This is a genomic window from Chitinophaga sp. GbtcB8 (genome assembly GCF_019091455.1).
GTDB lineage: Bacteria > Bacteroidota > Bacteroidia > Chitinophagales > Chitinophagaceae > Chitinophaga.
On sequence record NZ_JAGXJN010000005.1, the window covers coordinates 1 to 57,671 of the forward strand.

The following is a 57,671-nucleotide window of genomic DNA, read 5'->3' on the forward strand; positions in this document are numbered from 1 at the left end:
CCCACACAACTGGACACCTGCATAAAAAGTAGAGCCTCCCTCTTCAAGAAAAAAACATGTACTTGCTCGTGGGGATACATACAGGCAACCAGCTCCGCTCAGCCGGCACGGGAAACGACGTAGCGGTGGTCCATAACAAATTAGTCAGGACTGATATTATTTACTGGCTGGACCGCAAACATAACGACCCTCATGAAAATGCCTTTTTTGACTTGATGGATAGTTTTGTGAAGCATCTGAACAGCACCTGTTACACAGGTATTACCGGCTACGAATTTCATTACACCTTATACGACTTTTACAAGCGGCACCTTGACCAGTTCAGGAGCAACCAAAGCCGCCAGTACTCTATGATCATTTACCTGAATGGAGACTGGCAGGAAACTGACGGCGGGGAATTATGCATCTACCATGCCGGTTACGATCAAAGGGTGACCCCCATAGGTGGTAAAAGTGTTTTCTTCAAAAGCAGTGAGCTGGAACATGAAGTATTGTTCACCAATAAACCAAGGATGAGTATTACTGGCTGGCTGAAGCGGGATGTCGGGCAATATGGCCAATGAGTTGGGGTTTATTCTCCTATTGTAATAACAAAAATTATATAGTATATTTAATTTAAATATTAAAACATCACTTTATGATTTGGACTATTATTATCGGGGGCATAGCCGGCTGGCTGGCCGGGAAATTGATGCGTGGTGAAGGGTTTGGGATAATTGTGGATATTATTGTGGGCGTAATAGGCGGCTGGCTGGGTGGCTGGCTTTTCAGTCAACTTGGCATTCATATAGGCAGCGGTCTGTTAGGCTCACTAATTGTGGCCCTGGTGGGGGCTATCATACTGATCTGGCTTATACGGCTAGTGAAACGATGAGGATGACTGTTTGTTAGGAAAGTATTTTGGGAAACGAAAGCCGAACCGGCGGTCTTGTAACCGGTTCGAATTCTGTACCATAGGGATCCCTGGAAATTTGCAAAACCTGCGCGTGGCGTGGGTTTTGTTTTTTTGTCTAGTGAATGGTCGAGTTCCTTTTGAACAACCTCTTTTTTCTTTTCATACTTTATACAGGTTAACCAGCTTTTACTAATTTACGAATTAAAGCAACAAGCATTTACAAGTTTTTGACGAAACCGGGCAACAAAGTTCATAGATCGTCTGCATCAGGAAGCTTTTTGGAGGGCATTTTGTATATAGTACGCTGTCGCGTTCTATTTCGGAATCACGCTTTTCACTGCACTTGCAAAATCGCCCCAAGTTCAATATACTACCCCGATTCTATTGGCTAAGAGCTATTTAATAGATAATAATTTTCTCAAATCTTCCAATAAAGAGTTCGAACTTTGTACCAACAGGTTCACAGAAAAAGTTCGAGACAGTATCAAAGCCGCATAAATCGCACGATTTACGCGGCTTTCCTGTTTTGAGGCATAAAAGGTAAATCACCCCAAAGTAATCTGGATGGGAACGAAAAAGGTTACATAACCTTTCCTATACTGCTAGTTGATGAGCGCTAAATACATGCAATATCCATGAGCCTGATTAATCATTGTATCATATAATCCTTTACGGCCACTTCCGATAATCTGAAATATCCATAAGCGAAGTTTGCGAAATGGGTCTGATTGATGATATTCCCTCTCACCGAACCTGGTGCTGTTTGAAACGGGCCATTCTGTGCCCCGGATGCCGCTAATAGTTTTCTGAAATAATCATAATATCTCCTGGAAATTCCATACAGCCTGATGTTTATCATGTCTCCGGCCTTCAGGACTTTGTCAGAAAAATATTCCTGCATTAAGTTGCCCTGGCTTTTCCCATCATCTTTGGCTTTATAATCCGGAAACGCTGATACAGGGGATAGAATACGGTGCAGATAGTAATTATCCTCATTGCCATTATCCTGGTAGTAGTATTTGATCTCTACTTCATCACCTCCAAATCCGCCTTTATCATTCTGTTCAATATTATTTTCAATATCCGGCACTTCTATACAGGTTTCGGTTGCGGTATAGATCTCCCCATTTAAAACTACTTTTAATGTATAATTTTCCCCGATAACCGGATGGAAATTGGAGCAGATATATTCTCCTGTACCGGGATTCTCTATAAAACTAAAAACAGTATTCTCCGAATTTGTTATAACAATATCTGCTCCTGAAACTGTTGGAAATGTAGTACTGTAATATCCGGTTGTGGTGGAGAGTTTGATTTTCTGCTCATTGCCGGTTGTACCCTTTACCCAATCAATCGATGCGTCAATTACCAATTCCGGTTCTGCTGTTTCCAGGTCCACCTCCACTACTTTTGTGCAGGACAGGAGAATAAGACAGAATAAAACTACCAGGTATATAAGTATATTTTTCATTTTTATTTTATTAGCATTAAAATCGGAAATTGTAAGCCACGCCCGGAATGATACAAAAAATCGAGATCCTCTTTGCTTCGCTCAACCCTGTTTCCCTGTTTTGCTCAAACATAAGAGATGCGGCATTACTTCTATTGTAAACATTGTAAATACTGAACACCCATTCACCTTTCCACCTCTTTTTGCTGTCAGGTTTTAAGGTGTAGGTTGCCGATAGATCCAAATGATGATAAGCCGGAAGCGAATTAATATTCCGCTCTCCGTAATTTGCGATCCTAATTCCCTGGTACTGATATTTGCCGATGGGATAGGTTGCAGCCTTCCCTGTTTGGTAGGTAAAAATGCCGCCGAAACTCCATTTTTTCGTCAGCTGATAAGCGGCTGTCAGTGAAAGGTTATGCCTTTTATCGTAATTGGAACGATACCATTCGCCGTTGTTAATGCCAGGCTCCTCTGCATTTCTTCCCGGTGTGCGCTGCGCTGCTTTAGAAAGTGTATACGAAAGCCAGCCTGTAAGCTTTCCGGTATTTTTCTTCAGCATCAGCTCTAGTCCGTAAGCCCTTGCCTCCCCGTTTAGCATTACCTGTTCTATGGCTTTTTGGGCAATCAATTCGGCGCCGTCAATGTAATCTGCTTTGTTTTTAATTTTCTTGTAAAAAACTTCTGTTTCCAAAGAATATTTCCCATTGCTGAAATCTCTGAAATAGCCCAATGCAACCTGGTCAAGGATTTCGGGTTTCAAATTTTGGTCGCCCGGAGATCAGATTTCGAGTGGAGAGACGGAAGCTGTGTTGGAAATTAAATGGATATACTGGCTCATCCGGTTATAACTGGCCTTAACAGACTGGTCGTCATTTATGGAATAAGAAACTGCCAACCGTGGCTCTAAATTTCCAAAACCAATAATTTTTTTGTTCTTATTGTAATGTGTTATGCTCGTGGGCGTTCCTTGCTCATAAATTTGTAACTCAGGATTGAAGATCACTGCCTGATCATTGGCATACTTATTTATATTCTGTTGCCCCAGGCGTTGAAAATTGCTGTATCGCAGTCCATAGGTCACGGATATTTTATCCGTGAGCTTTTGCTCTGCACTGATATACAATGCATTTTCCCAGGCATATTTTTTTTCAATTTGGTCAGCATTGATAGACGAGGTAGAATCCATAGGTTTTATTGTGCCGGGATTGAATTGGTAGTAGATGGAATTAACGCCATAATTCAAAACCAGCTTATCAGACAGATGATGGTTGAAATCGTATTTAAAATTATAATTACGGATGTCCGATACCCAATCAATGCCAACATATTTTATCTTCAGGCCATAATCGTACTTACTGTAAATGACCGATGCATTGGAAAAAAAATTCTCGGAAAAGATATGATTCCAACGAAGATTAAGGAATGAGTTCCCATAATTGTTGCTGAAAAAATTGCTGAAATCCATTTTATCCTTGCCGGAATATCCTGAAAGGAAAAGCCTGTTATTGTCATTGACCTTATAATTCAGCTTAGCATTCAAATCGTAAAAAGAAACAGCATTGGGATTGTCAGCCAGCTTCAGAAACAAATGAGCATAAGAAGTACGGCCAGCAACTACGAACGAGCTTTTATCCTTTACAATCGGGCCTTCTGCCAACAATCTGCTCGAAACCGCCCCTATACCACCCGTTACGTGATATACTTTGTTGTTCCCTTCCTTTTGATAAATATCCAAAACGGAGGAAGTACGCCCGCCGAAATTAGCAGGTATTCCGCCTTTATACAGTTTCAGATCTTTAATCACATCCGCATTAAAAACAGAGAAAAAGCCGAACAGGTGTGAAGTATTGTATACAACGGCTTCATCTAACAATATCAAATTGCCGTCAACCGAACCGCCCCTGACGTTAAAACCTGTTGCTCCTTCCTGTGCAGTGGAAACTCCCGGAAGCTGCAGAATAGCTTTCAAAATATCAACCTCGCCCATAACTGCCGGCATCTTTTTAATGGTGGAAATAGTGAGTTTATTTACACTCATTTCCGGTTTTCGGATGTTGCCTGCTGAACGATTATATTTTATCACTACTTCATTTAAAGTTTTGCTTTTTTCAAGCATGGAAAAATCTTTCCTGATGTTTTCTGTCAGAGAGATCTGTTCCTCAATATTCTCAAATCCTATACAGCTGATAACGATTGTATATGCTCCCTTAGACAGGGTGACAGCATAAAAGCCATACGCATTGGTAATTGTTGAAACTTTTGCTTCAGGAATGAAAATGCTTGCGCCGGTTATTGTTTCAGTGTTTGTTTTCATGGTGATTATTCCACTCAATGTGACCTTCCCTTGTGACCAGGCCCCGAATGAAATGGTTATAAACAGCAGTGTACAAATGATCTTGTATCTCATCTTTTAAAAGTCGATTTAACAATTGTAGATTGGACACAAAACTATCCATTTGGGCAACCGCCTTTTTCTAATTATACCAAAAGCGGTATCTTTTATAGGAAAGTATGCCGGGACACTACGAAATATATATCCTGCTTTATGCGTTTTTATAATACTTCCCGCTTTCGTATAAAAAGCCCACACTTTCGTATAAAAGCAGATCAGAGCATAGCTTTAAATGTTAAGTTTGTTCTTACAATTTTATAAATGAATGATTTTACCCATCAGCAGCCTATTAGCGAAAACGTGCTTTTTCGTTTCCTGATCTCACCTGACCGCAGAATACTACGGCATCTGCTGCTCATTGCTTTTATAGGTGCTGTGCTGTACAACAGCAGCTCCGTAATTGCCAACCCGGTAACGGTATTTGTATATTTTATTATATTGTTCTATGTAAATATGTATGTGCTGGTGCCCAGGTTTTTGTTCAGGAACAGAAATATTGCATACTGCTTATCTGTGATCAGCATCGTTGTTGTAGTGGCTATTTATGGTTATTTTTTCAATCCTTTTAATAAAGAAAATGGGGTGAATATCCCACTTTTCTCCTTCCTTACCGCGCTGCTGTTAGCGGCTTCATCTTCCATAAAACTGTTTCAGAAAGGAATGATGGACAAGCAATTGATCTACGAGCTGGAACAGTCGAAAATTTATGCAGAACTGGAACAATTGAAAAACCAGATCAACCCGCATTTTTTGTTTAATATGCTAAACAATGCCAATGTTCTAACGAAGAAAGACCCTGATAAAGCCTCGCAGGTTTTAATGAAGCTGAGCGATCTGCTTCGCTACCAACTTTATGACAGTGCAAGAGATAAGGTGTTGTTGACTTCGGACATTCATTTCTTAGAAGATCTTTTAAATCTGGAAAAAGTAAGGCGGGATAGTTTTGATTTTCTAATTTCAAAAGAGGGAGATCTGAGCGGTGTGCAAATTCCTCCGTTGCTGTTCATTCCGTTTGTGGAAAATGCTGTGAAGCACAACAATGATGCAACAAAACCATCTTATGTAAACCTGTATTTCGATGTCAGGAACGATGAGCTTTTCTTTAAATGCATCAACTCCAAGCCTATGCTTAAATCCGTTAATGATACAGGCGGATTGGGGTTGATAAATATTAAACGAAGACTGGAACTTTTGTTCCCGGCAACACATCGTTTAAATATAGAAGATGACTCAGAAAGGTATTGCGTAACCTTAATAATAAAACTATGAACTGTATTATTATAGATGACGAACCATTGGCAAGGGAAGCCATAGAGATATTGATTAACCAAACTGATGGTTTAAATTTAATCGGTTCGTTCAACAGCCCTGAAACCGCCACAAATTTTATAGAAAGCAATACAGTTGAATTAATCTTTCTTGACATACAAATGCCGGGAATTAACGGAATTGAATTTGCCCGGTCCATTCCGAAAGAAACATTTGTGATCTTTACAACTGCCTATTCTGAATTTGCTACCGACAGCTACGAAGTAGATGCGATTGACTACCTGATAAAACCCGTAAAATCAGCGCGTTTTCAAAAGGCTGTTGAAAAAGCCCACACCTACTCCAAATTATTCAAGGCGGATTACGCTAATAACAATATCGAACAGGTAGCAGACGACTTTTTCTTTGTGAAAGCAGACCGGAGAATTTTTAAAGTCTATTTCAATAACATACTTTTTATTCAGGCTTTAAAAGATTATGTCGTGATGCACAGCGAAAATCAGAAAGTAATTGCGGCGATGAATATCAAAACCATCTACGATCAATTACCAAAAGACATGTTTGTGAGAGTAAGTAAATCCTATGTCATCAACGTTAAGCATATTGGTTCTGTGGATAATAACACGGTGTACATAGGTACAAACGAAATCCCTATCGGAAATATTTACAGGGATTTCTTTTTCAGCGAATTTGTAACAAAAAAGATTATGGGCAGGTAATTTACGCGTTGTTTATTATCAAAAAAAAGAGGAGCCTCGAAAAGAAGCTCCTCATCACCAAGGTATTCACCGTTCTGTTACTTATCCAATACTGTAAATGCGGTCCTGCGGTTTGCCTGGTGCTCTGCTTCCGAACAGGGCACATTATCAGCGCAGCGGTTCACCAGTTTTGATTCACCGTAACCTTTCGCTGTGAGCCTTTCTTTGTCAATACCCTTTGATACCAGGTAATTTACTACAGATGCTGCACGCCGCTGCGACAGCTTCATATTATAGCTGCTGCTGCCCCTTGCATCTGTGTGTGAAGAGATCTCCATCTTCCATGTGGGGTTGTCCTTCAGTAGTTTTATGAGCCTTTCCAGTTCTGCAACGGCATCCGTCCGGATGTCGGATTTATCCAGATCAAAATAGATAGCCTGCAGTACAACAGGTTTGTTCAGCACTACCTGCTCCATATAGATATCATGACGAAGACTGTTGACAGACAGGCCGGTTGTTGTTACGTTTATGGCTGTTTCCGCAGAGAAGCCGGTCTTTACAACACTCAATTTATAGGAGGATGCGGTATCCAGCGTAAACTGGTATTCACCAGCGCTATCTGTTATAACTTTCTGTGGTGCGCCTGTCTGGTTATTATCCAGCGTCACTACCACACCGGCCAACGGCGTATTGGTATGCTTGTCCAGTACTTTTCCGGATAAGCGGAATAGAGCTATCCTGGCGGCATTGAACCGGTAAATGTCATCGCTGCCCTGGCCACCAAACCTGTTTGAAGAAAAATAGAATACAGTATTGTCAAAAGCAGGAGCAAAATCGTCCTGCGCACTGTTGACAGGGCTGCCCATATTTACCACTTGCCAGGCATCGTTTTCGCCGGTCCTGCCGGCCCTGTATAAATCCAACCCGCCCATTCCGGGGCGGCCATCAGAAGCAAAATAGAATATGCCATTCCCATCAAGGGCGGGCGTGCGCTCGTTACCTGATGTGTTGATACCGGGGCCCATATTTACCGGGGTCTGCCACTTTCCTGCTTCATCCATCTGGCTGTAGTAGATATCTGTTCCACCATAACCTTTATCTCCATAGTCAGCGGCAAAATAAAGTGTTTTGCCATCAGGAGTGATACAGGGGTCACCAACTGAGTAGTTGAATATCCCGTTATAAGGGAACAACGCTGTCTGCTTCCATACCTGCTTAACGGTATCCCACCGCTGTTCTATGATCTCAACATTTAATGTATAGGGTTCATCCTTTCCCAAAAAGCTTCCTCTTTTTCGCAAAAGTTCGGTCACCGCATAGTAGAATCTTTTTTCATTAACTGTATAACTGGCGCTGGCGCTGTGATAGTAACCATTAATATCACGCCCCATTAACCGGGTACTGCTGGTGTCCTTACCATTACCTTCGTAAAGATGAAGATAGCTCTTACCGGTCCAGCCATAATATCTTTTACTGATATGGGATGTGCCTGTTAATGTTTTACGATGCAGAGAGTCTGTAGGACGATCAGAAGCAAATATGATCCTGCCGTCAATGAATGCAGTGCTCCAGTCGGACCAGGAGCTGTTCAGCGCCTGCACATTCTCCAGGCGGCCTTTTACCGGGGCGGCCAGCCATTTTATTGCGCTGTCACATCCTTTACGCATGTTTCCCGCAATGCCGTTTCCGTCCCCTTTCTGGAGAAAACTGTCCAGCACCGTTTTTGCTTCGGCATACTTGCTGTTGTTCATTAGTACCTCTGCATAGTGCAACTCGTCTGTTGCTGTATGTCCTGATATCTGCATCAGCTTTTCATACCAGGATTCAGCAAAGACGTATTCGTTGATATACCGGTACCCCTCCGCCGCGCCGCGTGCAGCTTCAGCGGTTACTCTCTTTTTGTATGCCTTTTCATACAGGGGAATAGCGCGGGCATAATTATACAGCTCTGCCTGATCCTCTGCCCTTTTCTTCACATACTGGCCATGGGCGGTTCCTGTTACGGCTATGGCCAAACCAGCAGCCGCTATTATATTGAACAGTGTAGGGAAATTAAATTTTCTTTTATCCATCTTGATTGGCTAATAGTTCTAAAAATACCTCGGGGACAACATTCTTGCCTTGCGGCTATTGAAGAAATAACTCAATGATACCTCATGGGTGGTGTAACTGGTGGCGCCCGTTCCGTTCACGGTCTGGTCGTAGGCATATCCTATGCGTAGCTTGCTGTTAACAAACACTTCTGCCATACCTACAATGGCCCCTGCCTTTTTAACTGAGTTATCGATATTGTCCTTATTTAATATGGCTGTACGGTATGAGCCACCCAGCCATATCCGCTGGCTTAACAGGAAGAAAGCACCGACATCAAGACTTGTAGGCCCTGAAAAATCCTCCTTTACCAGCAACGACGGCTTCAGTAACACGTCCTCAGATAATGGCACAAGCCCGCCGAATGTAAAATACATGTGAGGTTTCAATGGTAGGTAGGTTTTAAGCCCGTCTGATTTCTGAAATGAGTTCGTTATCAGGTTATCTGCTGACAGGCCTGCGTACAGGCGTTCGCTGTTATAATAAATCCCTACCCTGGCATCCGGCATAAACGCTGTTTTCTTTGCGTTCATCAACAATGCATCGTTCTGGGTGGCGGGGTTAAGCGCTTCCATATCCAGTTTTTGCTGTACAAATCCGGCGCCTATGCCCAAAGCAAGCGTTCTTTCTCCTGTTTCATCAATGGGGATACGATAGGCATAGCTCCCATACATTGCAGTATTATTCTGTGCACCCAGTTTATCGTTCACCACCTGGATGCCCAGCCCTATACGCCCCTCATTTACCGTTCCATCGGCTGCAACGGAGAAAGTTTTAGGAGCGCCGGGAAATCCGGCCCATTGGGAACGATAGAATACATTTACATTCCATTGCTCGCGGTAACCGGCATAGGCTGGATTGATGTATAAGCTGTTAAACATATACTGGCTAAATTGAACGTCCTGCTGTGCAAATGCAGATAAACAGGAAAATGTGCCCCCCAGTAAGAAAAAAATCTTTGTAAATATTTTGTTCATATTCTCATTTTTGCTGTAAAAGAACCGTATCAGCTTGCGAAAACATCTTTAAACCCGGCCACCGTGCTCCCGGCAGCCGGGGTCACCGCATGTTAGCGCAGCAGCATGATATAACCATTATATGTTTTCCACTGTCCACCGGTTTCCTGCACTTTCAACGTATAATAGTAAGTGCCTGCATTCAAGCCTTTACCTTCCCAGTCGCCCTGGTAGTTTCTGCTTCGGTAGAGCATATTATTCCAACGGTTGAAAATGATAATTTCATGTTGCGTATACTTTTCCAGTCCTTTTATTACAAATCTGTCATTATTGCCATCGCCATTCGGTGTTATTACATTGGGTATCTCAAGGTCATTAGGCACTACTGAAAGTTTTACAGTAGCGGTATTGCTCCAGTTGCCTGCTTCATCCTGCACCCTATAGGTGAATGTATCTTCTCCGTAGTATCCCGGATCGGGTGTATAAACGATCGTGCCGTCTGCATTGATCTTTACAGTGCCATGCGCGGGTGGTGTTATCAGCTCTATTGTGGATGGAACGATTGGGCTTGGAGTGGCGCCATTGCCTGGTTTATCGTTATCCAGCACAGATATGGTCACGGTATTACCGGTTTTACCTTCGATTACATCGTCTGTTGCCACCGGAGGAGAAGTAACCGTTACCGGTGTGATTGCCGGGGTAGCGCAAGCAGGGCATGCTGGTACCGGATCAGGTGTTGCGCTGGTAACAGTTACTGTGTTACTCAGGGGATCCTTGAAATCAACTGGTGTGCGGACGGTTACTGTGTAAGCAACGGCTGCTCCGTTGGGAAGGGTGGCGATTGTCTCATTCAGGTTACCAGTACCGCTGGTATTGGGCAAGGTTACCGTACCAGTAGTTACAGCAGCGGTCCAGCTGCTTATAGTGGTACCAGCAGGAGCATTATCCAGCACTTTTACGGTCGTTGCATCACTTGGTCCATTGTTGGTTACCGTGATAGTATAGATCACATCATCACCCGGCAGGAACGTTGTTTGTCCTGCATCCTGCGTCTTCTTCACCGTTACTATATCTGCACTTGATACCACCGGAGAAAGCGGTGCCGTGGTGCAGCTGTTACAAGCAGGAACCGGGTCAGGCGTTGTACTGGTTACGGTAGCTGTGTTAACCAGGCTGCTGTTATAATTGGATGGGATATCAACCGTTACCGTATAAGTTACTACGGCGCCATTGGGCAATGTTGCAATTATTTCATTCAGGTTACCAGTACCACTGGTGGTAGGCAGGGTTACCGTACCGGTAGTTACAGCGGCGGTCCAGCTGCTGATAGTAGTGCCCGCAGGAGCGTTATCTATTATATTCACATCGGCCGCATCACTGGGTCCGTTGTTGGTTACGGTAATAGTATAAGTTACACTTTGGCCAGGTACATAGTCTGTTGCACTGGTGCTCTTCACTGTTACAAGATCTGCTTTAGATGCTGCAGATAACGGCGGTGTAGTACAACCCGTACAAGCAGGAACCGGATCAGGCGTTGTACTGGTAACACTAGCTGTGTTAACCAGGCTACTGTTATAACCAGATGGAATATTAACCGTTACACTATAAGTAACTACGGCGCCGTTAGGCAATGTTGCGATCGTTTCATTCAGGTTGCCCGTACCGCTGGTGGCGGGCAGCGTTACTGTACCGGTAGTTACTGCAGCGGTCCAGCTGCTGATGGTAGTGCCCGCAGGAGCGTTATCCAGCACTTTTACAGTCGTTGCATCACTTGGTCCATTGTTGGTCACCGTGATGGTATAAATCACGCTTTGGCCAGGTACATAATCTGTTGCACTGGTGCTCTTCACTGTTACAATGTCTGCTTTAGATGCAGCAGATAACGGCGGTGTAGTACAACCCGTACAAGCAGGTACCGGATCTGGTGTTGTACTGGTTACGGTAGCTGTATTAACTAGGTTGTTGTTATAATTGGATGGGATAGCAACTGTCACAGTATAAGTTACTACTGCGCCATTAGGAAGCGTTGCGATTATTTCATTTAAATCACCCGTACCACTGGGGCTAGGCAGGCTTACGGTGCCGGTAGTTACCGCAGCGGTCCAGCTGCTGATGGTGGTACCCGCAGGAGCGTTATCAATTATATTCACATCGGCCGCATCACTAGGCCCGTTGTTGGTCACCGTGATAGTATAAGTCACACTTTGACCAGGCACATAGTCTGTTGCACTGGTGCTCTTCACTGTTACAAGATCTGCCTTAGGTGCTGCAGATAACGGCGGTGTAGTACAACCCGTACAAGCAGGTACCGGATCAGGCGTTGTACTGGTTACGGTAGCGGTGTTAACCAGGTTGCTGTTATAATTGGATGGGATAGCAACTGTCACAGTATAAGTTACTACTGCGCCATTAGGTAATGTTGCTATCGTTTCATTTAAATCACCAGTACCGCTGGTAGTGGGCAGGGTTACCGTACCGGTGGTTACTGCAGCAGTCCAGCTGCTGATAGTAGTGCCCGCAGGAGCGTTATCTATTATATTCACATCGGCCGCATCACTGGGTCCGTTGTTGGTTACGGTAATAGTATAAGTCACACTTTGACCAGGCACATAGTCTGTTGCACTGGTGCTCTTCACTGTCACAAGATCTGCCTTAGGTGCTGCAGATAATGGCGGTGTGGTACAACCCGTACAAGCAGGTACCGGATCAGGTGTTGTACTGGTTACGGTAGCTGTATTAACTAGGTTGTTGTTATAATCAGATGGAACAGCAACCGTTACTGTATAAGTTACTACTGCGCCATTAGGAAGCGTTGCGATTATTTCATTTAAATCACCCGTACCGCTGGGGGTGGGCAGGCTTACGGTGCCGGTAGTTACAACCGCTGTCCAGCTGCTGATGGTAGTACCCGCAGGAGCGTTATCTATTATATTCACATCGGCCGCATCACTAGGCCCGTTGTTGGTCACCGTGATAGTATAAGTCACACTTTGACCAGGCACATAGTCTGTTGCACTGGTACTCTTCACTGTTACAAGATCTGCTTTAGATGAAGCAGATAATGGCGGTGTGGTACAACCTGTACAAGCAGGTACCGGATCAGGCGTTGTACTGGTTACGGTAGCGGTGTTAACCAGGTTGCTGTTATAATTGGATGGGATATCAACTGTCACAGTATAAGTTACTACTGCGCCATTGGGCAATGTTGCAATTATTTCATTCAGGTTACCAGTACCACTGGGGCTGGGCAGGCTTACGGTGCCGGTAGTTACAGCGGCGGTCCAGCTGCTGATGGTGGTACCCGCAGGAGCGTTATCAATTATATTCACATCGGCCGCATCACTAGGCCCGTTGTTGGTCACCGTGATAGTATAAGTCACACTTTGACCAGGCACATAGTCTGTTGCACTGGTACTCTTCACTGTTACAATATCTGCTTTAGATGAAGCAGATAATGGCGGTGTGGTACAACCTGTACAAGCAGGTACCGGATCAGGTGTTGTACTGGTTACGGTAGCGGTGTTAACCAGGTTGCTGTTATAATTGGATGGGATAGCAACTGTCACAGTATAAGTTACTACTGCGCCATTAGGTAATGTTGCTATCGTTTCATTTAAATCACCAGTACCGCTGGTAGTGGGCAGGGTTACCGTACCGGTGGTTACTGCAGCAGTCCAGCTACTGATGTTAGTACCGGCGGGAGCTGCATCCTGCACATTTACATTGGCCGCATCACTGGGACCGTTGTTGGTCACGGTAATAGTATAAGTCACACTTTGACCAGGCACATAGTCTGTTGCACTGGTGCTCTTCACTGTTACAAGATCTGCCTTAGGTGCTGCAGATAACGGCGGTGTAGTACAACCCGTACAAGCAGGTACCGGATCAGGCGTTGTACTGGTTACGGTAGCGGTGTTAACCAGGTTGCTGTTATAATTGGATGGGATAGCAACTGTCACAGTATAAGTTACTACTGCGCCATTAGGTAATGTTGCTATCGTTTCATTTAAATCACCCGTACCACTGGGGCTAGGCAGGCTTACGGTGCCGGTAGTTACCGCAGCGGTCCAGCTGCTGATGGTGGTACCCGCAGGAGCGTTATCTATTATATTCACATCGGCCGCATCACTGGGTCCGTTGTTGGTTACGGTAATAGTATAAGTCACACTTTGACCAGGCACATAGTCTGTTGCACTGGTGCTCTTCACTGTCACAAGATCTGCCTTAGGTGCTGCAGATAATGGCGGTGTGGTACAACCCGTACAAGCAGGTACCGGATCAGGTGTTGTACTGGTTACGGTAGCTGTATTAACCAGGTTGTTGTTATAATCAGATGGAACAGCAACCGTTACTGTATAAGTTACTACTGCGCCATTAGGAAGCGTTGCGATTATTTCATTTAAATCACCCGTACCGCTGGGGGTGGGCAGGCTTACGGTGCCGGTAGTTACAACCGCTGTCCAGCTGCTGATGGTAGTACCGGCGGGAGCGTTATCTATTATATTCACATCGGCCGCATCACTGGGTCCGTTGTTGGTCACCGTGATAGTATAAGTCACACTTTGACCAGGCACATAGTCTGTTGCACTGGTGCTCTTCACTGTTACAAGATCTGCCTTAGGTGCTGCAGATAACGGCGGTGTAGTACAACCCGTACAAGCAGGTACCGGATCAGGCGTTGTACTGGTTACGGTAGCGGTGTTAACCAGGTTGCTGTTATAATCAGATGGAACATCAACCGTTACCGTATAAGTTACTACGGCGCCATTGGGCAATGTTGCAATTATTTCATTCAGGTTACCCGTACCACTGGGGCTGGGCAGGCTTACGGTGCCGGTAGTTACTGCAGCGGTCCAGCTGCTGATGGTGGTACCCGCAGGAGCGTTATCTATTATATTCACATCGGCCGCATCACTAGGCCCGTTGTTGGTTACCGTGATGGTATAAGTCACACTTTGACCAGGCACATAGTCTGTTGCACTGGTACTCTTCACTGTTACAATATCTGCTTTAGATGAAGCAGATAATGGCGGTGTGGTACAACCTGTACAAGCAGGTACCGGATCAGGCGTTGTACTGGTTACGGTAGCGGTGTTAACCAGGTTGCTGTTATAATTGGATGGGATATCAACTGTCACAGTATAAGTTACTACTGCGCCATTAGGTAATGTTGCTATCGTTTCATTTAAATCACCCGTACCGCTGGGGGTGGGCAGGCTTACGGTGCCGGTAGTTACAACCGCTGTCCAGCTGCTGATGGTAGTACCGGCGGGAGCGTTATCTATTATATTCACATCGGCCGCATCACTGGGTCCGTTGTTGGTTACGGTAATAGTATAAGTCACACTTTGACCAGGCACATAGTCTGTTGCACTGGTGCTCTTCACTGTCACAAGATCTGCCTTAGGTGCTGCAGATAATGGCGGTGTGGTACAACCCGTACAAGCAGGTACCGGATCAGGTGTTGTACTGGTTACGGTAGCGGTATTAACCAGGTTGTTGTTATAATCAGATGGAACAGCAACCGTTACTGTATAAGTTACTACTGCGCCATTAGGAAGCGTTGCGATTATTTCATTTAAATCACCCGTACCGCTGGGGGTGGGCAGGCTTACGGTGCCGGTAGTTACAACCGCTGTCCAGCTGCTGATGGTAGTACCGGCGGGAGCGTTATCTATTATATTCACATCGGCCGCATCACTGGGTCCGTTGTTGGTTACGGTAATAGTATAAGTCACACTTTGACCAGGCACATAGTCTGTTGCACTGGTGCTCTTCACTGTTACAAGATCTGCCTTAGGTGCTGCAGATAACGGCGGTGTAGTACAACCCGTACAAGCAGGTACCGGATCAGGCGTTGTACTGGTTACGGTAGCGGTGTTAACCAGGTTGCTGTTATAATCAGATGGAACAGCAACCGTTACCGTATAAGTTACTACGGCGCCATTGGGCAATGTTGCAATTATTTCATTCAGGTTACCAGTACCACTGGGGCTGGGCAGGCTTACGGTACCGGTAGTTACTGCAGCGGTCCAGCTGCTGATGGTGGTACCCGCAGGAGCGTTATCAATTATATTCACATCGGCCGCATCACTAGGCCCGTTGTTGGTCACCGTGATGGTATAAGTCACACTTTGACCAGGTACATACTCTGTTGCACTGGTACTCTTCACTGTCACAAGATCTGCCTTAGGCGCTGCAGATAACGGCGGTGTGGTACAACCCGTACAAGCAGGAGCCGGATCAGGTGTTGTACTGGTTACGGTAGCGGTGTTAACCAGGTTGCTGTTATAATTGGATGGGATAGCAACTGTCACAGTATAAGTTACTACTGCGCCATTAGGTAATGTTGCTATCGTTTCATTTAAATCACCCGTACCACTGGTAGTGGGCAGCGTTACCGTACCGGTAGTTACAGCGGCGGTCCAGCTGCTGATAGTGGTGCCCGCAGGAGCGTTATCAATTATATTCACATCGGCCGCATCACTGGGTCCGTTGTTAGTTACGGTAATAGTATAAGTCACACTTTGACCAGGCACATAGTCTGTTGCACTGGTGCTCTTCACTGTCACAATATCTGCCTTAGGTGCTGCAGATAATGGCGGTGTGGTACAACCCGTACAAGCAGGTACCGGATCAGGTGTTGTACTGGTTACGGTAGCTGTATTAACCAGGTTGTTGTTATAATCAGATGGAACAGCAACCGTTACTGTATAAGTAACTACAGCGCCATTAGGCAATGTTGCAATTATTTCATTCAGGTTACCAGTACCACTGGGGCTGGGCAGGGTTACGGTACCGGTAGTTACAACAGCGGTCCAGCTGCTGATAGTGGTACCAGCAGGAGCTGCATCAACTATATTCACGTTAGCTGCATCACTGGGACCGTTGTTGGTTACGGCGATGGTATAAGTCACACTTTGACCTGGCACATAGTCTGTTGCACTGGTGCTCTTCACTGTTACAAGATCTGCTTTAGGTGCTGCAGATAATGGCGGTGTGGTACAACCCGTACAAGCCGGAACCGGATCAGGTGTTGTACCGGTAACACTAGCGGTGTTAACCAGGCTGCTGTTATAATCAGATGGAACATCAACCGTTACAGTATAAGTTATTACGGCACCATTAGGAAGTGTTGCAATTATTTCATTTAAATCACCCGTACCGCTGGGGGTGGGCAGGCTTACGGTGCCGGTAGTTACAACCGCTGTCCAGGCACTGATGGTAGTACCCGCAGGAGCGTTATCAATTATATTCACATCGGCCGCATCACTGGGTCCGTTGTTGGTTACGGTAATAGTATAAGTCACACTTTGGCCAGGTACATAGTCTGTTGCACTGGTGCTTTTCACTGTTACAAGATCTGCCTTAGGTGCTGCAGATAACGGCGGTGTAGTACAACCTGTACAAGCAGGTACCGGATCAGGTGTTGTACTGGTTATGGTAGCTGTGTTAACCAGATTGCTGTTATAATCAGACGGAACATCAACCGTTACCGTATAAGTTACTACGGCGCCATTAGGAAGTGTTGCAATTATTTCATTCAGGTTACCAGTACCACTAGTAGTAGGCAGGGTTACTATGCCGGTAGTTACAACCGCTGTCCAGCCACTGATGGTAGTGCCCGCAGGAGCGTTGTCAATTATATTCACATCGGCCGCATCACTGGGACCGTTGTTGGTTACGGTAATATTATAGGTCACGCTGTTACCGGGCACATAATTCGTAGCAGCCGTGCTTTTGACAGTAACTATGTCGGCGCTGGCAGTAACCGAAACTGAAGAATTATATTTTATATTATTACATGACTCTGTCCCGGTACCGTTTTCACACTCAATATGAGGATCCGTAGGGGGAACAGCAGCATCCGGATTAGTGGCGTCGGGGTCAGTTACATCATTGGGACGCATGATACTGGCCTCCATGTTCAACGAACCTCCTGCCAGTGATGCCCCCGGCGTACCGGTGATGCCAAAAGTGATCAGACATCCGTTGGGCAGATCCAGCAGTGCAGTATAGTTTCCGCTGGCATCTATTGCAGCGCTGTTAACAGCGCCACAGCTGGTGGTTATTGTGATATCTGACAGACTGGCAATAGTAAAACCGGCAGGCACCTTAAACATGAACGGCGCGCCGGTTACATCACTCGGGCCATTGTTAACTACCGGAATGTTATAGGTAATGGACTGCCCTGCTGCTACCTGTGTAACCGGAGATGAGGGAGTGACAGATTGCACTGCCAGATCAGCCCGTCTAATATTGAGAGTTGTATTAGTAGATGCCACGTCTCCCAGCACATATGTCCAGGTATCCATCGTCTTTCCATCCCCATAACCGGGAGAGCCACCACTCCATTTATGGCCGTTGGTGTTGCTGGATATACCACTGCCGGTATTACCGTTGAATTTGGGGTTGGGTACGCCGGTGGCAGTAGGCAGATTGGTGTCATCCCAAAACACAAAATCACTCTTCACTGTGCCGTCGTCATTCAGCTGTTCAATGACAATACCATTGACATTGTTCTCCACATCCATAAACGGGAAATGTACTTCTGCACCCTGCAGCTGTATGTTAGCCGTAATGCTAGCGGTTCCCAGGGAAGGAGCTACGCCTGCGCCGTCCTGACCATCCCAGTATACGACATTGCTGCCGGCTGTAGCTGAGCCGGTCATCGTTCTTGTTACAAAACTACCTGATCCGATTAAAGAGATCCGGTAAGTACCGGCCACACTCGCATTGAATTTAATATTAGCTCCTTTACTACTTACCTGTCCCGGCGTTCCTTCCACTCCTTCTATGACAATACTGTTTACTGCCGGTGCTATTTTGGGTACTTTCAGCCAGGTGCTGCTTCCGCCGGGTAATGGCGCTGAAGCCGGCAATCCGGCATCCGGCAATGCGTAAAATATCTTTTGTGTGATGGTCTGCGCCCCATCCGGTGTTGTGGGGTTCCACATCGTTACACCGGTTGTTCCATTAAAGCTTTGGTAAGTTGGCAGGGCGGCATCGCTGCTACCGTTGGTGATGCCTTTGTTGTTAACAAAAAAAACGAAACCGGCACCAGCCTGCCCGTTATTGTTTACTTTATATGTATAACCATCATTAGTCTGCACATACAGTTTACCGTAGTAGTTCCCATTATTTACAAACATATCCATCACATTCGCATATACTCTACCAGGGACAATTGTGCCGGCATTGCTCACCGATACATCCCAGGCGGCAATTGCACTGCTGGGGTTAGGTTGTGACCAGGCAGCATCTGCCAAAGTAGTGGCAGCACCAGTATAAGAAACCGTTGAGGGATCTCCTGTTGGCAAAAAATCTATTCTCCAAAGGCCGCCCTGACCGGCGCCGGCTACCTGTGTAAAAGGCGTATATCCCACAAAGGGGCCTGACAGCTCGCCTGCGCGATTCACGATCTGCCCTACTGTAGCAGAACCGACCGTAGTCGTATATACGGTACCGTCAGGGGCGGTCAACCGGATCTGCCCGTTGCCGCGGCCCTGCGCGCTGGAAGCTGCAGCGATCGTCTCCCCTGCATTAACATAGGCATAATGAGTGCCTAATGACGGAAAAACCCACGAAACGTGGGTAACGCTGGCACTCATGAGGAAAGCCCTATGGCCGGTTGCACCGCTTGGGTACAAGTCCTTTGAGCCCTCTGCGCGGCTGTTCAGGCATAGGAATAACAAGAAGGAACAGGAAACGAAAAAGATTCTGTAAAGTTGCCTCATAGGTAGCTGTCTAAAATATTGCGGTATTTTTGGGCGCTTCAAAGGGATATGGTGCAAAGGAGAAAGCAATAATATGACGCCTGTTGCCACAGGCTATTTCATAGGACAGTCATGATATTACCTATTTGCTTTTTTTCTGATGTGGCAAAAATAGAATACAGATGCACACTAAAACATAGCTATCCCCTACAATGCTTGTAGTAATTTTACTACACGTAAATAGTATTACACATTTGAAAAATATATTATTTTTGCCCATGCATCATTAATTGAGAAAATGTTCAATGTCCTTGTCGCCGATGACCACTCTATTGTCACGTATGGCCTTGCCAAAATTATAGCAACCCTGCCGGAATCTGTTAACGTAACTGCCGTTGAAACGTTTGATGATGCGGTCAATATTCTGTCAAAACAACCCTTTGACCTCCTCATACTCGATATAAACCTGCCGGGAGGCAACAGCAGCCAGATGCTGCATGCCATAAGATTGCAGCATCCTGATGTGATGGTTCTTATTTTTTCGGCTTATGATGAGAAAATGTATGCCATCAACTATTTACTGGCCGGCGCGGATGGTTACCTAAGCAAGAATTCATCGGAAGAAGAAACAAAACTGGCTATACAAACTCTTTTAAAAAGGGAAAAATACATGAGTGCCGTTACGCGGCAGCAGATGCTGAATAAGTTCAACCAGCACAAGGCACCTGAAAAGGACCCTTTTGCTGTGCTTTCGATCCGTGAAATTGAAGTTATGAACCTGCTGATCAAAGGTATCCCTCTGCAAAAAACGGCAGAAATGCTGCATATACAGGTCTCCACTGTAAGCACTTATAAAACGCGTATTTTTTCAAAACTGGGGGTCAACAGCATTGTAGACCTGCTGGACAAGATCCGGCTGCATAAAGTTCCTATTCAATAACAGTCAACCTAATATTAATAACGGTCCCACTGCCATCATTCGGGTTAACGGTAATACTGCCGTTGATCAGCTGCAGCAGCTCCATTACCATCAGCAATCCTATTCCGTCATAGGAAGGTGGTCTTCCTGCTGTAATAGACATCCCGTTCCTGTACTGGTTTATCCATGCTGTCATCTCCGGCGGCATACCAATGCCGGTGTCAATGAACTGAATATGGATATCTTCCCCATCGCAGGAGGCTTTTAACCGTACATATCCCTTACGGGTATACTTTACGGCATTATCCAGCAGGTTATGGATCACTATAGCCAGCAGCTGGCGGTTTACCAGCACAAGGGAACGGGGCTGCGTATCATTCACAATACTTACATCCTTTGCTGCGGAAAATCTGCGGAAAATGTTCACCTTTTCCTCCAGCAGGTAATAGAGGTCCGTTGTCTCCAGTGATGAATCATCACTTGTATATTGTGATTTCATGTAGGAGATCAGATTCTCCACCAGGTGGAACATATTATACAGGCTTTCAAAGATAACATTCCGCTCGTCCTCTCCTATTCCCGTTTTGTCGCCGTAACCTTTGCGCAATACCTGCATCATATATTTCAATGGCGTCTTCAGATCATGGGACATTGCCGCCGTTAACCGCTGCTGGATAAATCCCTGCTTGCGTAACTGCTGTTCAGAGAGCTGCAGGTTATCCAGCGTTTCCATCAGTTCCTTCGTACGTTCCATTACATGTAACTCCAGTATGCGGTTCTTTCGCTTCATCCTTTCCGCCATCAGGTGGAAAAAAGCAAACACCAATAACATTGATATTGCAGCTACCAGGATCCGGAACCAGTTTTTTTCATAAAAAGCCTTCTGTATATTGATCACAAAAAGCCTCTCCGTGATGCCATCAGCGCCAAAACCGGCTATTTTACGTATTCTCAGGTTATATTTTCCTGAGTGAAGAGATGAGAACTCAATAGACCTGTTATCATTTACCTGTAACCACAACTCGCCGCCATCGGCATCCTCTCTTGTCAGTGAATAATAAAGCCGGAGGTTATTCTGATCTCCAAAATAAGGTGTGCTCAAATACAACCTAAGATGATGGAAATTACCGGGTAGCGAGATGCTGCTGTCAATGTCTACAGGTTTTGTATCTAATTCAGCTGCGTCAATAAATATTTGCTTGTCTGGCAGCTGCTGCCGTATGGTTCCGGGCGAGAAATATACCAGCCCGTCCAGCGAAGGGAGGGAAATGTCGCCGTTTGGTAGCTTTAATGCGCATGGCTGGCATCCACCGTTAAATTCATTAGTATTGAAACCCTGCTCCATTCCATAATAAAGATAGAACAGGTCTTTCCTTTCCCCTTTTTCATACGCTATAACATCCTTGTAGCTCAACTGGAAAAGCCCTTTATTGGTAGTAACCCACAGGAATCCCTTTTCGTCCGCAATCACGCAGTGGGCAGTGGCCAGGTATTTTTTGGGGTCCAGCGGCAGATTGGTAAGCCGGCCGTTCCTGTACAGGAAGACGCCATTGGTGTAAGTAGTGATCCACAGCTCGCCCTTTGCCGGCATATAAAGGCTTCTTATGTAAAGATGCTCCAAACCCGGTATGGTATCAACCCGGCGGGAAAGCAGGTGAATACGGTACAGGCCTTTTCCCGTGCCGGTCCACAGCGTCTGCCCGTCGTCCAGAATATAACTGGCATCTTTCACATCTGGCAGGAAGGGCTGGATCTGCGGGTGCGGATCAGCTGTTTCAAGGAAATATAAGCTGCTATTCCTGGCTCCTATCCATAGCCGGCCGGTTTTATCTGCATATAAAACGGTTATTTCATCATCCATTGATCCGCTCCATAATATTTTCGTAAGGTCCCGGTTAAGCTTGGTGAGCCGGTGATAACTTTTATACCAATAGTTACCGTTGATGTCCTGTGTTATGCTATACTTGTCGTTTGTCCATATCGAATCCGGCAGCGGAACCCTGCCGATCTTACCTCCCCGGTTAAATACGTTCCCTCCCGGCGTTACAATGTTATCTGTACGGAATATGGCCTGAGCGTAATAGACATCATTTTGCGTTTCTTCCGTTTTAAAGATCCGGAACTGTTTGGGCGTGCATATAAACAGCCCTTTGGTATGGCTGCCCAGGAACACCTTTTGATTAGTACTGTCGTGGTAAATAGAAATAATAGCTTTGCCGTCAATATCAAATCCTTTCAATATTAATGCGGCCTGGATAACGGACCTGTTTACCAGCCGGATCCTGAAGCAGGAGCCGCCTGTGTAAAGAAATTGCTGTTGTGCGGCAAAATTCCAGAAGATCTCCCCCTCATCCTTTGCGGTGGGTGAAAGCGGAAGCGGCGGCAGATCTCCCTCCCATTGCAAAACATGCGCTCCGTTTCCGTCAAGCAGCACAAACCGGCCGCCCCGATCCAGGTAACAGAGCTCTCCATTCTGCGTAAAGGCTCTCTTTGGATCAATACCGGGGTAGCATATACGGTAACGTTCGCGGCCTTTTTCTATATAACGTACTGTATCCTTCGTAATCCTGAAGTAACGGTCCCCATTAACAGGAATCAGGTAATGACTGGCTTCCAGATCCCGCAGGCCATTGCGAAAGCCCATAACAGGAATAGCTTTTGAAGGATCATTATTGGAGATGTAACCGAAATTACCAGTATGAGGTACTAACACTGCCTTTCCGTTAGAGACGGAGATCTCTTCTTCATTTACTGTTCTAAAAATCGTGTTTTTTCCGCCTGTTCCGGGAAAAGCATACTGTATACGGCTGTTCTGGAGGCTGAGCTTACTATTGAATGTAGCAAATTGCCGGCCGTCGAATCTTGCAACTCCGTCCTCAGTTGCCGTCCACAGAAAGCCGTATTCATCCGGGGCAATGAATTTCACACTGTTTTGCGGCAATCCGTCCTGATCTGTGTAATGTTGTATTACATAAGGCCCTTGCTCAGCTCTTGCGGCCAGATCAGCCACTGTGACCAAAAGGGAGCAGAGCAATAGAATAATCTTCATTGGAAAGCTAGAACATAATCGAAACGGCGCAAGATACAAAATCAGCCGGTCAATGCAATTAGTCCGGATGTTTAAATAATTGGATATAGTTTATTTAACTTTTTAATATCTCTTTAGGGAGGAACAGCTTGTATAAACCGCTATGTGTTCATTATCCAGGCTGACGGTGAGTAATTGCAGTAAATAATTATTCCTTGATGCTGATCACTTGTTGCCAGTGGTTCCTCGTTTTAAAAAGTACCAATTCACCACCAGCCCTGGTAAGATTTTCTGACGTACGCTGTGCCTGAGGTGAATGATGTTGAAAATACATCCGTGGTAGTTATAACCAAACGAATATATCAAAATTCATAAATACATTGATTATCCATTATATATCTATTCAGACAAGAGTAAAGAGATCAGAGTTACCATATTGAAAAAAGAAAAAATTGTGCTAAATTGGAATACTTGTGAATGTTCAACAGATCGTTAAGGCCCCCTCAAGCATCAATCATTTTTCACCCTCAAACCATTTTTCTATGGAATCCCAAGTCAAATCTTTATCCGTTTCCCTGTCAGAGGCCGTTCAGTACGCCAAATTAGTTAACCTGGCAGACATTATTTACAAACAGGCAGTAAAGGAGAATGATACGTCAACACAACTTAATCCTTCACTAAAGGCGTATCAAAATATCTGTAACAACAAGGACTACCAGGCGCTGGTGGACAAGGACTTTATGACAAACTACAATGTATTGTACAATGTTCAGATGAATGACATTATTTTCCCCGGAAAATTTGACCTCGTCTATTACGGGTTTATAGCACAGCATAACAGCACCCGGGACTACGTGATCGCCATCCGCGGTACAGAAAACGAGTTTGAAGTCATTGCAGATGCTTTTTTTGTTCCCACTCCCTTTAAGGAGTTTAACAATAAAGGGTTGGTTCCATCCGGCTTTTACGATCTTTATGAATCAGGTCTGATCGTGTCACCGCAAGATGCCACTACGCAGATTGTGCCCCTCCTGTTAAAGATTGTTGCAGCCGATCCGGCACTTATGATGCCGGATGCCGCAAATGTGCGGACAGTGGTTGCCGGTCATAGCCTGGGAGCCACGCTGGCAACCTATTATGCCGCCGCTGCCTCCACCGGCCTAGGTAAAGGTCTGGATCTTAGCGTGTATACTTACGCGTCTCCGATGACTGGCGATGCCACCTTTGCCGATACGTACAACAACAGCGTAGCTGACAACTGCCGGATATATAATGTGCCGGATGTTGTTCCAAAAGTTCCGCAGTACTTCGAAAACAAGGTTAATATCTACACCCAAGTAGCCGGGGGCTACAAGATCGATTCAACCCAGTACCCGCTAGTAAACCCCGGCGCCCCGTGCGCACACCAGCTGCCGGTTTACCAGTATGTACTTGATAGACTTAATGGAACCGATGACCCAGACATCCTGAACTTCGGAGATGGTGGCTGTAGAGTAAAAAGCTAAAAAAGCGGACCCATGACGGAATGACCGGGGCCGTTATTCCGATGCAAACCTTTTTTTGGTGCAGGTTTCAGCGAAAAGATCAAAATGGGCAGGAGCAGATTCTTTGCTTTTGGATCTTCATTGCCCGTTATGATTTTGCCACTACCTTAAGTGACTTGTTTAAAAACACAGCGGATCGCTAGGAATGGCGATCCGCTTTTATCTTTTGTTACGATTATAATTCTAAAGCGTTTTTCCAGACTGTACCCAATGCGAGCCGTTTTAGCTGAATGGTAACAAAAAATTCTTAGCAATCAGAAATACAATTCATAATTGTATAAATAACTCCAACACTTCTCCTACCGCCACTTAAACCAAATCCCAATTGTACCTGCTATTTTTCCGATGCTTTCCGGGATATCATCAAAGCAGTACCACAAAAAGCTAAACAGGTCAGGAAACCAATAAAATTTTCACCTTCCTGCCACTGCGGAAAGTTAATGGCGTAATAAAGGTGTAGCAACAGTAACCAGATAAATAAATTTAACCCAAGCAGCAGCAAAATCAGTTTTACTTTATAGTTAGTAAAAATACTTATCGCTGACCCTACGAGTGTAACACCGCCCAGGAAAGTCCAGAATTGAGGAAAAGGAATATACTTTGGCACTAAATGGCTGACTCCTTCCAAACTAATGAAATGGCCAATGCCGAAATTGAATAACATGATTGCAAATAAGTACTTACCCAAAGAGCCTGTTCTGGCAACCAGTTCCATTAAGCTATGTCCCGGTTTTGGTGGATTAATCGTTGAGACTACCAGGAATCCCCCGGACAATGCTAAAATCTTATTCAGATTCACCCAATAATCACTAAGAGAACCTGTTGATAAAACCCTGGGCAAATGCCCAAACAGGAACAGTAAAAAAAACAGGATCCCCATTAACAGTGAGAGGTTATTATACTTTTTACCAATGGCAATTAAAACTCCTGCACCAATTAGCAACACACCTATCAAATAAGCGATAACAGATAAATTCAAACCTGTCAATCCAGGTATTATAATTGGCCTGATTCCCGGATAAAAAAAATGTAGCACTCCTATGCCTGCTATTCCAATTGCAAAAAATATGCGGCCTACGGTCATCCATATATTCATATAAGATCTTTTTGTTCTCAATTAAAAATGTCATGCAAGTAAACTATGGAGCATAATAATTCATTGTCAAAAACTCAGCAAAAGCCCCCAAAACCGGATAAATATGTGCTGGGCGGGATTTTGGGGTTATCAGAGCCTAAAACTTCCTTCAGCGAAGCTTTGAACGCTGGCCAGGTTGACCTAACCATTTTGCCAGGATACCGAAGTATGACGGAGAATCTGGTGCAAACGCGGTCGCATTGGAAGGGTCCAGCTCTTTCTCAGGAGCCACGGTGGTTGCCATCTCGTGATTTGCTCCGGCAATAACGGCATAGCTCAGGTTTGTTTTTTTGTCGGCCATTTTGCTGAGAAGTTCTGCAGAGATCCTGACTGGCACCCAGGGATCATCTGCTCCAAATAATATGAGTACGGGACAACGGACCCGGTTAAGCGTTGTGATTGGATCGAGCGCAATCTCCTTCGCCCACTGAGAATGAGCAGGATTGTCCAGCATTGGCGAAATATAGCAATATTTAAACCAGGGTCTTTTAACAGCATCAGCCAGCATTTGTTCCACAGCGGGCCGATCTCCTCTCCCACGCATAAAATCGTCAACAGCTGTTCGTGTCCTGATTGCTGCCCTGATATCTTCATCGCGGAAACCTTTAACGCGTAGAATGTTTCCCACCGCAAAATTCATTTGCACATCCGGCGTTGTCAGGGGAGCGGATATAGATATGGCGAAGGCCACCTGCTGTGAGCGGGATGCGGCGAGCACTGAAAGCCAGCCTCCCTGGCTCAATCCCCAAAAACCGATCTTTTGTGCATTGATCCGCTTGTCAGTGGCAAGCATCCGCAATGCGGCCAGACCATCATCCGCCAGCGTATTGAAATCCGTACCGGCGCGTTTACCGGACGATTTGCCGCTACCACGCCTGTCATAGATGAACACCGCATAACCCAGGGCAGGCAGCAGATCTTTTAAATGTTGATAGAGTGGAAGATCCCGTGTCGCTGACGAGGCGGAATGTAGTGCAATAACAGCGGGAAAGGGTTTCGGGCCGCCCGGCAGGTAAAGCGTGCCAGAAAGATGAACGTCACCGTTCTGAAATTCCCTTTCCTCAGCTACCACGATCGTCGATGCCGGCGCGCTCCAGGCGGGTGTCATGATTTGCGCAGCTGCCGGCAAACTACTTCCATAAAAGACCAGAACCGCCATCGTTAGCGCCCGCAGAAATTTTGAAGTTGAAGCTGGTTTATCCATTGTAAATTGTTTAACGTTAACAACCAGATCTAATCCTTTCATGTTATACTTATTTATAATTAAGCCATCATTGAAATGTTATGCAAGTAAATGACCGGACATAAAAGCTCATTACCAAAAGCCTGGCAAAAGCCCCCAAAACCGAACAAATACCTGCCCTCAGGGAATTTTAGGCAGCTTGATAAGAATGGAGGGTTCATTTTATCGGGGCCATTTACATTAACTAAATTTGACCGTATTAAGATTGCTTTATGAATGAACAGGCCTTAGTAAAAACCAGTATAATAGAGATCTTTAACAAAAATGGGTATAGTGATCTCACCAGGATGACCCAACGCGACTTTGATCATATTGGGGAGCAGCTACAACAAAAGTCCGGTATTCTGATAAGTGGAACCACCATAAAACGGCTTGCTCATGGTGAATTCACACGTTTGCCGCAAATAGCCACCTTAAATGCGATTGCCAATTACTATAATTATAAGACCTGGCAGGATTTTAAAGCCAGCAAGATCGAAGAAGAGCCCGAAAAGGAATCAACAAAAAAACTAAGGAGGAGGTTTAGTATAAAATATTTGTCTATACCGGTTGTTATCATCATCCTGGGAAGCCTTTATTTTTTCCGCCCAACAAAAGGAACAGTGAACCATGCAGAAAAGGCATCTTTTTCATTCCGGAAGACCACCCCGAACGATCTTCCGAATTCTGTGGTTTTTAGCTATAATATTGATGAAGTGCAGGCTGATAGTTTTTTCATTCAGCAATCCTGGGATAAAAATCGCAGGATAAGGATTTACAAAAACAACTACACACTAACAGATATATACTACGAACCTGGTTATCATATTGCAAAGCTCATAGCTAATGATTCTGTCATCAAAACAGCAGATGTAAGTATTCCTACAGACCGCTGGTTTTTTTATGCAATTGACAATATAGCCAACTACAGCACGCAGTATATTAAAGTGGATACGTTCAATAATAATGGCAGCCTTGGCCTGAGCATACAACAATTACAGAAAAATAATATTGAAGTCAGCAAAGACAAACGGTATCATTACGTCTACTTTCCCAGCCAGATGAATATACCCGCTGATAATTTTCAATATAAAACCAGGGTAAGAATGCAGGAAGTACGAAATAGCTTATGCCCGTACATTGAAATAGAGCTATATTGTCAACGCTGGTTTATAAATATGAGATGTACAACAAAAGGATGTGCACATGAAGCGTTCATAATATTCGGTGAACAATTTAAAAAAGGGATTGATAATGATTTACTTCCCATAACTTTTGACGTAAGCCAGTGGACAGATATAGAAATAACAGTAAAAAATAAAGTGGCTGTCGTGAAAATAAATGGCAAAGAAGTTTTTTCAACACGATATACCACAAATACCAAATACCTGGCTGGGCTTGGCTATATTTCAAACGGGTTATGTGAAGTGGATAGAGTAGAATTATACAGCCTGGATGGAAAGCTTATGTACAAAAATGAATTTTGACGATCTGTTTAAAAGTCACAGCCGAAACCGTGGACAAAAGCAGCTCTTAATTCGTTTAAGTTTGAACAAGCATTCTTTTATCTCATTATTGGTTTTCTTAATTTAGCCAATAACAGTACTGACACCGAAGGGCCCTGCCCTTGCGATTCTTTGGATTTAAAAAGCTATTTGAACTCCGATGAAAATTAGAAACCTTGTTGAGCTATTTAGTATTCTTCCTGAAGATGAAAGAATAATTGTAGATGTTTTGCGGCAGATAATAATCGAAGCTCTTCCTGAATATTGCAAAGAGAAGATATCATACAACGTTCCATTTTTCTATGGCAACAAAGGTATATGTATTATCTGGCCTTCAACTGTTCCGAGGGGAGGTATCAAAAAAGGAGTTCTTTTAGGTTTTTGGTATGGGCACCAATTAAATGACCCTGACCGCTTTCTGTCTCATGGAACTAACAAGCAGATTTTTTATAAGATCTACGATACGCCGGAGGAAATTGATGATACGCCAATAAAAAATCTTTTAAAAGAAGCGATCAAATTAGATAGCACTTTCAAAAAAAGATCCTAAGCATACTCAGGCCTTCACACCATTCCAAAAAAAAGCTGCCCCACACATAAATGAGGCAGCTTTTCGTCTTTTAAATTACCGCGGCAATTTAAGTGGAAATTCCTAGCGCTGCGGCTGCAGGTGGCAAGGGGAAGCCGGGAATACTCTTACGGCTTTTCTTTTCTGTAGAAAAAACAGATCCCTCCTATCGCCACAACCATAACAAATACAAAAGCGGCTAATCTCACGGTTTGCACTTGCGATTCATATCCTTTTTCAGTTATGGCTCCCCATATTCCAGGCTAAACACAAAAACCAGTGCAAAGGTCAAAGCTGTTGATAGCAGCATAGAGGTATGGTCAGCTATTTGAGCTGAGATGCCTTTTGTTATCCCTGCGGAGAAGGCGAATACGATTACGCTGCAGATATAGAAAAAAAGGACCCGGGCTAACGTAGCATACCATTTGGGGCCTGCCTTTATTTTTTGGATTGGCATATAATAGATGTATTGGTTGCTAATGTATAAAACTTATGTCATGACGTTGCATCCCGGTATTAAAAGTTAGGGGAAAAGCAAACTTTCCTGCCGGTGTTCCGTTTTGTACAATTTTAAGTGTCCCAACAGTCCTACTTTTACAGCATAGATCACAAATTAAACCGCCAAACATGAAACCGAACTTTTTTAATCATTCAAAGAAGCTGCTCCTGGTAGCAGCACTAGCCATCTTTTCGCTATCCCGTGTAACAGCAGCAGCCAGCGAGGAGCTGATCCGGGTATTTAACCACACATTTCCGGATGCCAGGTATGTGAGATGGACGGAAGACCATGAATATAATGTAGTTTCCTTTACACTGAATGAAAACCAGTGCAAAATATGGTACAATAGAGAGGGCGCATTTGTTTATTCATTAAAATACCTCCGGGAAAACGAATTGCCTTTAAAACCACTGCTGGCAGTGAAGAAAAAGTATAAAGGCAAACAGATTGTGGGTGTGGTGGAGTTAACCAATGGAAACGGCGTTACATATGAGCTGATACTGAACGATGATAAGAAATGGTACGTAGTACAAGCCGATGCCCTTGGCTATGTATATACCAGGTATGCTTTTAATAAACCGGCATAGGATAGGGAGAGATCCATATCCTGTAGCCTGCCGGCAATACCGGTTATGGATCTCCTTCATCTTACCATGTCCCGCTTCAAAAAAATTTTGACAAAGCCGGACTGTTTACTATCTTCCGCTAACAATCCCCGCCAGGGGGTTCTTAGCATACGGCTTAACCGCCGTTTCAGATGCTGTAGCAATCATCATCAGGCACTTACCCGGCCTTGTGTAGTTTAACCGGAACCATGTTACGATAACATTGCCATGTAAAGGCAGTGAACACCTATATTATGCACGAGAAAAAACCGTTATGATAAAAAATTGCTTTTTGCCTGCATTAACCTATTGCTGCCTGGTATCCTGCTCCAATAACGGATCCTCATCCACCATGTATCCCGCTCCCGAACCAGATACCATAGCGCAGGTGTTCTTACCGGGCATTGTTTCCATTGATACGCTTGATTTCAACGCAGCCTTTTCACCGGACGGCAAAACTTTTTATTTTTCAAGATCACACAACAGGAAGTATATTATTCTTGAGAGTAAATATAACGGCAAGGCCTGGACGGCCCCCATCCCCTCCCCTTTGTTTGATACCACCTACTCCAACGCAGACCCCTTCTTTTCACAGGAGGGAGATCTTTATTTCATTTCCAACAGACCGAAAGACTTAAGCGATAGTACCGATGATTATGATATTTACAGATTGCCTAAGAATGGTAAACCTGAACGCCTTGATCAGGTCAATAGTGACAGCACGGAATATTATGTTTCCCTTTCCAATAATGGCAATATCTACTTTGCATCCTACCGCGATGGTAACCTGGACCTGTATATGAGCAGGAAAACAGCCGGACAATATGAAAAACCAGTGAATCTGGGCCCCACCATTAATTCCAGCGCTGACGAACATGACCCGCTGATAGCCCCTGATGAAAGCTGGCTGGTTTTTACGTCAGGCAGGCCCGGCGGACTGGGAGAAGCCGACCTGTATATCACTTTTTCAAAGAACGGTCAATGGCTGCTGCCCAGAAATATGGGTGAACGGATCAATACAAAGACCTATGAGTATTGCCCGAATCTATCACCGGATGGAAAATACTTTTTCTTTAGCAGTGAATCCGATGTTAAATGGATCAGCAGTAAAATATTGAAGGAATATGCTGCCGAATAGAAATGCCCCTTTTTTTTTAAAGCCGTTTCCCTGCTGACACACTGTTGTCTTAACCTATATTGAAATTTGCTTTAACAAACACAAACGCATGAAACAGCATCTCCTTTTGCTAACCGCCATTTTTATAGCCGTAACCATAAATGCACAAACAAAAAAAGACAACATGTTCACTGTAAAACCTTTCAGGATCAATGTACCTCAAACTGTACTGGACGATCTTCAGAACCGCCTCCGGCAGACCCGCTGGCCCGATGCCCCCGAAAACATTGGCTGGAAATACGGTACTGATCCCGTATTCCTCCAAAGCCTTGTTGCCTACTGGCAAAATGGTTATGACTGGCACAAGCAGGAAGCTGCGCTTAATCAATTCCCGCAGTTCACCGTTGAAATAGACAGCCTCACTATTCATTTCCTGCACATCAAAAGTAAAAATCCGAATGCCAAACCCCTGCTGCTTTCACACGGATGGCCCGATTGTTTCTATCGCTTTTACAAAGTAATTCCCCTGTTAACAGACGACTACGACCTGGTGATCCCTTCCATTCCCGGTTTCGGTTTCACCAGCCGCGTAGCCCTGACAGACGACGGTACCGCAAAAGTTTTCGCCACCCTGATGAAGGATGTACTTGGCTACAAAACTTTCTTTGCTGCCGGCGGAGACGTGGGCAGCAACATCACCAGATCACTGGCCAATCTTTACCCGGAGAATGTATTAGCCATCCATCTCACAGATGTGGGGTACCCTAACGGATCGGAGGATTGGAGTACGATGTCTAAAGCCGAACAGGAATTCGGGCAGGTTATCCAGCAATGGTGGTACCAGGAAGGAGCCTATGCCATGCTACACGCTACCAAGCCGCAAACGCAGGCCTATGGCTTAAATGATTCCCCTACAGGTCTTGCATCCTGGATCATTGAAAAGTTCAGCACCTGGGGCACACCGGGTGGCACTATTGAGGACCATTTCACAAAAGACGAGCTGCTCACCAATATCATGATCTACTGGGTTAGCCAAACGATCAACTCCTCCATGCGTACCTATGCCGTAGGCGCCTTTCAACAGCTGGCTTCCGGCCAAAAGGTGAATACACCCACCGGCGTGGCAGTATTTCCCGGCGATGCTCCAACACCCAAAGAATGGGCGCAAAGAAAGACCAATGTAAAACGGTTCAGCGCCATGGAAAAAGGCGGTCACTTTGCTGCACTGGAAGCACCGGAATTATGGGTGAAGGAAGTGAATGCATTTTTCAAAAGCGATGCTTTAAAATAATCTTAGCATAAAATAAAAACAGGGTGTATCAAAGTACTTTTGATACACCCTGTTTTATTAAATATATGCAATCTATTGTTTGGTATACTCTCTTGGATTACCCGGATCCCGGTATGTGGAGCCACGAAGCAATATCCAGCTGTTCGGCAAATAGCAATCAGGATATAGATCTCCTGAATTCAGACGGGGATATCTTTGTATGTTTTTTAAAGTATTTCACAAAGTATGAGGGATCATCAAACCCCAGCCGGTATGCCGTGTTTAATGCATATGTAGGCATCACAGAAATTCATACATTCAGGGTAGAAGGAACTGCAATGCCCGGGTTCCAGGCAGACTATAAAAAGATCCTAGAGAATTTGTAAAATATCAGACCATGAAAGAGTTTACATTAATATTCAGATTAAACGACATCGCTGATTTTAAACCAACTCCTGAACAGATCCAGGAACGTATGAGATGGTTAGAAGGTATTGCTGCTCAGAATAAATTAGTCGATAAGGGAAACACACTGCTGCCAACTCCCGGAAGCGCAAAAACAGTGAGGGCTGATGATGTCGTCACTGACGGGCCTTATACGGAGATCAAAGAGTTTATTGCTGGTTATATAATTGTTAAAGCAGCAGATATAGATGAAGCAGTGGCAATGGCTAAAGAGAACCCGATCTTTAAAATTGGAGGATGTATTGAAGTGAGGGAAGTACTAAAACGCGATTAGCCCGGGGGGTATCACCGTTAAAAAAAGAGCGCACTCCAGGTGGGCTTTTTTTGCCTGCTATTTCCATCACGCCTTGTGATGTTTTCCTTGACTCCCATCAGTCCAGCATTGTTCCCTGTTTTTGTGCCAAAGCCCGGCGGTAGTAATATGCGCCAATCGCAACATCAAATACCGCCATACCCATAGGATTAAACATAATAACGGCCGCTGTATCTATACTACTTAATAAATCCCTGCAAACAACATCCTGAATGGTGTGCGTATCCTCCTGTGAAATAAGACCTTGCTTATACATTACTTCAATATCTGTATTTTCCCTACACACTTCTTTCCAATCATCTACAATTAAGCAATCCACATATTGAATGAATTCAGGCAAATAATCCCGCAAAGACACATTCAAATGTAACGATCCCTTTTTGGGCGTCTCATTGATATACCGCTCACTACTAACCGTGCAGGTAATAAAAATATCTACATTACCAAAGAAGTCGAGGGAAGTTTCAAACCTTACATTATCAGGCATTTTGTCTTTTATTATAGTATCAACTTCCTTTATGTCATAAATAAAGCAGGTACCCATCCGGCTCCCTAATATATCGGAAATCATTTGTTGATGAAGCTGCCCGATTGGTCCAAAACCAACGATTCCAACGTTAAGTTTATCCTGATCTTTTCTATTTTTCAAAAAGTGGTGCACGATCGTTGCTGATACAGCAGATGTTCTTATTGCACTAATCAGGTTGGTGTTGATAATACAGAGTGGTATACCGGTATCCACTTCGTTCAATATGCTTACTGCGTGCGCCCTTTGCAAGCCATGATGTATATTATCCGGAAAACTGGCAATCCATTTAATGCCGGCAGCAGCATTTTTTCCACCAATATAAGCAGGCATGGCAATTATTCTGTTTACCGGGTTATTATACCTCAGGTAAGGCTTTATCGGTTGTGCATAATTGTTATCTGATAAAACAGCTACAGCCCCACTTATTTCATCTATTAGCTGGTTCCAGTTAACGCCTATTTCCCGCAGGTCTTTTTCATTTAAATAGATCATTTTATTTCTTTTATGTGGATAGCATAGGAATAACATCTAAATGGGGAGATTAAGATCGTACCTATACATATTTATTATGAATGCGATCCAGAATAAGCGTGGTGGATCGGTCTGGCAGCAAAGGAAGCAGTGTTACTTCCCCACCAAGCTGCTCCAGTAGTGCCGCCTCCGGTAAACTTTCTTTTGTATAGTCAGCACCTTTCGCAAAAACGTCTGGCCGTATAAGTTGTATCAGTGATCTGGCGGTATCATCTTCTTCCCTGCCAAAGGATACAATATGATTGACTGCCCCCAGGCCTGCCAGCACAGCTATCCGGTCATTTAAGCCATTGATCGGGCGGTTGCTGCCTTTTAGTCTTTTTATACTTTCATCCGTATTAATTCCTACGATCAACACGTGCCCTAATTCTCTGGCCCGGTTCAGATAAATTACATGTCCGCTATGTAAAATGTCAAAACAACCATTTGTAAACACTACTTTTTTCCCCTGCGCCCTATACATCGCAACCAAATGCTCCAATTGCTCCAGGTCTGCGATATACTTTTCGTTAGTAGACAGGTAGGCATCCAGTTCCTGGTAAGTACAACTGGCTGTAATATTCTTGCTAATGGCAACAGCAGCAGCAGCAGCTGAAATTTCAGCAGCTTCTGATATTTTAGCGCCGGCCAATAGTGACAGGGTGAATGCACTGATATACGTATCCCCGGCTCCCGCCACCTGAGGAACCGCCACCTGATGTCCATAACAGCGATAACATAATTCGGTACCGGAGAATATCGTAGCTCCTTCGCTATCAAGTGTAACCGCAGAGATAGCAGCACCGGTGCGGTTAAACAACTCTGTTCCCAGCTGATTGATCTGTTGTGTCCTGTTAAGATTGTTAAGACGTTTTATATCCAGATTCAACAGATGAACCACCTCTTCATAATTAGGCTTTACGAGCGAAGGAGAAAGTCTTCTGAAATATGGTAATCTTTTTGAATCCACCGCCAGTAATTTGCGCTCCTCATTTTGCAGCGCTTCCAGCACATCAAGAACAGCCGGAGTTATCAGTCCTTTGTTATAGTCGGTTATAATGATGGCATCGTGCTTTGGATACTGCTGACGCAATAATTCAATAAAGGATTCTTCCAGCTCCGGTGGAATACATTGTTCTGAACCGACGTCATAACGCAGGAGCAGCTGATTGCCGGAGACCACCCTGGTTTTAACGATGGTTGTTCTGTTGACATCCTGTAAAACCAGGCTGTTGATATCCAGGTTCTTTAGCAAGCTGATAGCCATATCTCCATTCTCATCCTTACCGGTCAGGCTACAGAAAGTGACCCGGGCCCCCAGTTTTTTCACGTTAGTAGCCGCATTGGCGCTTCCCCCCAATACTACTGCCCTATTCTGAATATCCACTATGGGTACCGGACCTTCCCGCGTTAAACGGGTGCTGGCGCCTTGCAGGTATATATCCAGTATAAGGTCTCCGATTACCAGGACTGAAAAATCCCTGAATTGCGAAATCAAGTATTTATACATCTTTGAAAATGGTTGATCCGCCAACCAGTTTAGTTATATAGCCATCAGATATTCTGCCGGCAATGTCAATAACAGGTTCCTTTTCAGCAAGTCAACACGGACAAGCAGTTTCTGGTGGTTTCTGAACTGGATCACCTCACAGGATAATCCGATCATCACTCCCCGGTTAATAACAAGCTTCTGTCCGGGCTGGAAGTGGCTTTCGGATATCTCAATATCAACTGGCTGAGAGGTAACTAATTTAATATTATTAATTACCGTTTCGCTGACTGAGGCAATTTGTTTTCCTGCCTTCACATAGTAGAGCGCACCTGCTATGTCCATCCCTTTATAATAATTTTCAACGCTTTTCAGATAAATAAAAACGTAAGAAGGGAACAGGGGCTCATGTACAAATTTTTTCCGGTCGTTCCATTGCTTCAATAGTTTTTGAGTCGGCAGAAAGGAAGGGATCTCCATCTCACCGAGCCGGTCATGCACCTTTTTCTCATGACGGGACCTGGTGTAAATTACATACCACCCTTCGGGAAACTTGCTCATCTGCATAATATAAGTTTTTGGGTAAAGCAGTTAACAGCATTCTAAAAAAGTAGTTTTCAGTCCCTCCTTCGGGTGCTGCAGATGCTTCCTGGAAGCAAAGGGTCATTTGAACTACCTCAAAAACAAAATAGATAAAATAAAAAGGTAATAGCCGCAATTTTGTTGCGGCTATTACGCTACTTGTCCCTAATCCACTGCTTCGGAACGGTATGTTCAAATCTTTTCAATAGGTTTTCCCGATGCTTATTTCTCTTTCCGCCAGGGCAGTGATCTTTTCTGCCCATGCATCATTAAAAATGTTATTCAGATAAGCATTTCCTTTATCGGGGCAAATAAAAGCGGCTACCGGCTTTATTCCGGAAAACCGGTGGCCGGAAAAATAAGTTTTGACCGCATGATAACATGCTCCCGAAGAACCGCCCGCAAAAATCGACTGTTCTTTGAGCAGCTCTCTGCAACCCCGGATAATATTTCTATGTGAAACGTGTACCACATCATCAATTTTCGCATGCTGCAAAAAGTCGGATCTTTTGCTGGCGCCTATACCTGAAATATATCTTTTCTGAGGTGTATCACTAAAAACCAGCGATCCTTCTATGTCTACAGCGACCACTTTTATACCCGGAAAAAATTCCCTTAACCGCAGCGATAGCCCTGTAATGGTACCCCCGGAGCTTACGGCTGCAAAAACATAATCCAGCTTTTCAAAAGATGCTCCCAGCTCCGCCCCTATGCTGTGATAGTAGCTCAGATAATTATTTACATTAGCATATTGATTAGTCCAGAAAGCATTTTTATGCTCTCTGACTATTTCCTTTACCTTCTTGATCCTGGTTAATAAATATCCTCCTGTTTCGTCTGTCTCAGTTACTTTCACAACATCGCAGCCTAAACGGAGTATTTTCTCATAATCCTCATTAATATTGGGATCTATCACTGGCATAAAGCCGATATCCAGGGCATTGCAGATGCCCATCAGTGCAATAGCAAAGTTCCCTGAACTGGATTCCACAACAAAGTTACCGGCGGTAAGCTGCCCATTGCGGATAGCCTCTGCTATTATATAGAATGCCGCCCTGTCCTTGATACTGCCGAAAAGGTTTTCATATTCCAGCTTTGCATACACATCAATATGTTCAACATCCAGTTTTTTGATACGGGTGTTGCCTATCAATGACCGGAACCCTTCGAGTTTCGTTAACAAATCGTGCATAGGAATTTTTTAAAAAATGTACCTAATTTTCATATATAGCTTTTAGGGAATTATGCAGGATGTTAACTGCATCGGTAAGAATATCCGGCGTAATGATGAGCGGGGGCAGCAATCTGAGCACATTGTCGTGATAACCGCCCAGCTCTATGATCAGCCCGCGCTGAAAACAATTATCCCTTATTTTTTTGGCGGTCTGCGGCGCCGGTTTTTTTGTTTGCCGGTCATCAACAATTTCCACGCCTATCATAAGTCCTTTTCCCCTGATGTCGCCGATTACCTCAAATTCATCCTGCAGCGCTTTTAACTTCCCGTTTAAAAGGATGCTTATGTTATCGATATGCGCTATGAGGTTATGCTTCCTTACGAAATCGAATGCTCCTTTCGCTCCTGCCAAACTAACCTGGTTGCCACGAAATGTACCAACATGATCACCGGTACTCCAGGCTTCAATCTCTTTTTTGTACAGTATCGCGGCAATCGGAAATCCAACCCCGCCAAGGCCCTTTGACATCGTAATAATATCAGGTCTGGCATCTGAGTGGAGAAAGGATAAAAACCGGCCAGACCTGAAGAATCCGGCCTGTACTTCATCAAATATTGTCAACACATCATTCTCTTTGGCCACCTGCGCGATCTTCTCCAGATATCCCGGCGGAGGAACTACGATTCCGCCCTCTCCCTGAATGGGTTCCAGGATAACCGCTGCCGGCTTTACAATGCCCGAAAAAGTATTTTCCAACACTTCCCCCAGGTAATCAACGCAATCTGTATGGCAGGTATCAGGCGTTTTTTTAACGGGACACCGATAGCAATAAGCATATGGAATAAAGTGTACATTGGCATCAAGTGACTTAAATTTGGACCGGAACCTCGTATTTGAAGTCAGCGCGAGAGCGGTAGTCGTCATCCCGTGATAACCACCTCTGAAAGCAATAATATTGTCACGGCCGGTCTTTATCTTCGCCAGTTTTACCGCTGCCTCAACAGCGTCAGCGCCGGTAGGCCCTACAAAGCTCACCTTATACTGGTCTGCCATATCTTCCGGCAAACACGATAATATGTCTTTGATAACGTCCAGCTTTAACCTTGTGGGATAGTCGAGCGCATGGATAAGCCGGGATTGCTGCTGGCTGGTGTACTCAAGTATTTCCTCGTTACAATGGCCAAGATTGACCACACCGGCCGAAGAAAAGAAATCGATCAGGTGATTCCCATCTACATCTTCAATAATGGCGCCCTTCGCTCTGTTAATGGCCATCGGAAAACTTTTTGGATAGGAAACGATACTTCCTTCCAGCCTGGACTGCTCTTCCAGCAGTTCCCGTGAAATGGGGCCAGGTAGCTCCTTCGTAATTATTTTCGATCTGTCAGACAGATGGAAGTTTGAAAAATCGCTCATATTTTCCCTGTTAATGAAGCCGTTCAGTAATACTTAATGAAGTCACATTACGGTTGTGGCACCTGTAATTGTCGGATTAATGCAGCAGATACTTCCGCCACCGTATGCTCAGCGCACTCCTGGCCGTACGGGCATTTATAGCCGTCCAGTGTTACAAAACATGGCGAGCAGCTGAGTTTTTTATACATATTAATATTGTTCTGATGTCCCCAGAGCATGGGCGTAGCATCCATAAAGAGAACAACGCCTCTTTTCTGGAACGCATTGGTTACATGTGCAAAGAAGGATTCTATCCCCACAAAGGAATCAGCATGTTTAATGATTGACAGGGCCTGTCTTAGTGTGGTTTTTCCTCTCAGATCAATGGCATTCGTCACGCCTTCCTCTTTTGCCAACCCCAGCTGAATAAAATCAATATCCGGATGAGCAGCCACCAGCTGATTCCATCTTTCCAGTTTCCAATGACTATTTGGAGAGTGATCAGAAGTGATATGGATGACGACCTTCTTCTTTTGGGAATACCCGGATAAAAGCCGGACAGCCCAGGCATCTTCCTTTGCTGACAAGGATATCTCCAACGGTTCGTTTGTTACACGCACCCCTAAAAAAGCGCCCAGTGTTGTTCTTACTGAAACCGTCGTCACTTTTTCAAGCGGATACCTGGATAAATTATTATCCCGGAAAAATTTCGGGAAAAAGATATAAGCAGGTGAAAAAACCGGCTTGTTAAAAAAATAAAGCGGGATCAGCAGGTCGATATTAGGGTTTCGCTTAAACAGGGCTATTTGCTTATGGGGGCAATATACAATGAGGTAGCTGCCAGGTTTTTTCTTTTTAATAGCCCTTAGCGCAGGTGTAACCAGGACAGCATCTCCAAAACCTCCCCAGGAAATTATGATCCGGATGATCTTCATGTGTTGACTATTTCATCGATCTTTTTAAGTTCATTTAGTACAGATTGATACATTTTACGTTCATCATAGATAAACGCCAGGAAAGAAGATCTTCGCAAGCTGAACGGAAATTTCATTTCCGTATCCCAATGATCCTGTAACACCAAAAGCTTGCGCTCCACTTCCGCGATCCTTATGCCGAGATATTCCTGTAAAATCAACATTGAAAACCTATTTAGTATATAATAGTTCCTTCTCGCCGAAGAGCCGTTCCGCTATTACATTTTTCTCCCTGCAATAGGACAGCATCTTATTAGATTCAACGATGGGGCCGGATTCTTCCGTATACTTGATGCTACTGATGAACTCCACCCAGGGCTCCATGCCCATGGCATATACATATATTTCTTTTGGATGAAAAACATCCACAAAGCCTTTCCCTTTTGCAAAGTTAGATCCGGCAAGTCTTCTGGAATGATCTTTATCCCTGGCAAGCGTATAGGTCAGCAGTGGACCGTATAACCAGGAAAGCGCGGCGCCCTCGCACTCCATTCCAAAACAGATCACATCAATATCACCGGTAAATTCATGAATTCTATGATAGAACATTGGCTCACTGATACAGGAGTCGGCAACGAAGAGCACTGAAAATTTTCCAAAATGAATATGATAACACATCTTTGACATGATATCCAGATCGCAGTGTTCTCCAAGAAATGGAACGCCAGTGATGGTACAGTCCTTCCCTATGATCTGTTCAAACTCTGATATCTCCAGCACGCTCTTAAAGCCGATGGCTTCGAACATGATCTTTAATCTTGGGTCCTGGATTGATCTGTTTCCTCCATCCGGCACCACGATGTTCTTTATCTTATGTCTTAGCGGCAATAAAGTTTCCAGCAATATGTGATCCTGGTGGTTGTGAGTGATCAATACATAATCAATTTCATCCGGAAGGTCTACATCAGAGAATTTGTCAATATCTGACATAAAGCCGTAGTAGCTGATCAGCGGGTCCACCAGTATGCTTACGGTGGCGGTTTCGATCAGGATACATGCATGCCCGAAGTATCTCATCCGGATCTTATCACCGGTATACTTTTGGTATCTGACAGGTTCTTCTTCTGTAAAAAAGGTAGAAAAAAGCTGCTGCTGTTTGTCGTCCAGGTTTAACCTTCTCATCATTTCAGCAGCATTACCTTTTGTTTTTTTCATTCTTGCAAGATCGTCGATGATCCCGTTATCGAATGCCAGTGGAACATGGCAAACGTTTTCGTTATCCAGGCGCGGGGTGCTCAATACAAAAGGCCGCTCGTCGTTGGCAGTGAGCCAAAAAACGATGCTTTGGCTACTCTTATTATAGAATTCGCTGCGGTACAGCAGTGATTCATAAAACCTGTAGGTGGGGTTATTATTCAGATCGTATACCAGCTCTACCAGGCCTTTGAGGTTCTCCGGCACATCCGGATAAAGTGCTTCCAATGAGTAACCGGTACCCTTTTCTTTGAGGATTTTTTCCAGGTCTGTAATGGACTTTGCCAGTTCAATCATATGTGATCGCGACTGCATGGTGTCATTGATCAATTGTTTAACCTCATCTACTCTTTCGCCATTAAGATCAATAAAAGGACCACCCCTCATTTTGGGATTTTTTACAGATGAAGCATGAATGGCAGGTGCGCTCACATAGGAAGACATGATCTTAAGATGCCTGTTCACAATATTCATAGCAGCGGTTGCAGGCGAAATCAAATGTGACCAGGCATACCACCTGTCTACCAGTGGCTCGAAAACGACATTGGGCTTTAGATACATTAGCTTATCCATAAAACAATTTTTTGAATATTTACTGAACGAAAGGTTTTCTACTTCAAACGGATCCAGGGTCATATCAGAGGAGGGCCTCTATCTTTTTAACCAGAACGGGGAGCAATGGCTGCCGGAGAATGGAAACGTGGTCGCCTTTCAGCTTATGGCAAATCACCTTATGAATAAAACAGTTAGATAAAAAGGCTGTATCAAAACGGGAGGTTGCTGCTTTAAAATAGACCAGCTGTGCCTGCAACAATCCCGTAGGCCGATAGTTTCCCGACATATATTGAAAACTCCTGACCGTATTCATATGGGATATCACCTCCGCTATGCCGAGTGTGTCAAATTGAGGTATCATGGTATGCAGATGCTCTGGCACCAACCCTCTCACGTTCATCCCTTCTTCCTCCCACTTGCTGAACAACGTCACCGAATATTGCCAGAGTGCCGGGATACTATTGATCGGCTGAAGCTGCTCATTTCCGATCTTAAAATGGTGATTAACATACTCCTTTTCCTCCTGCAGGGAAAACAACTGTTGATGGATCGCCGGCTCCTGGTAAGAAAAACGCAAATACGAATCAAGCATTATCAGCTTCTCTACCATTTCTCCCCGGGCCTCCAGCTGCCGCGCCACTTCATAGCAGATCATTCCTCCCAGGCTCCAGCCCACGAGCCAATAGGGGCCCCTGGGTTGTACCTTAAGCAAATACTCCAGGTATTCCGCAGCTACATCTTCCATCCGCAGGTCTTCCGGCGCCAGTGCAGCCACTCTCTTAGCCCTGATACCATGGCAGCTAAATCCCCGGATCATGCTGGAAAACTCAACATAAGCCTGAATATCCCCCGATCCATCGTGTATCATAAAAAGATGCTTATCAGTGGCCGCTCCTTTCAACAGGATAACATGTCTTTCAACCCCGCTCTTATGCTGCTTCCCCGATTTGATACCCACCGACATTTCCTGAATGGAAGATGAATTAAAAATATCTGCCAACGGCATTTCTACGCCGAAAACTTCGAAAATGCGATGCGCCAGTCTTGTTGCATTAAGAGAATGACCGCCTATCTCAAAAAAACTCACATGTGCACTTATTTTTTGTTTATCCAGCTTCAATATTTCCGACCAGATCTCCACTAACTGACACTCCGTTCCATCAGCCGGAGCTACATATTCAAAGCTGCGTTCGATATGCATTTCAGCAAGGGCTCTCCTGTCTATTTTACCACTCGGGGATTGCGGCATCATTGAAATCCGGCAATACTCCGCCGGAATCATATAACCGGCAAACCATTCAGACAGATGCGTTTTGAATTCCGCTGCAGAAATTTCCTTCTCCGCCACATAATAGGTCAACAGATACCTATCCAAATGGTCACCTCTGACCACTACTACCACCTCCTCCACCCCTTCCAATTCAGCCAAACGATTTTCCACTTCCTCCAATTCGATCCTGAAGCCTCTTATTTTCACCTGGTTATCTGCTCTTCCTAAAAACTCAAGACTTCCATCAGGCAGCCATTTCACCAGGTCCCCCGTCCTGTACATTTTTGTGCCCGGCAAAAAGGGATTTTCGATGAATTTTTGGGAGGTAAGCTCCGGATTATTAATATACCCCTGCGACACTCCATCCCCACCGATAAACAATTCACCCGCCACCCCGACCGGCAACAGCTCCAGGTATTTTCCCAAAACATATACACAGGTGTTGGACAATGGCTTTCCGATGGATATGCTGCCCCCCTCCGCTTCCCGGTTTTCCACCAGCCCGATCGTTGAAGAAATAGTGGTTTCCGTAGGGCCATACTTATTGTAAAATTTATAATCCTGCTGTAAACGCCTGGCCAGGTCGGCGGTACAGGGCTCCCCGCCTGAAATAATCCGCTTGATAGTATTGGGCTTATGGAAGGTGATATTATTAAGATAAGAAGGTGTGGCATGAAAATGAGTAATACTATGGGCAGATATATAATTATTCAACCTTTCATTATCCAGGAGCACCTCCCGGTCTGCCAAAACCAGGATAGCTCCATTTAATAATGATAACCAGATCTGTTCGATAGACGGATCAAAACCAATACTGGAAAACTGAAATATCCGGTCATCCTTATTTATTGCGTAAGTACGGGTTTGGGAAAATATATAATTAATAACTGACCTGTGGCTGACCATTACACCATTAGGTACACCGGTTGACCCGGAGGTATAAATAATATAGGCCACCTCATGCGGAAAGTCCTGTGCTATATTCTCTTTACTTTCTCTTTGTATCTTCCGGTCGTACACCTCTATTACGTCAATATCTGCTTTGATCAAACCAGAACGGCTTTGTTCCGTTACCAGGTGCCGGGCGTTACTTTGCAACAACATATGACCAACCCTTTCCGGCGGTTGTACAACATCAATTGGCAGGCATACGCCACCGGCTTTAAGGATACCAATGATACCGGCTATCATCTCCACGGATCTATCTACCCAAATCCCTACAACGGCATCTCTCTTCAATCCCCGTTTCAGCAGATAGGCGGCTATCTGATTAGCACGTTCATTCAGCTGATCATAGGTAATGCTGATATCATTATGCAGCAATGCAATCGCCGGCCCGCTAATATTCACCTGTTGTTCGAACAATTCCACCAAAGAGCTTTCCCGCGGATATGCTTCGGCAGTATTGTTAAAAGTATGCAGCAACTGCGTCCTTTCTTCCTTCCCCAGGTAGTTTACATTCATTATTTTCTGGTCAGGATCTTCCAGGATGGCATACAGTATGTTTTCCAGATGCCGGGTAAGCTGCCCGACCATTGCTCCGGTAAAAAGCTGTACCTTATAAGTAAACTGGATTGATATCTCCTGCTGCAGGCTACGAATAGACAAATCCAGGTCGTGCTGACAATATTTTGCGCTGCGCTCAGGTCCTTCTTCTATTCTTAGATCATCATAGCTGCGCTGATCCTCAACCAGGTAATTAATAGATACATCAAAAAGCGGATTCCTGCTTTGATCTGCTATTGCATTTGTTTTCTCCATTAAGAACTGCAACGGATAACTCTGATACTTGTAAGACAATAATAGCTGCCGCTGATTACTTTTCAGCAGTTGCCGTATTGATTGCTCCCCGTTAACATCGATCCTGAATGGCACAATATTGACAAAAAGGCCAACGATATCATTTAGCTCCTGGAATTCGTTCCTGCCCCGGAAAGGGGAGCTGATAACAAGGTCGGTTTGACCGGAATATTTCTGCAGCAGTATAGCGTAGGCTGTCAAAAAATAGCTGAACTCCGGTATATTATTGCTGCTGCAAAATGCCTTAATACGTGCAGTTGTACCTACATCAAGATGAAGATATTTTGCATCTCCTTCCAGGCTTTTCCGTTTTCCTGCAAGCCGCCTGTAAGGCAGGTTCATCGCGGCTACTCCACCAGAGAAATTATCCAGCCAGTACTTTTGTGAATCTGAAATATTTCCCGACCAGTAGCTATGCTGCCAATGAACATAGTCCGGATACTGTCTTTTCAGCGGTGGCAGCGTAATGCCGGTTTTATTTTTAAGTGCATTGTAAATTTGAACATAGTCTTTTTCAAATATCCTGTTAGCGTAGGCATCTGTAATAATATGATGAATAATGCAAAGCAATACACTTTCATGTGCTGTACTCCTGATCAGGATCATCCTGCATAACGGCGCATTTTCCAGATCAAAAATGAGTGCCCGCTGCCGGTTTATAATTGCTTCAATATGTTTTTCCTGATCCGCTTCATTTAGTCCGTCCAGATCAATTACCTGCAAATTATGCTTACGATAATCCTCTACCACCTGAACTACCCTGCTATCAATCACCCGGAACTTTGTTTGTAAAGATCTATGCCGCTTTATCAGTTTCCCGAAGGACTTTTCCGCGATCTCAGCATCTATATTCTCTTCCATTTTGATCTGAAAGATCATATTCCACATGGCCGCTGATTCGGGGTATCTCTGAAGCATTAACCATATCCGCTCCTGCTGGTAAGACAAGGGAAAGTGGCGCTGGGAAGGTGCTTTTCTGAGGGTTCTTTTTTGTTTAAGCATGAGTTAGATAATCTTTATTTGAAACAAACCTGTAGCTTGCCGTCCGGTAGTTCTCAAACCGGGTCCTGCCAGTTTGCGACGGGTTCCAGTGGCCCCCTTTCCGTGACTTTACCTTCGTCCATATAGATTACCTTATCCATGAATGTTATTGTGCTCAATCTGTGGCTAACCAGAATAATGGTTTTACCTTTCCATATTTCAAAAAGGTAATCGAGCACCTCCTTTTCTGCAGCGGCATCCAGTGCAGATGTAGCTTCATCCAATAAAATTATATCGGCCTCCTTCATGGTGGCCCTGGCTAAAGCAATTCGCTGCGCCTCCCCTCCGGATACCTTTTGGCTATTCTTATTAATATTTTCTTTTAACTCGGCGTTAAGAATTGGTAAAATACTTGTCAGGCGCTCCTTATACAGCAGCCCACCGGCATCTCCATCATTATTCATCACGCTATAAAATATATTATCGCTGATAGATCCATCAAACAGCAGTCCATCCTGCGTAACAAAAACAATTTTTTTCCGCCAGGCTTCCAGGTCATATTTTCTTATATCCGTGCCATTAATTTTTATACTGCCTGAGTCTGGATTATTAAACCGGAAAAGCAGCTGGAGCAAGGTGCTCTTTCCCACTCCACTGGGGCCTATGAGCGCGTACTTTTTCCCCTGGAACAATTGCAATGAAAGATCCTGCAGTATTGATTTATCCCGGTGGGAGAAAGAGACGTTTTCAAATGCGATCACTCCTGCCGGCGCGTGGGCATGTTTCTGGGCATCGTGGGCCAGCTCCTCTGTAGGTGTATCCAGTAATTCAAGTATTCTCCGCATGGAAACAACGGCGCTGCCAAGATCCATCTGAGAATCAATGATGCTGGTCAGCGGGTAAAAAACGCGGGTTAAATACTGAAAAGATGCCAACAGCCCCCCAATCGTCATTTCACCGGCCATTACCCGCTGCCCACCAAATAAAATGATCAGCACAGGCCCCATCAATAATAAAAAGGTAGAAATACCGGAAAAAGTTGCAGAGGTACGTGCACGGGCGACCCGCTTGTTTAATAACGCCATTCCTTTGTCCCTCTTTATTTTCCTTTCAATCTCATAACTATGAAAGATCTTAATGAGGCTTATCTTTTTCAAGCGGTCCGTTAAATAATTCAATAACTCCGACTGAGCATTAACAACGCCTTCTGACTGCGCTTCGTTTTTGGGTTTAAAATGAAGAAAAAGAAATACGAACAGGGGAGACATAAACAATACGATCAGGAATAATTTCGCACTCAACCAGATTACCATAACAGTAATGCCTAACAAGAGAATACCACTCTGAAATATTCTGAATACTTCATTGGTAAAAACGCCCTTGATCATATCCACTTCATTATTCACCCGGTGAAGGATGTCGCCAAATTTATTCTCCTTGTAATAATCCAATGGCAACCGGATAAGATGATTAAAAACATCCTCCCTGATATCATTTCCAACGCGGGTGCTGAGCCATTCGCGAAGATATTCCATGTAATAGGAGCTGACACACTGTATGAGAATGGTGGCCAGCCATAACCCCAGGATAAGCCAGCCTAATTGCATATTATGTGATATCAATACATCATCCACAATAATTTTCAGAAAAATAGGGGTCAGTACGGGCGACAACGAGCTTAACCCCATTACCAACAGGAAAGCAGCTCCCTGTTTTGTATAGGGTCTGAAATACCTGAATAATATCTTCACCGCCGTCCAGGTCGGAATTTGCTGTTGAGTTATGGTCATACTGATTTTTGTGATGTGTATATACGAAGCATATCTCCGCCGATCTGCGCGGCAGAAGACGAGGTTACCATCTTTTATCTGATAGACTTTTTTATGTTGACACGTTCCTTATTCAGTTCTGATGAGCGTAGTAATATTAACCTTTAAGGAACGGTACAAAAGATAGGATACGTTTATTGAGACTAAAATTATAATAAGCGTTAATGTTGTCAGATAAGGAAAAACGGAGGTTGAAGCAGAATAAGCATAGTTATTCCTCCACTGTTGAATAAAATAAAAAACAAGCGGGCAAACAATCAGGAATACCACTGGAAGAAGCACCGCGAACGGACGGAAAAGAAGAAAAAAGTTTGTTGTCAGCGTACCTCCAAGTACAATCCTTATTGCCAGCTCCCGTTTCCGGTTCTTAATAATAATCGATAAGATAGTGAATAATCCGAAAAATGACAGGCTGATCGCCACCAGTGAGCAGGTCACAAAAATGCTCAGCAGCCGGTTTTCTTTTTCATACTGGCTATTAATAAAATCACTGAGAAAATAATAATTAAAGGGAGCATTGAATCCCATTTTCTGCCATTCATGACGGATCTTTTCCAGGCTGCCGGGGCTTGTTTTAATTAATACTTTAGCTGCACCTTCCTTACTGACATTGAGCTTTCTGAAAACCAGCGGTTCCATCGGATTATGAAATGATGTCTGGTGAAAGTCCTTTACCACGCCCACTATTTCCTTTGTTGTATCTGTGGCTATCTTTATCTCCTGGAGTGTTTTAAGCGGGAAATTATTCAGGAAGGTTTTGGTAACAATCAGCGCATTGTCATCATAGGCTTCATTAAAGTTCCTTCCTCCTTCATTCGATATACCCAGCAGAGAGAAGTAATCTTCATCAACCTTTAAGTAACTATAAACCAGCTCTGCCTTTTTGCCTTCTTTGGAAACGTAAAAAATTTCCTTCCCTGGATGTTCACCGGGGATAGACTGGCAAAAGGAAACTTTTTCCACTCCGGATTGGTTCAGCAGGTTTTTCTTAAAAGCAGCTAACGAAGTATTATTCTTCACCCGGCCCAGATCAGCTACCAAAACATTCTCTTTTTCAAAGCCCAGATTAAAATTATTAAAAAACTTCAGCTGCCTGTAGAGCTCCATTGTAAAAATAATAAGACCGGCAGATATTGCCAGCTGGAGAAAAAGAACTACCCGGTGACTCAGGGAATTGTGAGAGATCATTACCAGCTTATTCTTCAGGAGCTTTGCTATGCTATAACCGGACATATGCTGAACAGGGATAATTCCGCCTAAACTTCCGATAATGATCAGCAATAATGTGAGCGCTGCGATAAAGCCCAGAACCTGTCCGATAGTTGGAAAAAACAGGATCCCGTTTAATGCGCTTACCGTGCGGAATAATATGGCAACCACAATGACGGAGATCACCACAGCTACCAAAACGACCAGGCTTGATCTCCGGATAAACTCCCAGATGATCTGCTCCTTTCTTACACCGAACAACCTCTTTAAACCAACACTGGTAGCTGTTTTATATGATTTAACTATACTAAAATTTACGAAGTTTGTTATTCCTATCAAAAGCAGGAATACGGCCAGCAGCAAAAGACTATAAAGATTATTTTTATTGCCTTTGGGGGTATCCATCAATAATGGTTGCGCAAAATGCAATCCGGACAAGGGAGTGGTTTTAAACTTCACGGTGAAATCCGTTCCTGTTTTTTTAAGCAACTCATTAAAATCTTTACTATAATTATCTAAAATGGCGTTCATTCCCTGAGACCGGCTACCTTCCCGGCCCATCACATAAGTATAATAATCCGTATCAAAATAGGATTGAATAATATTTTCCAGTCCGCTCACCCGGTTGGTATCATAAACCAGGGCATTAAACCGAAGGTCGGCGTTAAGCGGAATATCTTTTATAACTGCAGACACCACATATGGCTGATCTTTGAGCTCGATCACCTTATTCAGGCAGGGATTTTTACCGAACACCTTTTCCGCCAGTGTTTGGGTCAACACGACTGAGCCCGGATTGGCCAGCGCATCATTCAGGCTACCTTCAATGGCTTTACAGGAAAAAACGTTAAAGACTTCTTTATTCACTGCATATATTCCATCTGTAGAATATAGCCGGTCATTATGTTTTATATCTGTTTTGCCGTTAATAATCCTGAAAGATGCATAGTCTGTAAAAACGGGGTACTTCTTTACAAGCTCCGCTCCTACCAAGGCGCCGGTAGCGGCATAACCCGACGCTTCGCCATTGGCGGAGATGTCCATTGAAATGCGGTAAATGCGGTGAAAATTGGCATTACCGGTATCAAAGCTGGTTTCAAAAAAAATGTACCAGAAAATTAACAGGTTTGCCGATACCGTAATGGTTAATCCGATAACTGAAAATGCCGACGATCTAAACCATCTTCCTAATTTGATGCTCATGGGTTATGGTCCTTTTCATTAAAGACTGGGTGATCTCTTCTGATATCAATATAAGGTTTTCTTCTGACTCAATAAAATCCATGTGTTCCCCTTCTTCCAGTGTAATATATCTGGTATTGCCGGAAGTGAAGTGATCCCATAGCTGGACTTCGTGTGACGATGTTTTGCAAATAAAATTGGTAATATCTGAGCTTATTTTTTTATTCAGCTGCTGCAATTCACTGTTAAATATGCCCATATATGCTCTCAGGGCAACCTCATACCTTTCTATAAATATCTTACCCTGCTCAGTATCGTTTACAAATTCACCTACATTTTTGATATAGGTAGCAATGAACTCCTCACTTTCTGCTATGACCGTGGGCTCGGAATCCAGCATGATCAGGAAGCATTTATATCCTTTTTGCTCCAGAAATGCCGCTATTTCAAAAATAAGGTTTCCGCCGCTTGAAGCTCCAACCAGGTTGATTTCTTCGTTATCATTGATCTGACCTAAGATAATAGCTGAATAGTAAGTAACCACATCCTCCAGGTCAGCAAACGGCTGCTCATTCTTTCCAATTCCCCGGTAATTAAAGAGGTGACAGTTATGTCCCTGGTCCAGAAAGCCGATCAGATCCCGGTAATAAATCCCCAGTCCTCCTGCGGGCGGAAATATAAAAAGATTATGTTTATGCTTATCAATGCCTCTCTGCAGATAAAACAGGCTACCATCATCCTGGCTGCCAAATGATCTTGTCCCTTTTTTCAACAACTTCGCAGATAATTCACTGATCGTCCTGGACGAGAAATAGTCGGCCAGATCTAACTTCACCGGGTACACTTTACTGACCTTCCGATACACTTTAACCAGCCCCAGGGAGTCTCCGCCAAGTTCATAAAAATTGTCGTTGAGCCCCACTTTCCCAACGCCCAGCACTTCCTGCCAGATCTCCGCGAGCTTAATTTCCATTTCCGTTCCGGGCGCTATATAATCCGGCAGGCCTTCCTGCAGCCCTATGTCTGACAACAAAGCATTTCTATCTATTTTTCCACTGGGAAGCAAGGGCAGCTCATCCAGTATTATAATTCTTACCGGGATCATATATTCCGGCAGTAATTCTATCAGTTTTTCACGTATTCTTTCTGCCGATATCAATTCCTTTGCGGCAGCAGATACATAAGCATATATTGCCTGCTCGCCGCGCCCGGCATCTTCCCGGATAACTACGCAGGCAAGTCCCACTCCCCGGATCCCGTTCATGGTGGCTTCAATTTCTCCCAGCTCTATCCGGTGTCCCCGTATTTTTACCTGGCTATCTCTTCTGCCGGAAAACAGCAGGTTGCCATCGGCTGTATATCTGCCCCAATCGCCCGTCCTGTACATGCGCTCACCCGGATAAAACGGATCTTCGCCAAATGACCTGTTATCGGCGAGGTTCACATATCCCCTGCCTACGCCTATCCCGGCAACACATATTTCCCCCTGCACATCACATGGACATAAATGCCCTTCCTGGCTCAATACATAGATCCTCATATTCTGTATTGTTTTCCCTATGGGAACATTGTTATCCACCGGCGGTCTTTCCATTACATAGTGGGTAATGTCATCGGCCGCTTCTGAAGGGCCAAATGCATTGATAATTTTGATGTCAGGGAAATATCCGAACCATTTCTGTATAAGAACCGGTGCTACGGCCTCTCCGGTGGTAATAAGATATTTGAGGCAGGAAAACTGGATGTCCGTGTCCGCGATCACTTCCAATACAAGCTGAAGATAGCTGGGTACCACTTCCAGTATATTTACCTGGTCTGCCACTATCTGACGGAGAAAGCCTTCCACATCCAGGACGGCCTGCTCTGAATAAATAGCGGTGGTGCCTCCGCGGAGTAAAGCGGCAATAAACTGCCAGATGGATATATCGAACGATACGGAAGCCGTTTGCGCCAATATAGTATCTGCATCTATACCCACCGCATTAATTTTCGCGAGATTATGATTCAGCATACTCCGGTGTTCTATCATAACACCTTTTGCCGCTCCTGTTGACCCGGAAGTAAACAGTATATAGGCCAGATCCTTTCCGGAGGGGCGCCTTTTCCCGGTAGGCGTGGCCGGATAAGACGATAACATCTCAGGATCATCTGCGCATAAACTGCCTGTTAACCCACTGCAATCTATCAGCAACCTTTCTGCTATGTCCTGGCAGGACCTGGTAAATACAAGCATTTTGGTCCCGGAGGCGTCGATCATCTGCCGCATCCGGTTATATGGGATCTCCGGATCAATGGGCATATAGGCTGCATTCGCCTTCCATATGCCCAGCATACTTTCAGGAAACTCAGGGCATCTGTTCATTAAAATCCCTACCACGTCTTCTCTTCCGATATGGTGTGCCAGCAGATAATGGGCAATTTTATTGGTTCCTTCATAAAGTGCCTGGTAACTTAATGTGATATTACCGAAACTAACCGCTGTTTTTTCTTTGTACCTGAGGCACATCTCATCTATCAAAACATCCACCGGTTTGTTTTCATCAAACTGATTTACAGGCCCCGCTCCCAGCAATAACATTTCCTTTTCCCCCTGTGCCGGTAATATTTTGAAATCACGGACCCGCTGATCGAGGGATGCCGGTACTCTTTTAATCAGATCCTGCAATAGTGCCGCATATCCCTTTATTTGCGCTTCAGCATACAGGCCGGTATTATATTCAACTTCCAGCTGAAGGTCATTATGCTCCCGGCTAAAGATAAAACTGATATCAAAAATGCTTTTGGCAGATCCAAAGTTTACAGGCTCAATGATGCGGTCTTGTACGCCGGTATCTTTCTGCCAGTCAAAAATATCATCAAATTCATGGCATTCTATCACTACATCAAAGAGAGGAGGCCTTGACAAATCGCGGTCTATCTTCAGATCCTCGAGCAATTGATCGAACGGGTACTGACCAAAAGACAGCGCTTCAATCACCTCGTTTCTGGCTTTATCAATGAATGCCCCAAGGGTCAGCTCAGTGTCTACCAATAAACGGACCGGAACCGTATTTACAAACAGGCCGATCAGGTGCTGGCTGTCAGGCTGATCCCTGCCTGCTACAATGGTACCGGTTACAATGTCCGGCTGCCCGGTTATTTTGTATAACAAAAGGTCCAGCATAATATTCAACACCACAAAGGTGCTACACCCGAACCGGTCTTTAAGCAATGCAACCGCTTCGCAAACATCCTGGTCGAGATTGAAAATAACTGAATTGCCGTTATAGGTTTGTACCCTCGGCCGGCTTGCCACCGTGCTTAAATTGAGCCGCGGTGGGTTACCTCCCATTTTTTCTTTCCAATACCTGGCAGATCCGGCGCCTGCCTTACCCTTTAACTGCGCATTCTTCCAGGCGGCGTAGTCTTTATATTGTATACTTAACGGCGGTAGTTCCGGATCGGTTTTCCGGGATAATTTCTCATAAAACAGGAAGAAATCATGCATGAATACGGCAGCCGACCAGCCGTCCGTAATCAGATGATGTAATGTGAGCAATGCATAAGACTCCCCGGTTCTGTTTATGATCTTAATACGGGCCAGCGGGCCTTTATCAAGACTAAATGGCTTTTGACGTTCCTTTTCCGCCTCATCTTCCAGCACAACAGACCATCCGTCTGCTATATACGCAAACTCAACCGGAAAGAGGTCTGCGGGAATAACCTGCTGCACCGGTTCCTCATTGATCGTTACAATAACTGTTCTCAGGATCTCATGTCTTTCCACCAATAAAAAGAATGCCTGCCGGATCAATTCAGCATCTAAATTCCCTTTATATCTAAACGCACTGAATTCATTATATGCGATGAGGGCCTCTTCGAACTGGCACAGGATCCATAACCGTTTCTGCGCACCGGACAGCTCATAATATTCCCTTTTCCCCACCCGCTCAATAAAGTTGTACTTATTATATCTTGACAGGCTGATAAGCCTGGCCATGCCCTCCAGGGTTGAATTAATAAATAACTCCCTGAACGTAAGCGTTGTTCCCATTTTTTCAGCCACCAGCGCGATCAGTCTCATGGCCTTCAGGGAATGTCCGCCGACGTTAAAAAAGTTATCCTTCCTGGTAAATCCGTCATGTCCTATTACCTCCGCCCATAACTCGTAAAGCGCGCGTTCCGTAACACTGAATTCCTGCGGATCCAATAACGTGGCGGATACGGCGGAGGGGTAATCCAGGGCCTTCCTATCGATTTTCCCATTTGAAAGGACCGGTAAGCGCTCCAGTACCACAAATTCTTCCGGCATCATATATTCCGGCAGGCGCCTGGCCACTTCCATCTTCAGCAGAGAGCTATCAGGCATTTCCTTTTTCATGCTTACGAAAGCCAGCAATACCAGGTCTCCGTTGACCTCACGGGTAATAACGGCACATTCCTTCACCAGGTCTATGCTGCCAATAACTGTTTCCAATTCCCCCAGCTCAATCCTTATTCCTCTTACTTTTACCTGGTTATCTTTCCGCCCGAAAAAATCTATTTCCCCTGTTGATAAAAACCTACCAATATCCCCGGTTCTATAAAGTTTGCCACCTGGCCCTGCAAAGGGATCATTTAAAAACACCTCTTCTGTCCGGGCCTGATTGTTCACATAGCCCTTTCCCACGCCAACACCTGTTACTACAATTTCCCCTTTAACATTTACCGGGCAAAGCTGCATCTCATCGTTTACGATCCTCACCTGCAGATTTTGAACAGGTGTTCCTACCAATACCCGCGGGCCGTTGACCGGCGCCATCATTTTATGGTGTGTAATATCACAGGATGCCTCTGTAGGGCCATAGGCATTTACAATAGGAATATCCGGAAAAATGTTAAACCACCGTTCTGTAAGCCGGGGCGGCAATACCTCTCCGCACGTTACCAGCATTTTCAGATCATCCAGCCGGCATTTACTATCATGCTGTTCCAGTTCGTATAAAAATCCATTCAGGTAAGAGGGTACAACCTCAAAAATATTCACTTCATAGTTGCGCAGCTGCGTAACAAAATCCGGTATATCCAGCACCGCTTCTTTATCAAAGATGCGGGTTGTTCCGCCTGCATAAAGCGCCAGGGCAAATTGCCAGACGGATACATCAAATGTTTGTGAAGCACTTTGTGCGATAATACTTTCCCGCGTGATCTCCAGGACATTCTTTTTTGAATCAAGGTGATTCATCATGCCCTGATGTGTAACGATTGCTCCCTTGGGCTTCCCGGTGGATCCGGAAGTATAAATAATATAGGCTGCATCCCTTTGCCCGTCAGGTTTCAGCCCTACTTCCTCCGGGCAAGCATAACCCGCATCAAACTGATTGAACCTGGGTATTTCTGGTCGCTTGTTCCGGGCATTAATTTTATCCAGTTCTGCAATTGAATCAAACCTGAAATCGGTCAGCTCATTTTTAATAGTGTGTATTTTTGATGAATGTTGTATTGCTTTTATTTCCGGCACCTGCACTTTCAGATTATCCAGGAATGCCTTGTTAATAAACAGCTCGTGCGTCCAGTCTGTTTTGGTTTTTTGCCCGGCAAGACCGGCCTGTTCGCAGGACCGGCATGATAATTCAAGCGCTTCCCGTTTATCTTCATCCATCAGATCACCGAGGAAAATAACTCCTTTTTCCCCTGCCAGGTCAACGCAGAGCGATAACACCTTTCGTAAGTAATTATAATCTCCAAAATTTTGCACCACACTATTAATAATCACTATATCGAAGTCCCGCTCTTCTATCTGATCTATTTCTATAGCAGACATACAATACGCCTCAATATGCTGCAGTCCTCTTTCTTCAATCTCTTTGCGGTTCTTTTCAAGAATAACGGCAGATATATCCGTAGCTATGTATTTAGCAACCAGCGGCGCAATCCTGAACATGGTAATACCGGAGGCGCAGCCGATCTCCAGTACTTTGGCGCCGGGCTTTAAATATGGTAGCAGCTTCTGATAAACATTATCTGCATACTCGTCCATTTCCAGTTTCGAAAACGGCGCTCCGGTATAGCTGTTTATCCATCCGCCTCCAAGTATTTCATCGGTAGCCTGATCTCCAACATGTTCCCATACCTGCCGGGACAATCTATCCCTGCCGGTATCGGCAATACCGTAAAAATCCGTACTATCCACACAATAAATCGTATACAATTCATTCGCCCTCCATTGTAATGCGCTGGCGAGCGCCGCATGCTTTGCCTCGAATATCAACAGGTTCACGCCACAATCATTCAGGAAAAGCAGTAGGCGGTCAATAGGGTCACCGGGGTTTAACGGCAGATAAATACTATCTGCGGCCCATATCCCAAGAATCGATTTCACCCATGGGATGGACCGGTCACTCAGCACGCCCACTACTTTGGCATTCAATCTCCGGCTGGTGATAAAATGGGCTATCCGCATTTGGTCCCGGTCCAGCTCCTGGTATGTGCAATGCTGATCACGATGGGCGATCGCAACTTTATGCGGGACCTCTGCCGCAAAGCCGCTGATTATCTCCGGGAGGAATAAGTCCGCATCAATTTCCCGTGTTGAATTAAATCCATTTAACTCAGCCCGGTCTTCATCGGTCAGATACATTGCCTTACCGATCTTCGCAAACGGCCTGCTCATCAGCCATTCAGACAACTGCCGATAGTGCCTGAATATCCTGTTAACATCCTGTTCTGAATAAATGTCTGTATTAAAGCGGATATTCAACTGCAGCCTGTCATGTTCTTCCCTGAACATGAAGTTCAGATCATAGATGCTTGTCAGCTTATTGACCGGCAATTTCCTGACCTGAAAATTGCCTGCAAATACTTTTTTGCGCTGAACAGTATCATTAAAATTCTGCAAACCAACCAGGACGTCAAAAAGCGGCGCCCTGCTCAGGTCACGTTTTACATCCAGCTTGTCCATCAACAGATCAAACGGGTAGATCCGGTGTTCCAACGCCTCCAGGTTGGTATTACCTACGGATCTGGCAAAAGACACAAAGCTTTCGTTTACGTTTACATGGTTCCTTAACACCAGTGTATTGATATAAAATCCAATCTGGCCTTCCAGGTCAGGATGATCACGGCTACCATTGTAAGTACCTAATATAATATCCTTTTCATTGGTGTATTTATTAAAAAGCACATTCAGAATGGCTACCAATGTTGAGTATAAAGTGATCCCATGTTTTGTGCTAAATTCATTTAACTGCCTGGTAAGCGTTTGAGAGAAATCAAAAACCAGCTCCCGGCCATTGTAGGTGATATTATCCGGACGATGATATGAAGCGGGCAGGTCGAGCACTGTAAGCGTCCCGGCAAGCCGGTTGAGCCAATACTGC

The 57,671-nt window shown here is 44.6% G+C and carries 33 protein-coding genes (1 of these 33 running past the window's edge); 12 read left to right on the top strand and 21 right to left on the bottom strand.

Translation table 11 applies throughout. The features are described from left to right. Positions 1 to 68 precede the first annotated feature (68 nt). Both KVT36_RS07715 and KVT36_RS07720 read left to right on the top strand, forming a co-directional pair. On the top strand, positions 69 to 563 hold the full coding sequence (locus KVT36_RS07715) for a 2OG-Fe(II) oxygenase (RefSeq protein ID WP_217602914.1): 495 nt from the start codon (positions 69 to 71) through the stop codon (positions 561 to 563). Between the two features lie 74 nt (positions 564 to 637). Further along, a complete protein-coding gene (locus tag KVT36_RS07720) occupies positions 638 to 874 on the top strand; it encodes a GlsB/YeaQ/YmgE family stress response membrane protein (RefSeq protein WP_217602915.1) in 237 nt (78 codons plus the stop codon). Positions 875 to 1,544: 670 nt separating this feature from the next. On the opposite strand, the gene KVT36_RS07725 is transcribed toward KVT36_RS07720, so the two are convergent. From KVT36_RS07725 to KVT36_RS07730, 3 genes are read right to left on the bottom strand one after another with little or no spacing between them, the layout of a single operon-like run. After that, positions 1,545 to 2,366 (bottom strand): DUF4249 family protein, encoded by an 822-nt coding sequence (locus KVT36_RS07725; RefSeq protein WP_217602916.1) that lies wholly within the window; start codon positions 2,364 to 2,366, stop codon positions 1,545 to 1,547. A 16-nt stretch (positions 2,367 to 2,382) separates the two neighbouring features. Further along, positions 2,383 to 3,108, bottom strand: a complete 726-nt coding sequence (locus KVT36_RS33145; protein WP_368670006.1) for a hypothetical protein — start codon at positions 3,106 to 3,108, stop codon at positions 2,383 to 2,385. An 18-nt stretch (positions 3,109 to 3,126) separates the two neighbouring features. Then, on the bottom strand, positions 3,127 to 4,755 hold the full coding sequence (locus KVT36_RS07730; protein ID WP_368670007.1) for a TonB-dependent receptor: 1,629 nt from the start codon (positions 4,753 to 4,755) through the stop codon (positions 3,127 to 3,129). A 498-nt stretch (positions 4,756 to 5,253) separates the two neighbouring features. On the opposite strand from KVT36_RS07730, the gene KVT36_RS32645 reads away from it, so the two are divergent. Beyond that, positions 5,254 to 6,009, top strand: a complete 756-nt coding sequence (locus tag KVT36_RS32645; protein WP_368670008.1) for a sensor histidine kinase — start codon at positions 5,254 to 5,256, stop codon at positions 6,007 to 6,009. Beyond that, positions 6,006 to 6,728 carry a LytTR family DNA-binding domain-containing protein gene (locus KVT36_RS07740; protein ID WP_217602918.1) on the top strand — a complete coding sequence of 241 codons (723 nt, stop codon included), beginning with the start codon at positions 6,006 to 6,008 and terminating at the stop codon, positions 6,726 to 6,728. Before KVT36_RS32645 ends, KVT36_RS07740 begins: the two co-directional genes overlap by 4 nt. A gap of 77 nt (positions 6,729 to 6,805) precedes the next feature. On the opposite strand, the gene KVT36_RS07745 is transcribed toward KVT36_RS07740, so the two are convergent. From KVT36_RS07745 to KVT36_RS07755, 3 genes are all read right to left on the bottom strand, one after another. Then, complete coding sequence (locus KVT36_RS07745) at positions 6,806 to 8,779, bottom strand: OmpA family protein (protein WP_217602919.1); 1,974 nt, start codon at positions 8,777 to 8,779, stop codon at positions 6,806 to 6,808. Positions 8,780 to 8,797: 18 nt separating this feature from the next. Then, positions 8,798 to 9,775: a type IX secretion system membrane protein PorP/SprF gene (locus KVT36_RS07750; RefSeq protein WP_217602920.1), complete on the bottom strand. Its 978-nt coding sequence runs from the start codon at positions 9,773 to 9,775 to the stop codon at positions 8,798 to 8,800. A 92-nt stretch (positions 9,776 to 9,867) separates the two neighbouring features. Then, positions 9,868 to 19,365: a gliding motility-associated C-terminal domain-containing protein gene (locus KVT36_RS07755; protein WP_217602921.1), complete on the bottom strand. Its 9,498-nt coding sequence runs from the start codon at positions 19,363 to 19,365 to the stop codon at positions 9,868 to 9,870. Positions 19,366 to 19,768: 403 nt separating this feature from the next. Between KVT36_RS07755 and KVT36_RS07760 the strand changes: the two genes are divergently transcribed. Beyond that, the gene (locus KVT36_RS07760; RefSeq protein WP_217602922.1) at positions 19,769 to 20,410 is read left to right on the top strand and encodes a response regulator transcription factor; all 642 of its coding nucleotides are present in this window, start codon (positions 19,769 to 19,771) and stop codon (positions 20,408 to 20,410) included. On the opposite strand, the gene KVT36_RS07765 is transcribed toward KVT36_RS07760, so the two are convergent. Continuing rightward, positions 20,400 to 23,438, bottom strand: coding sequence for an ATP-binding protein (locus KVT36_RS07765; protein ID WP_217602923.1), 3,039 nt, complete (start codon positions 23,436 to 23,438; stop codon positions 20,400 to 20,402). The two genes, KVT36_RS07760 and KVT36_RS07765, sit on opposite strands and share 11 nt — an antisense overlap. A 521-nt stretch (positions 23,439 to 23,959) precedes the next feature. Between KVT36_RS07765 and KVT36_RS07770 the strand changes: the two genes are divergently transcribed. Then, positions 23,960 to 24,922 carry a lipase family protein gene (locus KVT36_RS07770; RefSeq protein WP_217602924.1) on the top strand — a complete coding sequence of 321 codons (963 nt, stop codon included), beginning with the start codon at positions 23,960 to 23,962 and terminating at the stop codon, positions 24,920 to 24,922. Between the two features lie 373 nt (positions 24,923 to 25,295). Here KVT36_RS07770 and KVT36_RS07775 read toward each other — a convergent pair whose 3' ends face one another. Both KVT36_RS07775 and KVT36_RS07780 read right to left on the bottom strand, forming a co-directional pair. Then, entirely contained in the window at positions 25,296 to 26,057 is a 762-nt protein-coding gene (locus tag KVT36_RS07775) for a hypothetical protein (protein WP_217602925.1), read from the bottom strand. Between the two features lie 148 nt (positions 26,058 to 26,205). Beyond that, entirely contained in the window at positions 26,206 to 27,342 is a 1,137-nt protein-coding gene (locus tag KVT36_RS07780) for a S9 family peptidase (protein WP_217602926.1), read from the bottom strand. 209 nt (positions 27,343 to 27,551) lie between these two features. On the opposite strand from KVT36_RS07780, the gene KVT36_RS07785 reads away from it, so the two are divergent. The 5 genes from KVT36_RS07785 to KVT36_RS07805 all read left to right on the top strand — a co-directional run bounded on the left by KVT36_RS07785 (position 27,552) and on the right by KVT36_RS07805 (position 32,903). Continuing rightward, positions 27,552 to 28,805 (top strand): hypothetical protein, encoded by a 1,254-nt coding sequence (locus tag KVT36_RS07785; RefSeq protein ID WP_217602927.1) that lies wholly within the window; start codon positions 27,552 to 27,554, stop codon positions 28,803 to 28,805. A gap of 178 nt (positions 28,806 to 28,983) precedes the next feature. Next, on the top strand, positions 28,984 to 29,373 hold the full coding sequence (locus KVT36_RS07790; RefSeq protein ID WP_217602928.1) for a DUF1801 domain-containing protein: 390 nt from the start codon (positions 28,984 to 28,986) through the stop codon (positions 29,371 to 29,373). 645 nt (positions 29,374 to 30,018) lie between these two features. Beyond that, positions 30,019 to 30,477 carry a hypothetical protein gene (locus tag KVT36_RS07795; protein ID WP_217602929.1) on the top strand — a complete coding sequence of 153 codons (459 nt, stop codon included), beginning with the start codon at positions 30,019 to 30,021 and terminating at the stop codon, positions 30,475 to 30,477. A gap of 310 nt (positions 30,478 to 30,787) precedes the next feature. After that, on the top strand, positions 30,788 to 31,633 hold the full coding sequence (locus KVT36_RS07800; RefSeq protein WP_217602930.1) for a hypothetical protein: 846 nt from the start codon (positions 30,788 to 30,790) through the stop codon (positions 31,631 to 31,633). An 88-nt stretch (positions 31,634 to 31,721) separates the two neighbouring features. Then, the gene (locus tag KVT36_RS07805; protein ID WP_254639898.1) at positions 31,722 to 32,903 is read left to right on the top strand and encodes an epoxide hydrolase family protein; all 1,182 of its coding nucleotides are present in this window, start codon (positions 31,722 to 31,724) and stop codon (positions 32,901 to 32,903) included. Between the two features lie 157 nt (positions 32,904 to 33,060). Here the strand turns inward: KVT36_RS07805 and KVT36_RS07810 are convergent, their stop codons facing one another. Beyond that, positions 33,061 to 33,183: an AraC family transcriptional regulator gene (locus KVT36_RS07810; protein WP_254639899.1), complete on the bottom strand. Its 123-nt coding sequence runs from the start codon at positions 33,181 to 33,183 to the stop codon at positions 33,061 to 33,063. Positions 33,184 to 33,279: 96 nt separating this feature from the next. On the opposite strand from KVT36_RS07810, the gene KVT36_RS07815 reads away from it, so the two are divergent. After that, a complete protein-coding gene (locus KVT36_RS07815; RefSeq protein ID WP_217602931.1) occupies positions 33,280 to 33,621 on the top strand; it encodes a YciI family protein in 342 nt (113 codons plus the stop codon). Positions 33,622 to 33,718: 97 nt separating this feature from the next. Here the strand turns inward: KVT36_RS07815 and KVT36_RS07820 are convergent, their stop codons facing one another. The 11 genes from KVT36_RS07820 to KVT36_RS07870 all read right to left on the bottom strand — a co-directional run. Beyond that, positions 33,719 to 34,681 carry a 2,3-diaminopropionate biosynthesis protein SbnB gene (locus KVT36_RS07820; RefSeq protein ID WP_217602932.1) on the bottom strand — a complete coding sequence of 321 codons (963 nt, stop codon included), beginning with the start codon at positions 34,679 to 34,681 and terminating at the stop codon, positions 33,719 to 33,721. 61 nt (positions 34,682 to 34,742) lie between these two features. Next, positions 34,743 to 36,233: a PfkB family carbohydrate kinase gene (locus KVT36_RS07825; RefSeq protein ID WP_217602933.1), complete on the bottom strand. Its 1,491-nt coding sequence runs from the start codon at positions 36,231 to 36,233 to the stop codon at positions 34,743 to 34,745. A 9-nt stretch (positions 36,234 to 36,242) separates the two neighbouring features. Then, positions 36,243 to 36,755, bottom strand: a complete 513-nt coding sequence (locus tag KVT36_RS07830) for a UpxY family transcription antiterminator (RefSeq protein WP_254639900.1) — start codon at positions 36,753 to 36,755, stop codon at positions 36,243 to 36,245. Positions 36,756 to 36,972: 217 nt separating this feature from the next. Next, entirely contained in the window at positions 36,973 to 37,962 is a 990-nt protein-coding gene (locus KVT36_RS07835) for a pyridoxal-phosphate dependent enzyme (RefSeq protein WP_217602934.1), read from the bottom strand. 22 nt (positions 37,963 to 37,984) lie between these two features. After that, a complete protein-coding gene (locus KVT36_RS07840) occupies positions 37,985 to 39,361 on the bottom strand; it encodes an aspartate aminotransferase family protein (protein WP_217602935.1) in 1,377 nt (458 codons plus the stop codon). Positions 39,362 to 39,408: 47 nt separating this feature from the next. Then, positions 39,409 to 40,275 carry a glycosyltransferase family 9 protein gene (locus tag KVT36_RS07845; RefSeq protein WP_217602936.1) on the bottom strand — a complete coding sequence of 289 codons (867 nt, stop codon included), beginning with the start codon at positions 40,273 to 40,275 and terminating at the stop codon, positions 39,409 to 39,411. A 210-nt stretch (positions 40,276 to 40,485) separates the two neighbouring features. Then, positions 40,486 to 42,081, bottom strand: coding sequence for an MBL fold metallo-hydrolase (locus tag KVT36_RS07850; RefSeq protein ID WP_217602937.1), 1,596 nt, complete (start codon positions 42,079 to 42,081; stop codon positions 40,486 to 40,488). Between the two features lie 64 nt (positions 42,082 to 42,145). Beyond that, complete coding sequence (locus tag KVT36_RS07855) at positions 42,146 to 46,135, bottom strand: amino acid adenylation domain-containing protein (RefSeq protein WP_217602938.1); 3,990 nt, start codon at positions 46,133 to 46,135, stop codon at positions 42,146 to 42,148. A 53-nt stretch (positions 46,136 to 46,188) separates the two neighbouring features. After that, positions 46,189 to 47,904 carry an ABC transporter ATP-binding protein gene (locus KVT36_RS07860; RefSeq protein WP_217602939.1) on the bottom strand — a complete coding sequence of 572 codons (1,716 nt, stop codon included), beginning with the start codon at positions 47,902 to 47,904 and terminating at the stop codon, positions 46,189 to 46,191. Between the two features lie 108 nt (positions 47,905 to 48,012). After that, positions 48,013 to 50,355, bottom strand: a complete 2,343-nt coding sequence (locus KVT36_RS07865; RefSeq protein ID WP_217602940.1) for an ABC transporter permease — start codon at positions 50,353 to 50,355, stop codon at positions 48,013 to 48,015. Continuing rightward, positions 50,327 to 57,671: the 3' portion of a non-ribosomal peptide synthetase gene (locus KVT36_RS07870; protein WP_217602941.1), read on the bottom strand. The gene runs 4,583 nt beyond the window's last position; only the last 7,345 of its 11,928 coding nucleotides appear in the window; its start codon lies beyond the right edge, outside the window; its stop codon occupies positions 50,327 to 50,329. The genes KVT36_RS07865 and KVT36_RS07870 overlap by 29 nt, the downstream gene beginning before the upstream one ends.

Coding starts and splice junctions, on each gene's coding strand:
- KVT36_RS07720 (WP_217602915.1), top strand. CDS start 638: ATGATTTGGACTATTATTATCGGGGGCATAGCCGGCTGGCTGGCCGGG.
- KVT36_RS07725 (WP_217602916.1), bottom strand. CDS start 2,366: ATGAAAAATATACTTATATACCTGGTAGTTTTATTCTGTCTTATTCTC.
- KVT36_RS07730 (WP_368670007.1), bottom strand. CDS start 4,755: ATGAGATACAAGATCATTTGTACACTGCTGTTTATAACCATTTCATTC.
- KVT36_RS07740 (WP_217602918.1), top strand. CDS start 6,006: ATGAACTGTATTATTATAGATGACGAACCATTGGCAAGGGAAGCCATA.
- KVT36_RS07745 (WP_217602919.1), bottom strand. CDS start 8,779: ATGGATAAAAGAAAATTTAATTTCCCTACACTGTTCAATATAATAGCG.
- KVT36_RS07750 (WP_217602920.1), bottom strand. CDS start 9,775: ATGAACAAAATATTTACAAAGATTTTTTTCTTACTGGGGGGCACATTT.
- KVT36_RS07755 (WP_217602921.1), bottom strand. CDS start 19,365: ATGAGTGCCAGCGTTACCCACGTTTCGTGGGTTTTTCCGTCATTAGGC.
- KVT36_RS07760 (WP_217602922.1), top strand. CDS start 19,769: ATGTTCAATGTCCTTGTCGCCGATGACCACTCTATTGTCACGTATGGC.
- KVT36_RS07765 (WP_217602923.1), bottom strand. CDS start 23,438: ATGAAGATTATTCTATTGCTCTGCTCCCTTTTGGTCACAGTGGCTGAT.
- KVT36_RS07770 (WP_217602924.1), top strand. CDS start 23,960: ATGGAATCCCAAGTCAAATCTTTATCCGTTTCCCTGTCAGAGGCCGTT.
- KVT36_RS07775 (WP_217602925.1), bottom strand. CDS start 26,057: ATGAATATATGGATGACCGTAGGCCGCATATTTTTTGCAATTGGAATA.
- KVT36_RS07780 (WP_217602926.1), bottom strand. CDS start 27,342: ATGAAAGGATTAGATCTGGTTGTTAACGTTAAACAATTTACAATGGAT.
- KVT36_RS07785 (WP_217602927.1), top strand. CDS start 27,552: ATGAATGAACAGGCCTTAGTAAAAACCAGTATAATAGAGATCTTTAAC.
- KVT36_RS07790 (WP_217602928.1), top strand. CDS start 28,984: ATGAAAATTAGAAACCTTGTTGAGCTATTTAGTATTCTTCCTGAAGAT.
- KVT36_RS07795 (WP_217602929.1), top strand. CDS start 30,019: ATGAAACCGAACTTTTTTAATCATTCAAAGAAGCTGCTCCTGGTAGCA.
- KVT36_RS07805 (WP_254639898.1), top strand. CDS start 31,722: ATGAAACAGCATCTCCTTTTGCTAACCGCCATTTTTATAGCCGTAACC.
- KVT36_RS07810 (WP_254639899.1), bottom strand. CDS start 33,183: ATGCCTACATATGCATTAAACACGGCATACCGGCTGGGGTTTGATGAT.
- KVT36_RS07815 (WP_217602931.1), top strand. CDS start 33,280: ATGAAAGAGTTTACATTAATATTCAGATTAAACGACATCGCTGATTTT.
- KVT36_RS07820 (WP_217602932.1), bottom strand. CDS start 34,681: ATGATCTATTTAAATGAAAAAGACCTGCGGGAAATAGGCGTTAACTGG.
- KVT36_RS07830 (WP_254639900.1), bottom strand. CDS start 36,755: ATGCAGATGAGCAAGTTTCCCGAAGGGTGGTATGTAATTTACACCAGG.
- KVT36_RS07835 (WP_217602934.1), bottom strand. CDS start 37,962: ATGCACGATTTGTTAACGAAACTCGAAGGGTTCCGGTCATTGATAGGC.
- KVT36_RS07840 (WP_217602935.1), bottom strand. CDS start 39,361: ATGAGCGATTTTTCAAACTTCCATCTGTCTGACAGATCGAAAATAATT.
- KVT36_RS07845 (WP_217602936.1), bottom strand. CDS start 40,275: ATGAAGATCATCCGGATCATAATTTCCTGGGGAGGTTTTGGAGATGCT.
- KVT36_RS07850 (WP_217602937.1), bottom strand. CDS start 42,081: ATGGATAAGCTAATGTATCTAAAGCCCAATGTCGTTTTCGAGCCACTG.
- KVT36_RS07855 (WP_217602938.1), bottom strand. CDS start 46,135: ATGCTTAAACAAAAAAGAACCCTCAGAAAAGCACCTTCCCAGCGCCAC.
- KVT36_RS07860 (WP_217602939.1), bottom strand. CDS start 47,904: ATGACCATAACTCAACAGCAAATTCCGACCTGGACGGCGGTGAAGATA.
- KVT36_RS07865 (WP_217602940.1), bottom strand. CDS start 50,355: ATGAGCATCAAATTAGGAAGATGGTTTAGATCGTCGGCATTTTCAGTT.